The sequence below is a fragment of the Komagataeibacter xylinus genome (assembly GCF_004302915.1).
Classification (GTDB): domain Bacteria; phylum Pseudomonadota; class Alphaproteobacteria; order Acetobacterales; family Acetobacteraceae; genus Komagataeibacter; species Komagataeibacter xylinus_C.
This window is the reverse complement of sequence record NZ_QQBI01000012.1, coordinates 1-57,671: the sequence shown is the minus strand read 5'-3', so window position 1 is coordinate 57,671 and position 57,671 is coordinate 1. Positions and strand designations below refer to the sequence as shown.

47 protein-coding genes and 3 pseudogenes (1 of these 50 running past the window's edge) are annotated in these 57,671 nt (G+C 60.8%); 20 read left to right on the top strand and 30 right to left on the bottom strand.

Going from position 1 to position 57,671, the window contains the following annotated elements; all coding sequences use genetic code 11:
• The 7 genes from DV027_RS09225 to DV027_RS09195 form a co-directional block, all read right to left on the bottom strand.
• Positions 1 to 187 carry the start of a substrate-binding domain-containing protein gene (locus tag DV027_RS09225; RefSeq protein WP_130731520.1) on the bottom strand. The gene continues 734 nt to the left of window position 1, outside the view, so 187 of the gene's 921 nt are visible here — the first part of the coding sequence; the start codon lies at positions 185 to 187; its stop codon lies beyond the left edge, outside the window.
• A gap of 52 nt (positions 188 to 239) precedes the next feature.
• Positions 240 to 722, bottom strand: a complete 483-nt coding sequence (derI, locus tag DV027_RS09220; protein ID WP_130731519.1) for a D-erythrulose-4-phosphate isomerase — start codon at positions 720 to 722, stop codon at positions 240 to 242.
• A 35-nt stretch (positions 723 to 757) separates the two neighbouring features.
• Positions 758 to 1,576 (bottom strand): DeoR/GlpR family DNA-binding transcription regulator, encoded by an 819-nt coding sequence (locus DV027_RS09215; RefSeq protein WP_130731518.1) that lies wholly within the window; start codon positions 1,574 to 1,576, stop codon positions 758 to 760.
• Complete coding sequence (locus tag DV027_RS09210) at positions 1,554 to 2,336, bottom strand: triose-phosphate isomerase (RefSeq protein WP_130731538.1); 783 nt, start codon at positions 2,334 to 2,336, stop codon at positions 1,554 to 1,556. Before DV027_RS09210 ends, DV027_RS09215 begins: the two co-directional genes overlap by 23 nt.
• A gap of 194 nt (positions 2,337 to 2,530) precedes the next feature.
• On the bottom strand, positions 2,531 to 3,520 hold the full coding sequence (locus DV027_RS09205) for a beta/alpha barrel domain-containing protein (RefSeq protein WP_130731517.1): 990 nt from the start codon (positions 3,518 to 3,520) through the stop codon (positions 2,531 to 2,533).
• Between the two features lie 3 nt (positions 3,521 to 3,523).
• Positions 3,524 to 5,230 (bottom strand): glycerol-3-phosphate dehydrogenase/oxidase, encoded by a 1,707-nt coding sequence (locus tag DV027_RS09200; RefSeq protein WP_130731516.1) that lies wholly within the window; start codon positions 5,228 to 5,230, stop codon positions 3,524 to 3,526.
• Entirely contained in the window at positions 5,227 to 6,828 is a 1,602-nt protein-coding gene (locus tag DV027_RS09195; RefSeq protein WP_130731515.1) for an FGGY-family carbohydrate kinase, read from the bottom strand. The genes DV027_RS09200 and DV027_RS09195 overlap by 4 nt, the downstream gene beginning before the upstream one ends.
• 236 nt (positions 6,829 to 7,064) lie before the next feature.
• Between DV027_RS09195 and DV027_RS09190 the strand changes: the two genes are divergently transcribed.
• On the top strand, positions 7,065 to 7,898 hold the full coding sequence (locus DV027_RS09190) for a DeoR/GlpR family DNA-binding transcription regulator (RefSeq protein ID WP_130731514.1): 834 nt from the start codon (positions 7,065 to 7,067) through the stop codon (positions 7,896 to 7,898).
• A 202-nt stretch (positions 7,899 to 8,100) separates the two neighbouring features.
• Positions 8,101 to 8,274 carry a hypothetical protein gene (locus DV027_RS17515; protein ID WP_165399152.1) on the top strand — a complete coding sequence of 58 codons (174 nt, stop codon included), beginning with the start codon at positions 8,101 to 8,103 and terminating at the stop codon, positions 8,272 to 8,274.
• A gap of 167 nt (positions 8,275 to 8,441) precedes the next feature.
• Here DV027_RS17515 and DV027_RS09185 read toward each other — a convergent pair whose 3' ends face one another.
• From DV027_RS09185 to DV027_RS09135, 11 genes are all read right to left on the bottom strand, one after another.
• Positions 8,442 to 9,194: a DUF72 domain-containing protein gene (locus DV027_RS09185; RefSeq protein WP_130731513.1), complete on the bottom strand. Its 753-nt coding sequence runs from the start codon at positions 9,192 to 9,194 to the stop codon at positions 8,442 to 8,444.
• Positions 9,195 to 9,436: 242 nt separating this feature from the next.
• Positions 9,437 to 10,180 carry a DUF72 domain-containing protein gene (locus DV027_RS09180; protein WP_130731512.1) on the bottom strand — a complete coding sequence of 248 codons (744 nt, stop codon included), beginning with the start codon at positions 10,178 to 10,180 and terminating at the stop codon, positions 9,437 to 9,439.
• Positions 10,181 to 10,269: 89 nt separating this feature from the next.
• Complete coding sequence (locus tag DV027_RS09175) at positions 10,270 to 10,539, bottom strand: alpha/beta hydrolase (RefSeq protein ID WP_242621820.1); 270 nt, start codon at positions 10,537 to 10,539, stop codon at positions 10,270 to 10,272.
• Positions 10,536 to 11,354 (bottom strand): mechanosensitive ion channel domain-containing protein, encoded by an 819-nt coding sequence (locus DV027_RS09170; RefSeq protein WP_207303459.1) that lies wholly within the window; start codon positions 11,352 to 11,354, stop codon positions 10,536 to 10,538. The genes DV027_RS09175 and DV027_RS09170 overlap by 4 nt, the downstream gene beginning before the upstream one ends.
• A gap of 390 nt (positions 11,355 to 11,744) precedes the next feature.
• Complete coding sequence (gene nagA / locus DV027_RS09165; RefSeq protein WP_130731510.1) at positions 11,745 to 12,848, bottom strand: N-acetylglucosamine-6-phosphate deacetylase; 1,104 nt, start codon at positions 12,846 to 12,848, stop codon at positions 11,745 to 11,747.
• A gap of 16 nt (positions 12,849 to 12,864) precedes the next feature.
• Positions 12,865 to 13,818, bottom strand: a complete 954-nt coding sequence (locus tag DV027_RS09160) for an N-acetylglucosamine kinase (protein WP_130731509.1) — start codon at positions 13,816 to 13,818, stop codon at positions 12,865 to 12,867.
• 51 nt (positions 13,819 to 13,869) lie between these two features.
• Positions 13,870 to 14,661 carry a glucosamine-6-phosphate deaminase gene (nagB, locus tag DV027_RS09155; protein WP_130731508.1) on the bottom strand — a complete coding sequence of 264 codons (792 nt, stop codon included), beginning with the start codon at positions 14,659 to 14,661 and terminating at the stop codon, positions 13,870 to 13,872.
• 19 nt (positions 14,662 to 14,680) lie between these two features.
• Positions 14,681 to 15,877: a hypothetical protein gene (locus DV027_RS09150; protein WP_130731507.1), complete on the bottom strand. Its 1,197-nt coding sequence runs from the start codon at positions 15,875 to 15,877 to the stop codon at positions 14,681 to 14,683.
• Positions 15,874 to 17,181, bottom strand: coding sequence for a glucose/galactose MFS transporter (gene gluP / locus DV027_RS09145; RefSeq protein WP_130731506.1), 1,308 nt, complete (start codon positions 17,179 to 17,181; stop codon positions 15,874 to 15,876). The genes DV027_RS09150 and gluP overlap by 4 nt, the downstream gene beginning before the upstream one ends.
• Positions 17,182 to 17,238: 57 nt before the next feature.
• Positions 17,239 to 19,437 (bottom strand): TonB-dependent receptor, encoded by a 2,199-nt coding sequence (locus DV027_RS09140; protein WP_242621819.1) that lies wholly within the window; start codon positions 19,435 to 19,437, stop codon positions 17,239 to 17,241.
• Positions 19,438 to 20,046: 609 nt separating this feature from the next.
• Positions 20,047 to 20,937, bottom strand: coding sequence for an ROK family protein (locus DV027_RS09135; protein ID WP_130731505.1), 891 nt, complete (start codon positions 20,935 to 20,937; stop codon positions 20,047 to 20,049).
• A gap of 184 nt (positions 20,938 to 21,121) precedes the next feature.
• Between DV027_RS09135 and DV027_RS09130 the strand changes: the two genes are divergently transcribed.
• On the top strand, positions 21,122 to 22,261 hold the full coding sequence (locus DV027_RS09130; RefSeq protein WP_130731504.1) for an ROK family transcriptional regulator: 1,140 nt from the start codon (positions 21,122 to 21,124) through the stop codon (positions 22,259 to 22,261).
• 237 nt (positions 22,262 to 22,498) lie between these two features.
• On the opposite strand, the gene DV027_RS09125 is transcribed toward DV027_RS09130, so the two are convergent.
• Genes DV027_RS09125 through DV027_RS09115 form a run of 3 tightly spaced genes read right to left on the bottom strand, consistent with a single transcriptional unit; the run spans position 22,499 to position 26,395 of the window.
• Entirely contained in the window at positions 22,499 to 24,709 is a 2,211-nt protein-coding gene (locus tag DV027_RS09125; protein WP_130731503.1) for a beta-N-acetylhexosaminidase, read from the bottom strand.
• Positions 24,672 to 24,935: a hypothetical protein gene (locus DV027_RS09120; protein ID WP_130731502.1), complete on the bottom strand. Its 264-nt coding sequence runs from the start codon at positions 24,933 to 24,935 to the stop codon at positions 24,672 to 24,674. The genes DV027_RS09125 and DV027_RS09120 overlap by 38 nt, the downstream gene beginning before the upstream one ends.
• Entirely contained in the window at positions 24,932 to 26,395 is a 1,464-nt protein-coding gene (locus DV027_RS09115) for a sodium:solute symporter (protein WP_130731501.1), read from the bottom strand. Before DV027_RS09115 ends, DV027_RS09120 begins: the two co-directional genes overlap by 4 nt.
• 284 nt (positions 26,396 to 26,679) lie before the next feature.
• Between DV027_RS09115 and DV027_RS09110 the strand changes: the two genes are divergently transcribed.
• The 4 genes from DV027_RS09110 to DV027_RS09095 are packed head-to-tail and all read left to right on the top strand — an operon-like array spanning position 26,680 to position 30,711.
• Positions 26,680 to 27,864, top strand: a complete 1,185-nt coding sequence (locus DV027_RS09110) for a serine hydrolase domain-containing protein (protein ID WP_130731500.1) — start codon at positions 26,680 to 26,682, stop codon at positions 27,862 to 27,864.
• Between the two features lie 39 nt (positions 27,865 to 27,903).
• Entirely contained in the window at positions 27,904 to 28,833 is a 930-nt protein-coding gene (locus DV027_RS09105) for an N-acetylmuramic acid 6-phosphate etherase (RefSeq protein WP_130731499.1), read from the top strand.
• 1 nt (position 28,834) lies between these two features.
• Positions 28,835 to 29,590, top strand: a complete 756-nt coding sequence (locus DV027_RS09100; protein ID WP_130731498.1) for a GntR family transcriptional regulator — start codon at positions 28,835 to 28,837, stop codon at positions 29,588 to 29,590.
• A complete protein-coding gene (locus DV027_RS09095) occupies positions 29,587 to 30,711 on the top strand; it encodes an anhydro-N-acetylmuramic acid kinase (RefSeq protein ID WP_408884461.1) in 1,125 nt (374 codons plus the stop codon). Before DV027_RS09100 ends, DV027_RS09095 begins: the two co-directional genes overlap by 4 nt.
• Before the next feature lie 39 nt (positions 30,712 to 30,750).
• Here the strand turns inward: DV027_RS09095 and DV027_RS09090 are convergent, their stop codons facing one another.
• Genes DV027_RS09090 through DV027_RS09070 form a run of 5 tightly spaced genes read right to left on the bottom strand, consistent with a single transcriptional unit; the run spans position 30,751 to position 36,065 of the window.
• A complete protein-coding gene (locus tag DV027_RS09090; protein WP_130731496.1) occupies positions 30,751 to 31,476 on the bottom strand; it encodes a copper homeostasis protein CutC in 726 nt (241 codons plus the stop codon).
• A complete protein-coding gene (locus DV027_RS09085) occupies positions 31,463 to 32,452 on the bottom strand; it encodes an ABC transporter ATP-binding protein (RefSeq protein WP_130731495.1) in 990 nt (329 codons plus the stop codon). The genes DV027_RS09090 and DV027_RS09085 overlap by 14 nt, the downstream gene beginning before the upstream one ends.
• Positions 32,449 to 33,483 (bottom strand): ABC transporter ATP-binding protein, encoded by a 1,035-nt coding sequence (locus tag DV027_RS09080; protein ID WP_130731494.1) that lies wholly within the window; start codon positions 33,481 to 33,483, stop codon positions 32,449 to 32,451. The genes DV027_RS09085 and DV027_RS09080 overlap by 4 nt, the downstream gene beginning before the upstream one ends.
• A gap of 3 nt (positions 33,484 to 33,486) precedes the next feature.
• Complete coding sequence (locus tag DV027_RS09075; protein WP_130731493.1) at positions 33,487 to 34,926, bottom strand: M81 family metallopeptidase; 1,440 nt, start codon at positions 34,924 to 34,926, stop codon at positions 33,487 to 33,489.
• Positions 34,927 to 34,943: 17 nt separating this feature from the next.
• Complete coding sequence (locus tag DV027_RS09070) at positions 34,944 to 36,065, bottom strand: ROK family transcriptional regulator (RefSeq protein ID WP_130731492.1); 1,122 nt, start codon at positions 36,063 to 36,065, stop codon at positions 34,944 to 34,946.
• Positions 36,066 to 36,185: 120 nt separating this feature from the next.
• Here DV027_RS09070 and DV027_RS09065 point away from each other — a divergent pair, with 120 nt between their 5' ends.
• The 11 genes from DV027_RS09065 (at position 36,186) to DV027_RS09015 (ending at position 54,152) form a co-directional block, all read left to right on the top strand.
• Positions 36,186 to 37,742, top strand: coding sequence for an ABC transporter substrate-binding protein (locus DV027_RS09065; RefSeq protein WP_130731491.1), 1,557 nt, complete (start codon positions 36,186 to 36,188; stop codon positions 37,740 to 37,742).
• Positions 37,739 to 38,659, top strand: a complete 921-nt coding sequence (locus DV027_RS09060) for an ABC transporter permease (RefSeq protein ID WP_130731490.1) — start codon at positions 37,739 to 37,741, stop codon at positions 38,657 to 38,659. The genes DV027_RS09065 and DV027_RS09060 overlap by 4 nt, the downstream gene beginning before the upstream one ends.
• A 13-nt stretch (positions 38,660 to 38,672) precedes the next feature.
• Positions 38,673 to 39,497 carry an ABC transporter permease gene (locus DV027_RS09055; protein WP_130731489.1) on the top strand — a complete coding sequence of 275 codons (825 nt, stop codon included), beginning with the start codon at positions 38,673 to 38,675 and terminating at the stop codon, positions 39,495 to 39,497.
• A 509-nt stretch (positions 39,498 to 40,006) separates the two neighbouring features.
• Positions 40,007 to 40,761, top strand: a protein-coding gene (locus DV027_RS09050) for an IS5 family transposase (protein ID WP_130731488.1) whose coding sequence is annotated in 2 segments (ribosomal slippage) — positions 40,007 to 40,337 and positions 40,337 to 40,761 — 756 coding nt in all. Because the reading frame shifts where the segments join, the coding sequence is not laid out codon by codon here.
• A gap of 386 nt (positions 40,762 to 41,147) precedes the next feature.
• Positions 41,148 to 41,888 carry a response regulator transcription factor gene (locus tag DV027_RS09045; RefSeq protein WP_242621816.1) on the top strand — a complete coding sequence of 247 codons (741 nt, stop codon included), beginning with the start codon at positions 41,148 to 41,150 and terminating at the stop codon, positions 41,886 to 41,888.
• Entirely contained in the window at positions 41,888 to 43,264 is a 1,377-nt protein-coding gene (locus DV027_RS09040; RefSeq protein ID WP_130731486.1) for an ATP-binding protein, read from the top strand. The genes DV027_RS09045 and DV027_RS09040 overlap by 1 nt, the downstream gene beginning before the upstream one ends.
• Positions 43,265 to 43,296: 32 nt before the next feature.
• Positions 43,297 to 44,526 (top strand): MdtA/MuxA family multidrug efflux RND transporter periplasmic adaptor subunit, encoded by a 1,230-nt coding sequence (locus tag DV027_RS09035; protein ID WP_242621815.1) that lies wholly within the window; start codon positions 43,297 to 43,299, stop codon positions 44,524 to 44,526.
• On the top strand, positions 44,526 to 47,696 hold the full coding sequence (locus DV027_RS09030) for an efflux RND transporter permease subunit (protein WP_130731485.1): 3,171 nt from the start codon (positions 44,526 to 44,528) through the stop codon (positions 47,694 to 47,696). Before DV027_RS09035 ends, DV027_RS09030 begins: the two co-directional genes overlap by 1 nt.
• A 1-nt stretch (position 47,697) precedes the next feature.
• Positions 47,698 to 51,000 (top strand): efflux RND transporter permease subunit, encoded by a 3,303-nt coding sequence (locus DV027_RS09025; protein ID WP_130731484.1) that lies wholly within the window; start codon positions 47,698 to 47,700, stop codon positions 50,998 to 51,000.
• A gap of 26 nt (positions 51,001 to 51,026) precedes the next feature.
• Positions 51,027 to 52,568, top strand: coding sequence for an efflux transporter outer membrane subunit (locus DV027_RS09020; protein ID WP_130731483.1), 1,542 nt, complete (start codon positions 51,027 to 51,029; stop codon positions 52,566 to 52,568).
• A gap of 96 nt (positions 52,569 to 52,664) precedes the next feature.
• Positions 52,665 to 54,152: a prolyl oligopeptidase family serine peptidase gene (locus tag DV027_RS09015; protein ID WP_207303457.1), complete on the top strand. Its 1,488-nt coding sequence runs from the start codon at positions 52,665 to 52,667 to the stop codon at positions 54,150 to 54,152.
• A 190-nt stretch (positions 54,153 to 54,342) separates the two neighbouring features.
• Here the strand turns inward: DV027_RS09015 and istB are convergent.
• Positions 54,343 to 55,123: pseudogene (gene istB, locus DV027_RS09010) on the bottom strand (IS21-like element helper ATPase IstB).
• Positions 55,113 to 55,313 (bottom strand): annotated as a pseudogene (locus DV027_RS09005) (IS21 family transposase); the annotation flags it as partial. The pseudogenes DV027_RS09005 and istB, both read right to left, overlap by 11 nt.
• Positions 55,314 to 55,462: 149 nt before the next feature.
• On the opposite strand from DV027_RS09005, the gene DV027_RS09000 reads away from it, so the two are divergent.
• A complete protein-coding gene (locus tag DV027_RS09000) occupies positions 55,463 to 56,341 on the top strand; it encodes an NmrA/HSCARG family protein (protein ID WP_130731482.1) in 879 nt (292 codons plus the stop codon).
• 35 nt (positions 56,342 to 56,376) lie between these two features.
• Positions 56,377 to 56,535, top strand: a complete 159-nt coding sequence (locus tag DV027_RS08995; protein WP_207303456.1) for a hypothetical protein — start codon at positions 56,377 to 56,379, stop codon at positions 56,533 to 56,535.
• A 219-nt stretch (positions 56,536 to 56,754) separates the two neighbouring features.
• On the opposite strand, the gene DV027_RS08990 is transcribed toward DV027_RS08995, so the two are convergent.
• Both DV027_RS08990 and DV027_RS08985 read right to left on the bottom strand, forming a co-directional pair.
• Positions 56,755 to 57,204, bottom strand: coding sequence for an SDR family oxidoreductase (locus DV027_RS08990; protein ID WP_130731481.1), 450 nt, complete (start codon positions 57,202 to 57,204; stop codon positions 56,755 to 56,757).
• 35 nt (positions 57,205 to 57,239) lie between these two features.
• A pseudogene (locus DV027_RS08985) lies at positions 57,240 to 57,587 on the bottom strand (nuclear transport factor 2 family protein); the annotation flags it as partial.
• Between the last annotated feature and the right edge of the window lie 84 nt (positions 57,588 to 57,671).

Genomic DNA, 57,671 nt, shown 5'->3' with positions numbered 1-57,671 from the left:
CCACCTTGCGGCCCGTCGTCTTTCCCAGCAGGTCGGCCGCCGCCTGGGCGCCGGTATTCACCTTGTCAAACCACGGATGGACCGTCTTGGGGATCAGCACGAAACGCAGCGGCGCGTGATCATCTGCCGCCCGTACCGCCATTGGCGCAAGCACCAGCGCCGTGGCCAGAAGAAAAGCTGTTTTCATTTTTATTGTTCTTTCGCTTTACCGCTCATCCGGCTGCACCTGCAGCCAGCATTCAGCAGGTGGTAACGGCAGGCTCCGCGTGGGCATATTTCTCACCCAGCGCATCAATGCCCGCCACATTGCGTGCCGAGGGGCCCTTTGGATCAAAGGAGCAGGCAAGCCATGCATTCACGATGCTCTTGGCCACCTCCGGCCCGATAACGCGCGCGCCCATGGTAATGATGTGGGCGTTATTGGACAGGGCCGCCCGCTCGGCGGAATAGGTGTCATGGGTCAGCGCCGCGCGGATGCCGGGTATCTTGTTGGCCGAAATGCATACCCCGATCCCGGTGCCGCAGCACAGGATGCCCCGGTCGAACTGCCCTGACATGATGGCCTGCCCCACCCGCTCGCTCAGGCTGGCATACAGTTCGCTGCCACCCCCGGGGGGTGCTGACATGTCCAGCACCTCATGCTCGCCGCGCTCCCTGAGGTACTGCGCAAGCATTCCCGCCATGCCGTTACCGGCGCTATCGCCTCCAATGGCTATACGCATTGTTTTTCTCCTACCGTATTAATGGAGCATGTTTTTTATTTAGGTTTTACTGCGTCACTGGCGCATAGCTGCGCCACACGCAGTGTAACGCCATGATCCAGCAGGCGATCACGCATTGCACGATCAAGGCCGTCATCGGTTATGACCACATCGAATTCGGACAGGTCCGCCAGGCGGTTCAGCGCGTTGCTGCCAAACTTCGTGCTGTCGGCCATCAGCACACGCCGGTCCGCGCTGCGCATGAGCGCGTGCTTGGCCTTTACGATATCCTGTTCCTGGTGATAGGCGTTCACGCCATGCACGGCGGATACGGACATGAACAGCGTGCCCACCCGCAATGCCCCGATCGCCTGTTCACACATCAGCCCGAAAAATGCGTCAAAAGTGGGATGATACCGCCCCCCAAGCGCCATAAGGCTGATGGCGGGCATGGTCGCCAGGGTGGAGGCTATGCCAAGGCTGTTGGTGACCACCGTCAGCCCGCCCATCGTGGCCAGGTGATCCACCATGCAGCATGCGGTGGTTGAATCATCCAGCGCGATGACATCACCGGGCACGATCATGCCAGCCGCCAGCGCTGCCATGGCTTTCTTTTCACGCATGGCGCGCCGCCTGCGATACAGCATGCTGCTCTCGGCAATGCCGTTGGGCAGGGTGGTGACACCCCCATGCACCCGGCGCAGCAACCCCTGTGCCGAGAGCGCCTGCAGGTCACGATGAATGGTCATGCGGCTGGTTTCAAAACGCGTGACCAGTTCGTCAATCTCCACATTGCCACGCCCCATGACGTAATCGACCATGGCGCGCCTGCGGGTGGCGACGGTGCCGGTTTCAGCCAGATGCAACATGTTCATGGGCTACACTCCCGATAATCTGCCTGAAATCAGCAACACTCCACGCAGCCCGGCCAATAAAGACGCCATCTACATTGGCAAGCCGTGCATAACTGCACGCGTTGTTCCGTGTCACGCTGCCGCCATATAGCAGGGGGATCTCAAACCCGGCTTCCTCCCCCGCCATCTCCACCAGCACTGCGCGCAGCCGTGCATGGGCACTGGCCACAAACGTGGCATCCGCTGCCTGCCCTCCCGCCCCGATGGCCCAGACCGGCTCATACGCCACCAGCACCTGCCCCATCAGGGCGAGCGGAACACCGTGCAACGCAATGCGCAACTGCCGGGCCAGCACATCATGCGTCACGCCAAAGGCGTGTTCCTGTGCCGTATCGCCAATGCACACCAGCGGGCGCATGCCGTGGCGCAGCACGGCATGGACCTTGAGGTTGACGGTCCAGTCCGTTTCACCAAAATGGGCACGGCGTTCGGAATGGCCGATTTCAACCAGTGCGGCCCCACATTCGGCCAGCATGGCGGGCGAGATTTCTCCCGTCCATGCGCCTTCATCCTCCCAATGGGTGTTCTGTGCGCCCACCATGACGGATGTGCTCTCCAGTATGGCGCAGACATCCCTGAGCGATGTAAAGGGCGGGATGACAAAAGGCTGCACCCCTGCGGGCGGGTGAAAGGCTGCCAGTGCGCGCGCGGCCTCGATGGCGGCAGCTGGCCCCTTGTTCATTTTCCAGCTGGTACCAATCCATAACGGTCTGGAATGCATCACGGGTCTCCATATCTGGCAGGATGCACATACATAACATTTTACATGATATATATATCATAATTGGCGTTATCGTTGCGCCACACCTGACATGAGAATGTTCACATTCTCATGATCTTCAGAAATAAATGAAATAATACCCTGCCGTTCCAAAATAAAATTCAGGAACATAAAGTATTAAGGTGCAGGGGCGCTCAGCCCATGCCTGCCGGGGCCTCCAGCAGCATGTTTTCGGTAATGCAGCGGTCAGCGCCCAGCGGGCGTCCGGCGCGCCGCCCCCTGCGGGCCAGGGCATCGTGATAGAAACAGGTTGCTTCTTCTGGCAGCAAGTCGCCATCCGTCACGTGCCGCATGGCCTGCACCAGCAGCAGCGGGTCATCGGCATCGACAATCTTGCGCCCGAACAGGGCCGCGCGCGCCCCGCAGGCCTGGGCCTGATGCAGCAGTTCAAGGCAGTCACGCGTCGTGCCACTTCCACCGCCCATGATTCCCACTACCATGCGGGGATCAAAGGCGCAGAGTTCGGTCAGGGCTGCAGTACCATTGAAGGGAATTTTCAGGAACTGGGGCCGCTCCGCCTGAAGCAGGCCCGCAAGGGCGCGGATGATCATGTCATTAAGGAAGAAACCCCAGTCCGGTTGCGCAATCCGCCCTTCGTTCGGGTTGAAGACTTCAAGGAAATAGGAAAAACCATGCGCCTGCGCATCCTCGCGAAAGCTGCGGAAACATTCCAGCGCATGGGCATCATGTTCCGCATTGCCATTGAAGGTCATGGAATACAGGCCAAGGCGGGTCTGCGCACCGGCCAGCGATGCGCTGCGAAAGGGCACGGAACGCTGGGTGGTGTAAGGGCTGCCGCGCCCGCGCCACAGGTCGGTTGTATCATTGGCACGGATGGCAGGCTGCACGCGGCTGTCGTTAAAAGCCCCTTCATGCACCAGCGTTTCCAGGGTGGAGGCCGAGACCAGCATGATATCGACAACATCCAGTTCCAGCATCGCCCGGATATCATCCAGGTAGTCCTCCCGGCAGCGATAGGCCGACAGGCCGCCCATGGTGCGGTTACGCCCCATGGCGCTGATGCCTGCCGCCATATCGGCATCCTTGGCATCGGCCAGGATAAAGTCGGCGCGCGTGTCGGTACCTGCGACCATGCGGGCAATCTTGGTTTCATAACGGTTCATTGTTCAGGCTCCGATCGGTTCGGGCTGCATGGGGTTTGCGGCAGGCATGCGGGCGGCGAGATGGTGTCGCGTTTCGGCTTCCTGCCAGGCTTCACGGGCCTGATGCCGGATCGTGTCGGCATCCCACCCAAGGGTTTCACCCGCGATGCCTGCCACTTCGCGCGTGACGTCGGGCGTCAACGCGCCGGACAGGGCAATGGTGGTGCGGCGATAGAGAATATCTGCCACATGCCGCACCTGTTCATGGCGGGCGATGAACATGATTTCCCGGCTCGTATAGGATGGCAGGCTGCGCAGCGGCGCATCGGGCGCAAGAGCGCAAAACTGCGCAATGTCCATTGCCAGCGTGCCGTAACGGCCAAACAGCATGCGAGCCCGTTCACGCGGAATGGCACTGGCTGCGGCAAAACGGTCGATATGGGCGTCAAGGTTCGCGCGGCGGGGATAACCGCGCCCGCCCCCGATTGGCAGCGACCGGGTGGAAACCTGCCGCACCCGGCCCAGACGGGGCAGGATGGTGTCGGCCACCTCTTCCGCCAGGCCACGGAATGTTGTCCATTTTCCCCCTACCAGCGAAAACAGCGCAACCGGGCCCAGCCGGTCCTCATGCACGATATGGTCACGGCTGATCGCGCCGGGGTCGGACGCGTTGCTCGCTGGCAGGGGGCGCACGCCACTGTAGCGGTAGATCACATCGGACGCGGCAAACCGGAAACCGGGAAACAGTGCGCCCAGCATATCCAGCATGTAGGCCTGTTCCGCATCGGTGCAGATGGCCTCATCGGGGCTGGTGACAGGAATATCGGTCGAGCCCACCAGCACATGGCCCAGAAATGGATAGGCCAGGCAGATACGCCCGTCCGGCGTGCCGAAATACACCATGTTCCCGTCCAGTTCGCGCAAAAGCCCATCATGGCGCAGCAGCAGGTGCGACCCCTTGGTGCCGCCGATATAACGGGTGGGCACGCCGAGGGCCGCATTGATCTGGTCGATCCACGCACCGCCTGCATTGACCACGACCGGCGCACGCGCCCGCCATGACTGCCCGCGTGGCCGGTCATGCAGCGTTACGATGCCATCTTGAAAAGCTTCAACATGGGTATAGGTCGCGACACGGCAGCCTTCCTGCGCACGTAATGCGTCGTGCACGCATTCATAGCCCAGCCGTTCGGGCTGGCTGATCGCCGCGTCATAATACTGCGCGCAGGCCATGACGGCACTGCTCATATGCGGCCAGCGCGCCCGGGTCTGCCTGCCTGAAAACAGGCGGTGCCGGGGCATGACGCGGGCATGGCGGCCCAGGAAGTCATAGATCTGCAGGCCCAGTTCCAGCACAAGGGCACCCCGGTCCGTCATTTTTCCGCCCAGGCGCAAAAAACGCCGCACGGACGCCACGATGCCGCCCAGCCATGAGCGGACAGGCACGGTGGTAGGCAAGGGATGGACAACATGCGGTGCATTGCGCAGCAGCAGGTTACGTTCCAGCGTGGATTGCGCGACAAGGCGGAACTCCCCCGTTTCAAGGTATTTGATCCCGCCATGGATCAGGCGCGACGGCGCGCTGGAGGTGCCACTGCAGATATCCCCCCGCTCCACCAGCAGCACCCGCACGGCCTGCACGGCCAGTTCACGCATCAGCCCCGCGCCATTGATCCCGGCGCCAATGATGATGACATCATACGTTTCCACGGGAGGCAGGGCGGCATTCATGACGGAATCCCTCCCATCGCTGTCGCATGATGGGCCTGCAGATGCATGGCGAGATGGGTGCCCGATATCGGCTCCGGTTGTGAGGGTGCCGGGGGTGATGTGTCATAAAGTGCGCGCCAGAACGGGCGCATGGCCTGCGCCAGCGCCACGTAACGGTGATAGATGGCGTCATACGCCGCCACCTGCGCCGGTTGCGGGTCATAGGTCCGTAGCGCCACATCCAGCCCCGCCACGGCGTGTTCCAGATCCGGCTGCATGCCAACCGCCACCGCCCCGGTCAGGGCTGCGCCCAGCGCGCCCGCCTCCCGCACGGAGGAGACATCGACCGGCATGTCCAGCACATCGGCAAAGAGTTGCGCGATGGCGGGCTGGCCGCTGCCGCCACCCGATATGCCCACGCGCGTAACGCTACCCGTCTGGCACAGGGCGCTGACATGCATGCGGTGGTTGAACACCATGCCTTCCACCATCGCCTGCAACAGATCGGTCCGGTCATGCCATGACTGCACGCCGAAAAATGACGCACTGGCAGGCGCAGCATAAGGGGAGCCGAACAGGAAGGGATGGAAAAGCGGAACCGTGCGCGCGTGACGGGCGGCGGTCAGGCGGTCTTCCACCGCCTGCATCAATATCGTCGTGGCATCCGTGTTTCCGGGCAAAAGCAGGCGCGCCATCCATTCGAGGTTGCTGGATGACGCAGGCGAGATGGCCATGCAGTTCCACAAACCCCGACGGTAACCGGCACGGCAGGCCCAGCCCTCCCCGGTGACGGGTCTGTCACGAAAGACCTCGTTGATGGAAAACGTGCCAGCGGTAAGCGACATATCGCCCGGCCGTGCATGGCCCATCCCCACGGCGGCGGCTGTTACATCATGCAACCCGGCTGAAACCGGCGTGCCCGCAAGCAGGCCCGTTGCCGCAGCGGCGCTGGCCGTGACCGTTCCGGCCCGCGCGCAGGAATCCAGCATGGGCGGCAGGCAGCCACGCATGGCCTCCAGCCCGAGGATATCCAGAATGGCGGTGCTGTACTGCTGCGTATGCAGATCGGTAAAGGCCGTGCTGGCCTCGGTTATGTCTGTTGCGATCTCCCCCGTCAGGCAAAGCCGGATCCAGTCCTTGGCAAACAGGATGGACCCGATCGCATGATAGCGTTCCGGCTCATGCGCCCGTATCCATGCCAGCAGGGTATTGGCGGAATAGGCATAGGGCCGCTGCCCCGCCAGCGGCACGAGCTGGTCCAGCACCCCGCGTTGCTGCCAGGTATCGTGCAGGTCCGTCGCACGGCTGTCGAGCGACATGATCCCGCGCCCCAGCGGGTTGCCCGTGCGGTCCAGCAGGAACAGCCCGTCGCCATGCGCCGTGACACCCACTGCGGCAATGGCCTGGCCGTCCAGCCCCGCATCATCGAGCGCCATGCGGATGGTGGCGGCCACGCCCTGCCATACCTCGCCCATGTCGCGTTCGACATGGTGCGGACGGTCCATGTGCTGGGCTACGCGACTGCGCCCCGTGCCCACGATTGCACCCGTGGGGGAAAAAATGACCGCCTTGGTGGTGGTTGAGCCGCAGTCTATTCCGATGATGAAGTTCCGGCGCATCCTCGACCTCCTTGTATCCAGCAGCATGATGACGGATTCACCGTGTTATTCATAACAAATATAGTGTTATATATAACACATATTAATGTGATCCCATATGCCGGGAACCCGATCGGATTGCCTGCAAAAAAGCTGGAAAGCCATTGCGATAGCCATATTGAATGTGACACCGTAACAGGTATCCCCTACGCTACGCGTCTTCCTGTTGACCCTGCGGATGAAGATCGATTTCCAGTATGACCGATAACACGGGCCTGTTACGTTCCCCGACTTCCACCCGATCTGCCCGACGGGGCGACAACACGGCGCGCCAGCAAAGGATCCTTGACCTGCTGCTTGAAACGGGTAACGCCACCATTGATGCGCTGGCCGCGCATTTTGGCGTCAGCCGCATGACCATCCACCGTGATGCCAACGCGCTGGCAGAACAGGGACTGGTGGAAAAGCTGCATGGTGGCATCGCCCTGCGCAACCGCACCGCCACCAAGAAGACCGTAAGCTACCGCACGACCCTTGCGAGAGAAGGCAAGCAGGCCATCATTGCCCGCGCCATATCGCTGATCCGGCCGGAACAGGTTCTGGTGCTGGATGATTCAACCACCGTGGCCGGGATGCTGCCCCTGCTGCCCGCGCTCGCACCGCTGACCATCATTACAAACGCCATGGGCGTGATCCAGGCACTGGCCCCCTACCCTGACCTGCGCCTGATCTGCCTGGGGGGCGATTACAACCGGCCCCGCAACGCCTTTTTCGGTCTGATATGCGAGCAGGCGGCGCAGGACCTGCATGCCAATACAATGTTCCTGTCCACATCCGTCATCCACGATGGCACGGCTTTCCAGAACAACCCGGACATCATCAAGATCAAGCGCGTCCTCATGGAAATCTGTGACCAGACGGTTCTGCTGGTGGACAGTTCAAAATTCCACAAGGGTGGCCTTTACCGACTGGCGGGCCTGGATACTTTCGATCATGTGCTGACGGATGCCCGGATCAGGCCCGCCATACATGAGAAACTGAAGACTGCCGGCATTTCACTGGAAATCTGCCAGCCCGACGACACGCCCTAGAGCAGGTCCTGTTTGAATGGACACATTCGAACAGGTGAAGAGGCTCGATAAGCAATCAGTTGGAGCAATTCCACTGAGCCAGAGTTCAGTGGAGTTGCTCTAGCACGGTTTTGAGGGAGAAAACGGCATCGGCTGGCCGCCCGTCTGTGCACGCCATGCCGTTGCAGGGATATTCACGACATTTGTGCGCGACAGACACGCGATGACAGACAACATAGGCTGGGGGATGTGGCAGGGCAGCAGCCCCAATGCATCTGGCATGCTGGGCGGCATGAAGAGTTTCATCAATGGAACCAGCCCCGCAGCCCGGCCCCATGCCGTACGGCGTGCTGGCAGTCGTTCAGAACCCGCAGCCGGTGGCGACGGAACGCCATGATCATCGCGCCTGCTGCGACAGGCAGCGATGAGGCACACATTTTTCAGACCACCCCGGCAAGGTGCCATAAAGAGGCACTGACAAATCCATAAGGGTTGATAATACCATAGCCAGCCACCAGAAAATTCAGGACTGATCCCGGCAGGCCCTGAAGTCCGTCCCGAAACTTAAACCGCATTATTTCCCGATAACGCCCGCACAGCTTCCATCAGTTCAAGACCGTTCTGCACGGCTGCCCCATATGTGGTGTTGCCATAGATCGTCCATACCTCGGTGCCGCGTGCGGCAAGGGCTGCAACGACTTTTGCATGGGCTTCAATATTTTCCTGCGTATAACGTGACTTATAGATATCCGGAGAGCCAAGCAGGCGGAAATAGGCAAATCCACTCCAGCCACCCGGTTGCACCGCAGGAGGCAGGTGAGCAGGATCCTCTGCAAGGCGTGATATCTGCAGTTCTGCCAGCATCTGGTCTACCGCTGGCTGGAACCAGCTTTCATGTCTGGGATCCACAACAATGGCTCCGGCAAACCTGGCCCGCAAATCCTGGAAGAAACGCACGGCACTCTCGCCCGGATAGGCAAAATCGGGGGGAAACTCAACCAGAACAGGGCCGCGTTTTTCGCCAAGGCCATCCGTTTCCCTGGCAAAGCGGTCGAGCAACGCCTGGCAGCCGACCAGACGGAGTTCATGCGTAATGGTTTGGGGCAGTTTTACCGAGAAGCGGAACGCAGGCGGCGCATTTGCAGCCCAGTGTGCGTAAATCGAACGCCGAATGGGCCGATGAAAACTGTTACCGACCTCAACAGCTGAAAAATAGGTGGCATAACGTGCAAGTGGTGTACCGGTAACGGGTAACCGCAAAAATCTGGCCATGGAAGAAAAGGTCGACCAGCCCGCAATACCGACACGAATGGACATGGTTTTATCATTTTCCTTTCTGGCAAAAGTAACCATGGGTTATCACAATACGGTTTGCTGCACCACCTGAGGCATATCCGCACATGGCCGACGTTATGAACCGGGCAGATATATTGCGGCGGCGCTAACGCCATTGTGCAAACATCTTCGGGGCATTCTCCTGGCGGACACCGGAACCATCAGGAATTGTTCATGAAAACCTTGAATCATATCCTGACATGTCATGAAAAAAGGAAAACGTATTATTTTCCAATATTGCCAGAACAGGCTTCCATAAGTTCGAACCCGTTCTGCACGGCAGCCCCATACGTGGTGTTGTCATAGATCGTCCAGACCTCGGCGCCGCGTGCGGCAAGGGCTGCAACGACTTTTGCATGCGCCTCAATGGCTTCGTGCGTATAACGTGACTTATAGATTTGCGGCGTGCCATGCAGCCGGAAATAGGCAAGCCCGCCCCAGCCGCCCGGTTGTGCCGCAGGAGCCGGGCGGGCCGGGTCCGCTGCAACGCGTGATATCCGCAGTCCTGCCAGCATCTGGTCTATTGCTGGCTGGAACCAGCTTGCATGTCTGGGTTCGACAACGATGGCCCCGGCCAGCCTCGTCCGCAGTTCATGGAAAAAACGCACGGCAATATCACCCGGATAAGCGAAACTGGGGGGAAACTGAACCAGGACAGGGCCGCGTTTTTCGCCAAGGCCATCCGTTTCCTCGACAAAACGGTCGATCAGCGCCTGACAGTCGACCAGACGGTGTTCATGCGTGATGGTCCGGGGAAGTTTTACGGAGAAACGGAACGCAGGCGGCACGCTTGCAGCCCAGCGCGTATAAGTCGTGCGCCGATGGGGGCGATAGAAGCTGGAGTTGATCTCGACTGTTGAAAAATAAGCGGCATACCGTTCAAGTTGCGTGCCGGTAACGGGTAACTGCAACACTTTGGCCATCGTGGAAAAAGTCGACCAGCCCGCAATGCCGACACGCATGGACATGCCCCTTCCCTCCCCCATAAAAACCATAACGGGCTAACATAACCCGGTTGGAACTGAAAAAATTGACCAACCTAACAGCAACATCCGTGTCACAGCAGGCGATGCACGTCATGGCAAACACGCCTGGCAAGGCAGGAAGGCAACAGGTCGAAACCGTGCACCGCATTTGCACAGGCCATAAGATCAGTCGGGATGGGCGCTTGCCACAGGCGATGGGCAAAGGCCACATCTTCATCGCGAAACAGGTCCAGCATCGGGTAGATCAGGACCTGCGCGCGCAATCTTACCGTGCCACGATCTCGTGCCAGAAGTGCCGTGTCAGACCGGCACAGACCCGTTACAGGTCCATTCCCGATCATGCGGCATTACGCGCCGTGACACCAAGGCGGTACCCTTCCTTCTGAAGCACCTTGATCGAGGATTCGGAATATTTCGCAACCAGTCCCGACACGTCACCCGGCGCGCACCAGAACCCCAGCGTGACCTGAATGTTTGCAGGCTTAGGCAGGAAGGAAACGGAAGGTGCGGGGGCCTTGAGCACCTGCGTGTCATTTTCCGTAAGGCCGAGCAGCAACGCGCGCGCCTTGTCCAGATCATCATTGTAATCAATCAGCAGGCTGACCGCGCCTGCAAGCCGGTCTGACTCTGAACTGTTGATCACGATATTGTTTGATAATGTGCCGTTGGGCACGTAAATAATCTCGTTATTGGCATCAAGCAGCACGGTGCGAAACATTTCAATTGATGTAACCGTTCCTGAACTGCCGCCTGCCGTAATTGAATCCCCCACCTTGAACGGGCGGAACAGCAGGATCAGCACGCCACCGGCAAAGTTGGCGAGGCTGCCCTGCAATGCCATGCCAACCGCCAGACCCGCAGCGCCCAGAACGGCCACGAATGATGTTGTTGCAATGCCGACCATGGAGGCCACGCTGATCAGCAGCAGGGCCTTGAGAAACAGCCCGACCACGCTGAGCAGGAAGCCGCGCAGTGTCGGCTCGATATGGCTGGCCTCCATCATCCGGTCCATGGCACGGGTTATGGCGTTGACAAGCTTCCAGCCCACAAAAAGAACGATCAGCGCCAGCAGAAACTGACTTGCATATCCCAGCACGAGTGGAAGCAATCCGTCCATCTGCTCCAAAATTGAATGAATCTGCTTTTCCATGACTATCCTTGGCCTATCCTTTACGGGTACCTGGCAGCAGCATGCACCCGCTTACTTCTGTCAATGTTTTGTACCTGGTCGTCACCACCATGGTCCCGCACCATAATTACCGGGGCGACCCTTTGCCTCCTGCACAAGGCCATCCCGCCCCTCCGCCATTTAAATGAATGGCATTGGGGAAAGGTTCATCTCAAATGGAAAGTGCTTCCGGTTCAACATCAGCAATGGCAGGTTGGCAATGTGGGGAGCGCTGACGCAATCATGGCGCAGGGGGCGCCGTCCACCCGCGGCCATATCGCTGCATGCCGTGCCCTCATCGGGTCCGTATTACGGCACAAACGCTTCTGTCGCCCTGCTTATGGTCATTTCAGCCGGGCAGGCGTGCCTGTAGCCAGATCAATGCAGGCGCTGCCCCGCAACCCAGACTTCCTCGACATGCAGGTTCGGGTCCAGAACGACAAAATCGGCCCGTCGCCCGACCGTGAGTTCCCCCCGGTCTGGCAGGCCAAGGTAGCGTGCTGCATTCCCGCTGACCAGGCGGGCGGCTTCGGGCAATGATATGCCTGCCTGCACCGCGTTGCGCAGCGCGACATCAAGCGTGAGGATACTGCCCGCCAGCGTGCCATCCTCCAGCCGGGCCGTGCCGTTGGCAATATGGACCCTCTGGCCACCGAGCTGGCTCTCGCCCTCACCCATGCCGGTTCCCCGCATGGCGTCGGTTACGAACAGCAGCCTCGAGCCCATCATCCGCCGTGCCAGATGGAAGGAGGCGGGATGGACATGATGCGTGTCGTAAATCATTTCGGCATAGGTGACGTCACTACACATCAGGGCGGTCACCGGCCCGGGGCGGCGGCCTTCTATGGGGTTCATCGCATTGAACAGATGCGTGGCACCCGTTACCCCGCCTGCGGTGCAGATGCGGCAGATGGCCTGCCGCGCGCCCTCATAATCCGTCACGCTATGCCCCAGGCTGACCCGGACCCCGGCCCTGGCAAAGGCGTCGATGGCGGTACCCGCATGCGCCAGTTCAGGGGCGAGCGTTACGACACGCACGATATCGAGCGACAGGGCCTGTGTGACATGCTCCGGGTCCGGCGCGATTGCAAAAGGCGGCTGCGCGCCAAGACGATGCGGGCTGACAAAGGGCCCTTCCAGATGCGCCCCATGGATGCACGGGCCGTTGGGGTTGCCCGTATGCCGCACTTCCGCCACGGCCCGCAAGGCATCCATCACATCGGACCAGGGCCGTGTGATGGTGGTGGGCAGGATGGTCGTGGTGCCGTGGGAGAGATGGAAGCGGGACATGCGGCGGATCGCATCGGCCCCGTCCATGGTATCCGCCCCGTCGCCTCCATGGACATGCCCGTCGATAAAACCGGGCAGGATATAGCGCTGCGGGGCGTCAGGCCGCGCCGATATATCCCCGATCAACGTGTCAAAGGACATCGTGCCGGGCAGGATCTGATCGGCACAGACCAGCTGTCCACTGATGTTCATGGTCTTTTTTCCGCTTTCAGTATTTGTGCGCCAGATCGGCGTCCAGCCGTTCCAGCCATGCCGCATCCATGTGCCAGCCCGCACGCGCGGCGGCCCGTATGACCCCGCCGCCAATGGGTGGCAGTTGTGGAATATGCGGCTGTTCACCAAGAAGCTCCGTCATCTGCTCCATGACAAACCGGCTGCGGAATACGCTTCCCCCATAACTCCACGGCAGAGCCACCTGCAGGCGGTCGCGTGCCACCCGGACCTGCGTGGCCAGGCATTGCGCCGCCTCGACAAGAATGGAGCGGGCATCGGCACTGCCCTCATTGGCCAGCCGGTCCAGCACATGGGCCAGGGCGGCAATGGCGGAGCGTGGGTGGGGCTGCACCCTCTGCCATTCCAGCAACGCCTCGCCCGCCCGGTCCGGGTTGGCCGGCAGGTCCAGCGCCTGCAGCAGCCGCGTGGCGAAATCGGCATCAGGCGCATGGCGCGTATCAATATACCGCACGACCCTGCGCATGGCCATGCAGCCAATCCAGTAGCCACTGCCTTCATCACCGAGCATGTATCCCCACCCGCCGATCCGTAACGGCGCATGGCGGTGATCATCCGCCCATATGACCGACCCCGTGCCCGCAAGCGCAAGGATGCCCGGCCCACCCAGAAAGGCGCCGACACAGGCAATTTCCACGTCTGAACACATGCCTATGCGCACATCCGGCCCGAGGGCGTCAAGGATGACCTTTTCCTGCATGTGCGATGAGGGGCGCTCGGCACAATAACCCGCAAGGCCTATGGTTGCCGCGAGCAGGCGGTATCTGTCCAGTCCCTGCAGCAGGCCCGTCAGGGTCTCCGCCCAATCAGCCTTGTCATAGGCGTTGCTGCCACCGGAAAGGCGATGTTCGAGCACATGCCCGTCAGACCCGACAATAACGGCGCGCGTGCGCGTGCCCCCACCGTCAACAGCCAGAACTGCGTCATCCATCAATCGTCATCATCCTGAAAAAAATAGCCCATCATGCAGAGCGCGCCCCATTCAGGACAGAAGGCCCTGCAGTTCGGCATCGTGTTGCATCAGATGGTTGATAAAAGGCCGCCGGGAGAGTGAAGCGGCCGCGGCTTCATCAATGATGACCAGGCAGCTGGCATGCATCTGCAGGGCTGTTGCACTGATGCTGGCGGTAAGCGGGCCTTCGATCATATTGGCCAGGACACTGGCCTTGGCCGCTCCGGTTGCAAGGACCACGATGCGCCTGGCATCAAGAATGGTGCCCACCCCCATTGTCACGGCATGATAGGGCACATGATCGAGGTTATCATCGAACATGCCCCGGTTCTGTTCGCGTGTGGCGGGGTCCAGCGTTACGACACGGGTGCGTGACGTGAACGCGGAAAACGGTTCGTTAAAGCCGATATGGCCGTTTTCCCCCACTCCCAGCAGCTGGAGCCCCACGCCACCGCAGGCGTGCAGGGCCTTTTCATAGTCGATGCACCGTGCCGCCAGGTCCGTTGCCATGCCATCGGGCACATGCGTGGCGGATAGCGCGATGTTCACCCGTGAAAACAGGTGCGTATTCATATAGGTGCGGTAAGACTGCGCGGATGAGGCGGATATGCCGACATATTCATCCAGATTGAATGTCCGGCAATGTGAAAAATCCAGCCCCCTGTCGCGATGTGCCTGCACGAGGGCAGCATAGACCCTTTCCATCGTGCGGCCGGTGGCAAGGCCGAGTGTGATATCTGGCTGCTGGCGAATGGCATCTTCCATGACCCGGGCCGTCAGCAATGTCGCCTGTTCACGATCGGGGCAAATGACAATTTTCATGATAGTCTCCATCCAGTATTCACAGCGGCAATACCTGCGCCTGCACGGCGTGCGCCGCCTGATCGATCCAGTGCAGGTTTTCCCTGCGCAAATGACCAAAATTATAAAAACCGAACCCGTCCACGCCGCAGCGCGCCAGGGTCCGGGCATGGGCTACAAAGGCCGCTCCGTTATCAAAATCACCTGAGGCAGGTCGCAAAACGGTGCGGACCCTGCCTTGATTGCCAGTAATGTCGCGAATATCCGCCAGCCGGGACACGGCTGCGCGCGTATCGCCGCCATACAGGCAGACTTCCAGCCCATCGCAGGCCTGCGACAGGGCATTGAGGTCGCTTCCTTCGACCCATGACAGAACCGGATTTTCCATCACGGACGGGATGACATACACCCCTACCTGCTCACGGACCGCCGCGCGTATCTGCGCCACAAAGGACGTAACCTGCCGGCAGCGCCAGCGCAGGAAGTCGCGCAGGTCATCATCACAGACAAGCATCTGCATCAGCCGCCCGGCGCCATCGGCGGGCGGGGCATCATCAGGGCGGTCCATGTAGCGCGACAGGCATGCCGCCACACGCTGCCGCACTGCCGTAACATTGACCCGGTCTTCCGCCGCCCGTGACATGCAGGCACCGCAGAAGCATAGTCCCATCAGGGTATCGGCCCACATATTGGGCGCAAGAAAACTCATTTCATGGTGAAAGCCATGCCTGAATGGCTGCCAGCCCGGCGTTTCGCATATGATCTGGCTGACATAGGGGTTGGCCCCCATTTCCCGGCACAAGTTGACACCATATTCCCGCACGGCTGCGTGGGAGGGGCACAGGCTGTAGGGGTAGCGATCGCCAAACGCGTTATGGCAGGTGAATTGCGGATACTGCGTACCCAGCGCGGTATTGTGCAGCAGGACCGTCCATGCCGCGACCTGCAGGCCCTGCGCGTGCAGCACCTGCAGTGCCTCCATGCCCAGTCCCTGCGTTGCGATGATGGGGCTGATGCTGCCCCTCCATGGCTGGATGGGAAGATATGTGGCACCATCCTGCGGGAAAAAGACTTTCTGGCGCAAGCCATGGGGGCGCAGGAATTTCCCGGCATGGTACGTTGCCGCAACGCATAACGTATTGATGCCCATCTCACCTATGCGCACCGCGAAGCTGGCCAGATCATCGTGGTCCACAATATCCCACGGATAAATATACAACCCGCGATAGGGTTTCATGACTCGACCATCATGACCGGAACAGCACGCGCCCGATTATGGCGCTGCATGAGGATGTTATAGAAAATGATCAACAGATAGGACGGAACCGCCAGCCCCACGAAGGCTGCCTGCACGCCTGTGAAGGGTGCGATCTGGACAAAGATCTGCGGAATGACCGAGCCGCCTGAAAACGCCATGACCAGCAAGGCGGTCGCCTGTGCGCCCCGATCTTCCACATCGGAAATAACAATGGGGAACAGGGAGGGTAAGATCATGGCATTTGCAAAACCGCACAGCGCCACGCACAGCACCGAGGCATAGCCATGTGTCAGCCAGCTCAGCACGCATAACATGACGCCAGCCACCGCTGACAGGCCCAGATAGCGCTCCTGTGAAAAGACACGCGGCACCAGCAGCATGCCCAGCACATATCCGCCCATCATCGCCGTCAGGGTCAGGGAGGTGAAGAACTTGGTCTGGTCAAGCGGAATGCCAAGGCTGCTGCCATATACGCCAATGGCGTCCCCCGCCATGACTTCGGTGCCGACATAAACGAACATGCACAGCACCCCGAAGCCCAGACGGAATGACCGGGACAGGCGCGATGTCCTGGCCACCGGCGCATCGGGGCGGGATGAGCCGGCAATATCGATATGCGGGAGGGACGAACGCGCCAGCCCGATTGCCAGGGCCAGCAGCACGGCCGCCATGACGAAATACGGGATCTGCACGGCATGGGCGAACTGATCCAGGATATGGTTGCGTGCCGCCATATCCGGTGCGGCCCTGACCTGGCCTGCAATATCGCCAAGATTGCGCATGACCAGCAGCGCAAGGACAACAGGGGCCGCGATCCCCGCAATCTTGTTGGCCACACCCATGATGGCAATGCGCTGGGCCGCTTTTTCCGTCGGTCCCAGCAGCGTTACATATGGGTTTATGGTGATCTGCAGTAACGACAGCCCCGCCCCCATGACAAACAGCCCGCTCAGCGCACCGGGATACACGCGTATGCTGACACATTCGCCAAAAATGGCGACACCGGCCGAAAGAACGACCAGGGCAACAACCAGCCCCCCTTTCAGGCCGGTCAATCGGGTCAGCAGCGTGGCGGGCAGAGGGAAAAACAGGTAGGACAGATAAAAGCACATCGGCACGAGAAAGGCGCTGACGGTACTCAGGTTGAAGGCGACCTGCACAAACGTGATAAGGGGACCATTGAGCCATGTCACAAAACCGATAATGAAAAACAGGCAGGCGATGATAACGATGGGCCGCCAGCCATACTGTCCCGCAGGGCTTTGTGGGTATAACCTGGGCAATGGCCCCTCCTCTCTTTACCAATGGTAAAACCGTTCTGCCGGGCCGCAGGGCCCCGATCAGAACCCTGCCGATACCGAAACCATGGCAGCGAATGCGCCCCCGACCAGATAGATGGGCGCCGACGTGCTCGCACCACCCGTGCTGCTTCTGTACAGGCCACCCGCAACGGTGTTGACCGGATGGGCGTTGCTGGTAAAGCTGGAACCACCTGAGAGATAATGGTTATCGCCAATATTCATGATGTTCAACTGTATCTGCGGCGCCTTTGCCGGGCCAAGCTTCTTCATGCGATAGCCCAGCGTGATGTCCGAGGTGATGTAGGAGGGAATTTTCTCGTCATCCATGAATGTCGTGTACTGGGAGTCAACATACCTCAGCGCAAAGTTGCCGAAGAAACGGCCATCATCATAATTCAGACCTATCGCACCGGTGAATTTGGGCGATTCAACAGCAATCTTTCCTGCGGTTGGCAGGTAGTTTCCGCCACCGGCATTGTAGTTGTTATCCATTGTTGCATGCAGGTACTGACCGGAGAAATACGGGCTGATATGATGCCAGCGCCGCAGGCCGATTTCAGCCTGGATGCCGCGTGATGTCTGCCCACCAATATTGATGGGTTCGGAAATCAGCTGCGTCGTGCCCGGAATGTAGTTCATGGATGTTACCTGGTGGTTGGTCATGTTCAGGTTGAACAGGGACACCGCCACGTTGAGAAAGCCGGAATGACGAAAGCCGATTTCCTCGCCAATGGAATATTCAGGCTTGAGCGACCCGGGCTGTTCGACTGCATGTGAATTATTGGGGTCAAATATCTGGCTGTAAGCCTCCACCGAAGCCGGGGCACGGAAGGCGGTCGTGCCGTTGACAAAGATCTGGTCATGCGGCGTGATCTTGAAACTGGCGGCAAACTGCGGCAGGGGCTCAAAGTAATTGCCCGCCTTGTAGTAGGGGTCGGCTCCCGGCACGTTGTTCGTGCCCGTGCGGCTGACCATTGCAGCCCGGAAGCCCGCGCTCAGGGTCAACCTGTCGTGCAGCAGGTTCAGGGTATCGGCGATGAAAAGCGTATTGACCTGCTGCTTGAAGTTCAGGTCATAGCCCGTCAGGATCCGCCCGTTCGTGGCATCGATAATGGGGCTGTTGGAATACGAGCCATTGGCGTAAACCTGCCGGAATGTGGAAAGTTCCTGATGGGACGTATAATTGTACCAATACCCGACCGACAGTTTGTTATGGCCTCTTGTCCAGTCGAGGGACATGTTAAGCGAGCCGCTTTTCTGGTCCCACGGATCCACGCCCTCGGTCAGGACCGATCCGTTTCCTGTCGGTATGCCGACCAGGCTGCCATAGCGCTGGGTGCCCATATAGCCGCCGGTTGTGGGAATGCTCTCCCCTGCGTTGGACGGGCCAAACTGATGTTCAAAGTAAGGGGTGACATGTAGCTTCAGGTTTTTGGTCAATGTAAAATGGGACGGCAGGATAACCGTCTCGGCATTCATGTTCGTAATCTGCAGCCCGTAATATGTCGGGTCGCCCTGGGTGAATGATCCTGCATAATTGAAGCTGTCACCATATTTGTTCCACTGGCTGAGGGTCGGTGATCTCCAGGAGGTCTGCTGCTGCCGGTTAAAGGAGAATACGGCGGAAATGCTGTTGCCATCCCCCCATTCCTTTACAAATTTTGAATCGACATGGTAACGGAACAGTCCACCTGGTCCGCGCCAGTTGTTATAGCTGGTGTGGGAAAATGAAACAAAGCCCCGGATACCTGTATTACCGATATCCCCAGTTTCATAACGGATGAATTCCTTGTTGCCACTATGCGTGCCGCCTGCCAGGTCTACAAATCCGCGCTGTTTATGCGATGGGTTGATCTCGGTCGCTGTAATCTGGCCACCCACCGCATTGTACAGCGGGGCGTCAAGGTCAGGTGATCCCTGTGAAACGGTAACCGATCCCAGGTTTTCCGAATCAACCATCATGCTGCTATAGGGCTGGTAATTGATGGGGTCAGCCATTGGCGCCCCTTCGAACAGATACCCGATCTGGGCCTGTGTCATGCCGCGCATGGTCATGTTGTTTCCCGTCAGGCCAAACGGGTCCTGGCTGGAAAAATTCACACCCGGCAGGTCCGCCACGAGGGCGGCGATATTGGCCGTAGGCGCCTGTTTTGCAATAAAGTCACGCGTCAGGCCACTTTGTGAGCGTGGCGCGGTCTGGGGCGGCATCAGGCCGCCACCCGGTGTCAGATTGGTCACGCCATTGGCCGTGGGCGGAAGATGCCGGCTTACGGTGATATGTTCAACTTTGGGTGTGGGCAGGGGCGCTGTTTTTGTCTGTGCGGCATTCGCCGGGGGTTTTGCACGGGCCTTTGCCGATGAAGTATTGACGGACCCGTTACGCGTCGCGGCTGAAACCTGTCCATACGCGGGAACGATCACCAGACTCGCCCAGATAGTACAACAGAGGGATAGATTACGGTACGAAACCTTCATGAGCATGATCCCTGCATTTGGAGTAAAAGCCGCGAAACAAATGTTTTGCTTCCTTAACGTATAATGCAGATCAGGCAGTATCCGTGCAATAGTTCGGAATCTGTCCTATGATAGTTTTATTATAAAAACAAAGTATACAATCACGCCTCCTTCCCTGATCCACGCCTCATCTCTTGTCATCAGGCAGATTTTATCAATGAAAAGCATAGGGTTTCATGAACGGGCCTTATTCATTCCCCCATATGGCGGCATTCAGGCAGCGTGTTAATTCGGCAACATATATAAAGTGCCATACCGGGTGCAGGAGATGAGAATACCGGCATGGCGATTTATTATTTAAACGCAATGATGGCTCGGATCGTGCCGCGGCCCTTACGATTTCAACCACGAAGCCCCTGCAAGCCCGGACTCTGCCGGCAGGGCCCCCGGCACGACCAGCGCTGCGGTATCCTGTCGCAGGATCCGGCTGCGCACTTTCTCATCCAGTGCGTGCAGCAGCCTGGCCTGATGGGCCAGCCCGCCCCCCACGGGCATGATGGAAGCCCCGGTTACATTGACCACCATGGCCAGCCCGGCGGACATCCGGTCAAGCCATATGTTTACGGTCTCGATGGCCCGGGATTCCCCGTTTTCCCAATGTGTCAGGATCGGGCGGATGGCCAGTTCCTCCCCATGCAGGAAGGTATGCAGCCGTTCAATGCCACGTGCGCCGCCTATCGTATCAAGGCAGCCCTGCTGCCCACACTGGCATGGCAGCATGGGGGCGCGACCGGGCAGGGCACTGTCGGTAATGAAGGGGCCATGCCCCCACTCTCCCGCAAGGCCGCCCGGCCCGATAACCGGCCGGCCATGAACGATCAGGCCACCCCCCACCCCTGTGCCAAGGATAACCCCGAAGACGATGTCGTGCCCCTGCCCCACGCCCTGCATGGCTTCATTGAGGGCAAAACAGTGGGCATCGTTGGCGACCAGCACATCACGCTGCAGGCGCTGCATGAGGACCTGCCGCAACGGCACATCATAAATACAGGGAATATTGGCCGCGCGCGTCCGCCCGGTTACGGGGGCGCACACGCCTGCAATGGCAATGTGCAGCGCAATGGCGCGGTCATACCCATCCACCAGGCTGGCCAGTGCGGCAACAAAAAGATCCAGATCCTGCGTTGGTGTCGGCACGCGCTGCCGGTGTGTCAGCCTGTGACCGGCATCGGATTGCGCAAACTCGATGTAGGAACCCCCTACATCCGCACATAATATTACCATACGCCATCCTCATGCCCAAGCGCGACGAATATGATCCAGCTGATGCCCTATATGGCTTCATGCCTGGCCTGGAAAGCCAGGCAGGATCATTAAAACGTTGAATAAGTTCCGGAATCATAATAACTTTACTTATATTGTTCACCAAATAAAATTAACAGTCCCCACCGGATTGAAGAGGCTGCGTATGTTCACATCAGGACAATACCGGGTACTCCGCACAATCAGCACGTTAGGCCCCGTCAGCAGAACCCAGCTTGTGGAAATCACGGGATTGAGCAAGGCGACCATGTCCGCCTTAACCCGTGAACTGCTGGATCGTAATATCCTGTGTGAGCGTGAACTGGTTTTCGGGCAGGGGCGCCCTTCCATCCTGCTGGGGCTGAATGCAGTTTCGGTCTGTTTTGCCGGCGTATCGATGCAATCCGACCCCAGCATCATCCTGCTGACGGATCTGCTGGGTGAAATCATTGCACACAAAGAGTTTGTGCGGGCATCTGATCCTGAAACATGCATTGAAAATATTGAACGCGGCATCCGCGAACTGGTGGCGCAGGCAGGAGACCGGGCGGGCCCGCTAGGTGGCGTGGGGATTGCCATTCCCGGCTTTGTCGCGCGTGACCGGCGTCTGTGCTATCGATCGGTCGTGCTGGAATGGCGCAATGTTGATATTGTCACGCCACTGGAAAAATGCCTCGGCGTGCCGGTATTTGCTGAAAATGATGCCAATGCCCTCATACAGGGGGAGCACCTGTTCGGCATCATGCGCGACTGCCCCGATTTCAGCATGATTATTGTCGGTGATGGCGGCATAGGCTGCGCGCATATCGTTGATGGAAAACTGCATCGTGGCTTTCAGGGCGGGGCAGGAGAAATTTCCCATACGACAGTCGTCTGGCCAGATGGGCGCGAGACCAACCGCCCGTGCAGTTGCGGCAAGCGCGGGTGCCTGGACACGGTCTCCTCCCTCAGGGCCATACGGTCCATGGCCCAGCAGAAGGGGCTGCCAACCACACCACTGGAACTGGAACGCCAGGCACGGGAGGGCAATGCGGATGCCCTCCACATCCTTCATACGGCAGGCGGCGCGATGGGGATGGCGGTTGCACAGCTTGTGCAGCTGTTTGACCCCAGCCAGGTTGTCGTGCTGCTGGACCAGCCGTTCCGCGAAGGGGTATTCGGGGCGGTCCTGCGCCAGACCATGGAAACCCACATCATGCCCCGCCCTGACTGGGAAATGACACTGGACCTGCGTGAAACCCTTGGCACCGGCTGGGCAACTGGCGCTGCGGGCATTGCCACAAGGCAATTCCTGTTCAGTGAATGAACGCCCTTGCCCCTTCTGCGGGCAGGCAGGCTGCCAGAGCGCATGCCCGTCACGGTTCCTGCTGGTTTATAAAATTACGCCAGCACCACCCTGCCATGGCGGCAGGCGTGCAGGCCATCGGCTTCATGTTCAGGCACATACGTCGCCAGGCCCCGCCGGTAGCGGGGCCCGGCTTCCTGCGGTTCAGGCGTGCGCGCCTGTCACCCGGCGCATAGGGTGCCTGCTATCCCGATGAGGTTAATGGGCATGATCGACCAGCATGTGCAGGCCGGGCAGGATGTCAATCAGCAGACCTGACGCTGGCAGGGGCATGGTATGGGCCGCCACCGCATCCGCGCATGCTGCAAAAGCCGCATCCTGGCTGGCCAGAATGGCATTGACCCGTTTATGCCAGTGATGGCCATGACTTCTCTTTTTCATGGCTTCAAGCCCGACTTCCGCCAGTTGTGCCAGTTGTTGCGATGCTGCTCCTGCCTCCTGCAGCGCGGGTGTGGTCGCAATCTGCGCATAGGCGGCATCATTGGCCCTGTATGTTCTCAGCATCGCCAGCAGATCGGATGCGCGTGCGCGGTCACCCTTTATGTAGCGTTCTGCCAGCGCGTTGAATTTCATGGCATCAAAGCTGTCAGGGCTGGCAATCGCGGCCGGGGCGGTCAGCATGGCGTCCCCGCCATGCGCGGCAAGGCGGTTCATCGCATAGTTCCTGACCGGGCTGGTGACGGATGTCAGGACTTTCAGGGGCGTGGTGTTCTGCGGCGCCAGGCGGGCGATCATGTCGTTCTGATGGCTTTCCGACTGTAATCCCATCATGTTCAGTTCATGCAGCACTACCGGCAGGCGGCGTTCCATATCCGCTACGTCACGCACGGATGCATCCGACCAGAACCGCTCGGCAATAGCGGCGGAACGTGGCCACAGCCGCGCATCGACCATCTCATCCGAGACGATCTCGCTCCACAATGGCGCTTCCCCGCCAAGAACCAGCCGGCTCTGCGCTGCGTCAAGGGCTGGCGCGTTGGGGTCCAGCGCAAAGGCATCGATCATTGACCCCTGCTTTGCACGGGCCTTTTCAACCTCGGCGGGGGACAGGCCGACCGCCTTGGGATCAAGGGGATCAACCTGATAATGCGTTGCGGATGGATTGAGGAGATCCAGATAATACCCTGATGAAACCACAACCGGATGACCCGCCCTGGTGGCGGAGCCAATCCATTTTGATCCACGCCATGCCTCAACCACCACATCGCGCGGGATAGGGGCCTCGCTGACTTCATCCCACCCCATCATGATCTTTCCCTGCCGGGCCAGCGCTTGCTCAACCTGCGCGGTAAAGGCGGCCTGGAGCGCTGGCGCATCACGATAGCCATGCACCTTCATATACCGGGTAATGGCAGGATTGTTCATCCACTGCTGTGGCGCGACTTCATCACCGCCCGAATGGAAATAACGGTCGGGGAAAAGACGCCCCATTTCGGCATAGAGCGCGGTTGCAAAACGCAGTGTCTGCGGCTGGGTCGGGTCAAGGGCGGGATTGTTCTGGTTATAGACCCTGTTACAGCTTGTCTGGGTCTTTTGCGTATCTACCGTAATCGAGCAGACGGGGTGGATTTCCTGTTCCGTGGGCACGGGCTGTGCCGCAAGGTCCGGATAGGCCTGCAGGATGGAAAGCGTATGACCCGGCACATCGAATTCCGGCACGATACGGATCCCGCGGTCAGCAGCGTAAGCCACGATGCCGCGCACCTGTGCCTGCGTATAATACTGGTTGTGGCCACCCACTTCCTGCAGGCGCGGGAAACGCCTGCTTTCCACCCTGAACCCCGTACCGTCACTCAGGTGCCAGTGCAGCACGTTCAGCTTGGTCAGTTCCATCGCATCAAGCTGCCGCTCGATGGTATCAACCGACATGAAATGCCGCGACACATCAATCATGAGCCCCCGCCAGGCAAAGCGGGGGGAATCGTGTATGTCGACATGCGGGATCACCGGGCCCTGCGGCGTAAGCGCGACAAGCTGCAGCAGCGTTGCCAGACCGTGCAGAACCCCTGCCGGCCCCAAAGCCGTGAGGTGAATCCCGTCCGCTGCGGATGTTGAAAGGGTATATCCCTCCTTCTCGTCAATACTCAGGTAAGCGGGATCATACCCGGTCGTGATATGCAGTATCAGCGGGGCGCCTCCGGCCTCCTGCCCTGCCATGCTGCGCAGGCGCGCTACAAAGCGCTGCCCGGCGCGGCGAAGCAGTGGAGAAGGCGCGTGCGTCCAGTCAATGCGGATGCCGCCTGCAATACTCCGGGTTGCGGGGTCCATGACCGTCACCGACTGCGGCTGCGGCATCAGCGGAAGGGCGGACGTACCGGCAATGGCAGGCGTGGCACATGCCAGCAGAACACCAAGCACGGGGCATGATTTCCTAACGAGACGGGAAGCACGATGCGCAATCGAAACCATGGGGCTCAATTCTTTCAGGGTTGGCATCCATCCACCAGGGAATACCGGATTGTAAAAACTGATATTCCTTTCTCTGGCATGCCCTGTTTTGTTCGGAAATAAAAATAAACGGCCAACGTTCTTTCAATAACCTGAAAAAAACAGGGAGAGCCGGCTGCATGTTCCGGGCAGTCATTTGAAACAGAACAGAAAATAAAGAGACGGAATAGGCGGAAAGCGCCATCATTGCCGGAGTTTTCCAATGGCCCTCAAACCCAGGCCACAGATGAACATCACGATGACACCCAGCGGAACCAGCCATGTAAAGGCGATGGGCGCACCATAAGGGCGCCAGAACATCATGATGCCACAGACCGTAACGACCGTCATGACGAAAGCAGGCAGGACCTCCCGCGTGCGCGCGTGCCTGCTGAACATGGCAAACACAAAGGCCCCCAGCATCGCCCCGTATGAACACGACGCCACCGACAGCCCGAATACAACCGCAGGCCCATGCCCATGGGCAAATGCCAGCGCGGCAAGAACAAGCACCACAGCCCACAGCAAGGTCACCAGGCGGGCAAATGCCAGCGCCGACAGGCCGATTTGGCGTGCCAGTGCCCGGCAGGGCGTGACAAAATCCAGTAATGTCGCGCTGGTCATGGAATTGAGCGTGGCGGACAGGGAACCCATGGTCGCACTCAGCAGGCCAGCAATCAGCAACCCGGCAAGCCCCTGCGGCAGATCATGCACGATAAAGGCGGGGAACAGCGCATCCGATGTCTGCAAGCCCATTGCAGCCAGCGGTTTTTCATCGTTGCGCGCCCAGAGCAGCATGCCCACGAGCGACAGCATGGCAAACAGGCACCCGACCATGAATCCACTGCCGATCAACGCCTTTCTGGCATCCGTCAGATTGCGGGCGGCCAGAACGCGCTGGACCATCAGCTGGTCCGTGCCATGCGATGCCATGGCCATGATCGCCCCCCCGATCATGGCCGCGCAGGGCGTATAGGGATCAAGGAAAAAGTGGGAGGATTTGTGGAACAGGTGAAACCTGTTGGAGTGCCGCAGCGCATGGATCTGCATGTCTGTCGCATGATGGTACAGCAGCCCCATGCAGGCCGCCGTTCCTGCTACATAGACAGCAAGCTGTATGGCATCGGACCACACCACGGCCCGCAGGCCGCCAAACATCGTGTAAAACAGCGTGAGCCCCACGATGGCCAGCATGATCACCCATTGCGGCAGGGGAAAGTGCATGGATGCCAGGATGGCCGCGACCGGCAGCATGCCCGCAAACAGCCTGATCCCTTCCGCCAGCACGCGCATGACCAGAAACGTGGCGGATACGCTACGCTCCATCACCGGCCCGAACCGGTGACCCAGATACTGGTAGACACTGCTGACCTGCCCGGAAAAATAACGGGGCAGGAACAGCCATGCAACAAGCGCGCGGCCAATGACATACCCCACCGCCAGCCCCACGAACACCATGCCGCTGCCATAGGCGATGCCGGGTATGCTGATGATGGTGAGGGTCGAGGTTTCCGTTGCGACAAGTGACAGGCAGATAACCCACCATGGCAGGTTGTGGCCGCCGCCTACATAGGTGGAAACCGAATCCTGCCGCCCCGACAGGGCGAATGCGATGAATGGCAGGGTCAGGCAATAGATGCAGATAATCGCGATATCGATTGCGGACATACCGGTTCCATCATGTCAGAAAGGCAGATCATATGACCGAATCAATACCATAGGAAAGCCAGAAAACCATCCGATATCGAAACATAATTCCGTATCGACTCAACCAGAATCTGTGATATGGAATCTTTTTGCATTGAATTAAAAAGATATTTTCTATTCCCCCTCCGTCGCACGCACCGCCATGCCGGCCTGGATCAAACGGATCGTTGTCATTGCAAGGGGAAAATGGTATTATTCCTGTATCAGGCATCTGGCATGCCGTCTTTTAACGGACTCTTTAGCACATGCATGTTTTCCCGGCCGCCCCCCGGCTGAAGCGCCGCCATGTCCTGATGCTGGCCGGTGCCGCAACCCTTGCGGCCTGCGCGCCCCATGCGCGCGGCGCCCGCAATGCCCGCCCCGACATGCGCGGCGTGGACCGCAGGCTGCGGCAGGCCGTGACACAGGGCGAAGCGCCGGGGGTTGTCTGCGCCATCGGTCATGACCAGCAGGTCGTGCACCGGGCCGTATATGGCAGGCGCAGCATTACCCCCAGGCCCGAAGCCATGACATGGGATACGGCATTCGACATGGCATCCCTGACCAAGCCGGTCATAACCGCGCCCTGTGTCATGCAGTTGTGGGAACAGGGGCTGTTCGGGCTTGATGATCCTGTCTCGCGTTATCTGCCGCAATTCGCGGCGGCCGGTAAGTCCGCCATTACCATCCGGCACCTGCTGACCCATTATTCCGGCCTGCCGCCCGATCTGGATCTCGCGCAGCCATGGCAGGGGCGCGAGGCCGCATTCCACCTGGCCATGGGGGTTGCGCCATCACAGCCGCCCGGCAGTGGTTTCATCTATAGCGACATCAATTTCATCACGCTGGGTTTCCTGGTTGAAAAACTCTCGGGCATGACGCTTGATGCCTACGCCACGCGTTTCATCCTGACCCCGCTGGGCATGCGCCAGTCATGTTTCCTGCCGCCGGAAGCAGGGCGGCCACGCATTGCCCCCACCCAGCCGGATGAAAACGGTCATATGCTGCGCGGGCAGGTGCATGATCCCTCCGCCCGGCGCATGGGGGGCGTGGCCGGGCATGCGGGCCTGTTTTCCAATGCGGATGACATGTGCCTCTATGCGCAGGCGCTGCTCGACCGGCGTGCCGGCAGGCCATCGGCCTACCCGCTGCAACCCCGGACCCTCATGCTCATGACAACCGCGCAGCAGCCGGGGGGCAAATCCGACCTGCGCGGACTGGGATGGGATATTGCCACGCATTATTCCTCCGTCCGGGGAGACAGGTTTCCCGTAGGCTCCTTCGGGCATACCGGCTTTACCGGCACGTCGCTGTGGCTTGACCCCGACAGTGACAGCTATGTCCTGATCCTGACAAGCCGCCTGCACCCCGCGGGCCATGGCAATGTCGTGCGCCTGCGCCACGATGTGGCCACCGCCGCGGCCCTTGCCCTCATCGGGCCGCAGGGCTGACCCCCTTTATTCCCCCTTCTCTCCCGGAGTTTATGGTACATGACCCCACACAGCAGTGCGCCCGTGTTGCCCATCGCGACGGAAGGGCAGGACCCACGTTATGCGGATGTGGATGTCTGGCCCGTTGCGTCCGTGCTGGATGCGCTGGTGGAATCACAGATGAGCGCCATTGCCGCCGTGCGGGCCGCGACACCGGAGCTCGAGCGCGCCGTCAACGCCGCCCTGCCGCGCCTGCTGGCGGGGGGGCGGCTGTTCTATGTCGGCGCGGGCACATCGGGGCGGATCGGCATGCAGGACGGGGTGGAACTGCTCCCCACCTTCGGCTGGGCGCCAGAACGGCTCGTGCTGTTGCTGGCAGGTGGGCATGATGCCGTCTATCAGGCGGCGGAAGGGGCTGAAGACCGCGAAGACGTGGCGCGGACAGACATCCTTGCCCACCATCCCGACCCTGATGACGTGGTGCTGGGCATCGCCGCAAGCGGTTCTACCCCCTATACCTGCGCTGCGCTTGCGGCCGCGCGCGGCGCAGGCAGCCTGAGCATTGGCATCGCGTGCAATCGGGGCAGCAGGCTCATGGATGTTGCGGAGCTGGGTATTGCCGTGGTGACCGGGCCGGAAGTCATTTCCGGCTCCACCCGGCTCAAGGCGGGCACGGCGCAGAAAGCAACCCTCAATCTGATTTCCACCACGCTCATGATCCGCATGGGCCATGCCTATCGTGGGCAGATGGTGGATATGCGGGTGGTCAACGCCAAGCTGCGCCAGCGCGCCTGCCGCATGGTCCGTAACCTGAGCGGCAGCAGCGAGCAGCAGGCCCTGAGCGCGCTCGAGGCCACGCGGTTCAATGTCAAACGCGCGGTCATGATCTGTTCCGGCATTCCCGCCGACCGGATCGAAGCGCTGCTTGTGGCGCATGATGGCAACCTGCGTTCGATCCTTGGGCAGGTTCATACGCCCAAAAAAGGGTAACATGACACCCGAACAGCTTTTTACGGCCCTAACCCCCAGCCCGCATGACAGAAAGCCCCTATACCTGCAGGTAGGCGACCGGTTGCGTGACCTCATTGCCACCAGCGCGCTCAGGCGCGGCGATGCCATGCCCCCCGAGCGCGAACTGGCAGAGCGGATCGGGGTATCGCGCGTGACCATCCGCAAGGCATTCGAGGAACTGGTCGGCGCGGGCATCCTGAGCCAGAAGCCGGGGGCGGGCACGTTCGTGTCGGGCCGGATCGAACAGCCGCTCTCCATCCTCCAGAGTTTTTCGGAAGACATGCGCGCGCGCGGCCATGAGCCCGGCTCGATATGGCTGGACAAGCATGTGGCGCGCACAAGCCCCGACGAGGCCATGGCGCTTGGCATAGCGCCTACGGCCCGTGTCATGCGCCTCAAACGGATCCGCACGGCCAATGGCCAGCCCATGGCGGTAGAAACAGCCGTTATTTCAACACAGTACCTGGATGACCCCGACAGCGTGGGCAACTCTTTTTACGCGGCCCTCAGGGACCATGACCTTCTGCCGGTCAGGGCGCTGCAACGCATCCGTTCGCGCCTGGCTTTCGTTCATGAGGCCGAACTGCTGCATCTCGATACCCCGAGCGCCATACTGGATATCGAAAGACGCTCCTTTCTGCCTGATGGCCGGGTGCTTGAAGTCACATTCTCATCCTATCGTGCCGACCTTTATGACTTCGTGGTGGAACTCAGGGCTGCCGGACTGCAGGAATGAAACATATGTTCACTGTCATTGGCCTGATGAGCGGCACGTCACTCGACGGGGTGGATGCTGCTGTCATCCGCACCGATGGCGAGCGGATTGAAGGATTTGGGCCGGATCTGAGCCTGCCCTACCCGGCCGCACTACGCCACCGTGCCCGAAAAATTCTCGACGAGGCCACTGCCCTCCCCCCCGACAGCCCGGAACTGAAGGCCGTAGAACACGAGATAACCCGCTACCATGTTGACGCGGCCCGGCAGTTGCAGGCCCTTGTGCCCGATGTCGATCTGATCGGTTTCCATGGCCAGACCATCCTCCATGCCCCTGCCCGCCACCACACATGGCAGATCGGGGATGCGCAGTACCTGTCACGCGCAACGGGACTTGCTGTCATCCATGATTTCCGCAGTGCCGATGTCGCAGCCGGTGGCGAAGGCGCGCCGCTGGTGCCATGGTTTCACGCTGCCCTGTTGCACGGTGCGCCCGGACCGGTCGCGGTGCTGAATATCGGGGGGGTCGCGAATATCACGCTGGTTGATGCGGATGGCACGATCCATGCCTGTGATACCGGGCCGGGCAATGCCCTGCTCGATGACTGGGCCCTGCGCCATACCGGCACGGCATGTGACGTGGACGGAAAACTGGCGGCGATGGGCACGGTCAACCGGACACTTCTGGAAGACCTGCTGGCCGACCCCTATTTTGCCCGCCCTGCCCCGAAATCACTGGACCGGCAGGCATTTGCCACGGCACTCGACCGGGTATCAGGCTGCACGCCAGCGGATGGCGCGGCAACACTGGCCGCCTTTACCGTCGAAGCCATTCGCCGCACGCCCCTGCCCACGCGCCCGGCGCACTGGTATGTGTGTGGTGGCGGGCGGCATAATCCCGTGCTCATGCGCGCAATGCAGGCGGCACTCGGGGCGCCGGTCGAACCCGTGGACCGCCTTGGATGGAACGGGGATGCGCTGGAGGCGCAATGTTTCGGTTTCCTCGCCGCACGCAGCGTGCGCGGCCTGCCGATCTCCGCACCCAACATTACGGGCGGGCCGGATAACCTGTCTGGCGGTCGCCTGACCTGTGCGGGCCTGATGCCCATGCCCGCATGGATACGCAAAACTGGCGCAGCGTAAACCACCCTCATCGACCAACGGGGGCGACCAGCACAGGGTCTATGCCCTACTCTGCGCCCCGCGTGCGGCTGCCACAAGGGCACGGATGGCATCAGGATCGGTCAGGCCCGGCATCGGACCAAAGCCAAACCCGGCATCATCCGCCGCAAGCTGCACGCTCCGCCGGCAGGAGGCATGGACTTCGCCCACGCCTGTTGCCCGGATCAGCGCACCAGCATTGCCCGCATTCACGCCACTGCCTGCCAGAATGACAATACGGCCCGCCGCCTGTGCGTTCAGGCGCGCCAGACATGCCTGCCCCTGCACCGCGGTGGGGCACTGCCCCGAGGTAAGGATGCGGGTAAACCCTGCCTCTATTGCAAACTCCAGCGCCTCGGCCGGGTCACGCACCAGATCGAACACGCGGTGCAGGGTCCGCTCCATGCCCGCGCACTGACCGGACAGGCGCAGCAGGAGATCACGATCAAGATGCCCATCGGGCGTGATCGCGCCCAGCACCACCCCTTTCAGCCCCGCTTCCCGTGCGGCATGTATGTCATCGATCATGACGGCAGCCTCATCGCCGTCGAATATGAACGACCCGGCACGGGGGCGGATCATGGCCAGGGTCGGCACATGGCCCCGTGCTGCGCAACGCATCAGCCCGGCACTCGGCGTAAGCCCCCCGACGCCAAGCGAGGCGCACAATTCAATCCGGTCAGCCCCGGCCGCATTGGCCGCGGCAATGCCCTGCGGGGTTTCCACGCAGATTTCAACACGCGTCATGAAATATCTCCGGTCTCAGGCAGGCAACCCACCGCTGGGGCGTGACCTGCTGCAAGGGGGGCACCACGGTGGCGCATGCCGCCACGGCGTGGGGGCAGCGGTTACGGAACGCGCACCCATGGTGCAGGTCCGGCGCTGCCGTGGCATGGTCAGGCGTTGGGGGAATACGCCCTTCCCCACCGTGCCGCAGCCCTGGAGCCAGGGCCAGCAGGGTGCGTGAATACGGGTGAAAGGGCTGCGTACGGAATGCTCCTGTCGGGGCAATTTCCATCACACGGCCCAGATACATGATGACAACACGGTCACACAGGAACATGACCGCAGGCAGGTCGTGCGAGATGAACGCCATCGCCAGGCCCAGCCGTTCACGCAGGCCACGCAGCAGGTTGATGACTTTCGCCTGCACCGAAACATCCAGCGCCGAGACGGGCTCATCGGCCACGATCAGCCGTGGACCAACCGCCAGTGCCCGGGCAATGCCGATGCGCTGGCGCTGCCCGCCGGAAAACTCATGCGCGAACCGCATCAGCGCATCCGCGCCAAGGCCGACCGAGGCCAGCAGGTCGATGACGGCCTCGCGGCGGCTTTCACGCGTGCCGATGCGGTGGATATCCAATCCCTCCGCCACGATGTCGCGCACCCGCAGGCGCGGGTTCAGGCTGGCGGCGGGGTCCTGGAAAATCATCTGCACCTGGCGGCAGTACCACCCCGGATCCGCCCCTGACAGGGCCTGAATGTCGCGTCCCTCAAAACTGACATGCCCTGTCGTAGGCTGTTGCAGGCGGACCATGCACCGCCCGACCGTAGTCTTGCCGGAGCCGGATTCACCAAGGATTCCGACTATCTCGCCCGCATGGATATCGAACGATATTTTGTCCAGTGCCTGAACATTTCTGGCGCGGCGGCCCAGCAGGGTGCGTGGCGCATGGAATGTCACGCCCAGGTCACGAACCGACAGCAAGGGGAAAGCGCTCATGCTCCCGCCGCCACGCTCATCTCGCGCCAGGCGATGCAGCGGGTGGCATGGCCGTGCGCGGCATCGGCCATCTGCAGGTCGGGATGTCCGGTGCGGCAGGCGTCATGCGCCCTGTCACACCGCATGGCATAAGCGCAGCCCGCCGGGCGATGGGCCAGATCTGGCGGATGGCCCGGTATCGTGGGCAGTTCGGGCGGTGCGCCATCCCCCGGCCTGCCAAGATGGCGGACCGGCAGGCAGTCCAGCAATGCCTTGGTATAGGGGTGGCGTGGGGCCGTCATCACATCGCGCGCGTTCCCGCATTCGACCACCTGCCCGGCATACATGACCATGATGCGGTCAGCGAATGCCTCCACCAACGACAGGTTGTGCGTGATGAACAGGATCGCCATGCCGGTATCACGACGCAGTCGCTGCAGGATTTCGAGTATCTGCGCCTGTGTCGTGACATCAAGGGCCGTGGTCGGCTCATCGGCAATCAGCAGCGCGGGACGGCAGGCAATGGCGATGGCAATCATGACGCGCTGGCGCATGCCGCCCGACATCTGGTGCGGATAACTGCCCACCCGCTCCCGCGGCCTGGCAATCCCCACCGCCGCCAGCAGGTCGGCCGCTCGCGCCAGGGCAGCCCGCCTGTCTGCCTGATGGTGCAGGACCAGGGCCTCGGCAATCTGTTCGCCCACCGTCATGGCAGGGTTGAGCGAGGTCATGGGCTCCTGGAAGATCATTCCGATCCCGCCGCCGCGTATCTTGCGCAGCACCTTCTCCGGTGCGGTTGCAAGGTCAACGGGGGCATGGCCTGCAGGCTGGAACACAAGCCGCCCGCCAGCAATATGGCCGATACGCGGCAAAAGCCCCATGATCGACAGGCTGGTCACGCTTTTGCCCGAACCTGATTCGCCTACCAGCGCCACGATCTCACCGGGGGCGATATCGAACGTCACGTCATCCACCGCATGCACGACGCCACGCCGCGTATGGAAATGGATGTTCAGCCCTTCGACCACAAGGGCAGGACATGACGCCGCCATCTGTCAGCGCCCTTTTCGTGCCGAGGGACAGACGCGCGGCGACCATGTAAAGGCCGTGTCGAACGGAAAGGTCGGCCGCGCCTTGTGCACCCGCGCCAGCCGGGTCACGTGCTGGTCCACCGCCCCGGGAGAAAGCGCCATCAGCGCGGGACTGGCGATCGGGGCGAGCTGTGGGGAAAGGTAGCCGGACTTCACCACCACCATCCGCGCCCGGTGCGGATCAAGCCCCAGCACCGTGAAATCGGCAATGTTATGGTAGGGCCTGCGCCGCGCGGCCACGACGACATGAATTCCCCCCACGTCGATAACCGCCTGGCGTTCGCGCTCGTGCGGATCATCAAGGATGAACCGGACCTCTCCCGTTACGCTGATCGGGGTCGTATCCGCCGCATCAAGCGCACCGCCCACCGGCAGCGTGACGCGTGCGCCCACGCCGGCGGCACAGGCCGCGCGGGTTGCCTGCGGGTCGGCGATGCCCGCCACGATCACATCCTGTGCGCCACGTTCGATCAGCGCGCGCAGCACGTCGATCCTGTCCCCAACGCCGCCACCTGTCGGATTATCGCCTGAATCCGCAACGATCACGGGCCTGCCCGTGGCCTGCAGCGCCCGCTCAAGCGTTTGTCCGATACTGCCGGTCCAGCAGCCGAACCGGAACTGCGTGCGTGCCTCCCAGTAAGCCGTGGCCATTTCCACCGCCGCCGCGTGCAATGCCGCCGCATCCGTTCCCGTCATGACCGCAGCCGCGGTCGCGCGCGGCTCGTCCGCCCATACATACCCCACCATGAGCGAGGCATCCCAGATCCCCGCGCGCCGGTCCACTTCCGGCAGGCGGGCATACAGGCTGCGCGCAGGTTCGTCCTCGGTGCTGGTCTTCTCCCCCGGCAGCACGACCGGCACCGGCGCCCACACGACATGGGGCCGTATGCCCTGCGTCAGGCAGCGCACCAGCATCGTAACCGCCCGGCGCATCGTTTCCTCCACATCGATATGCGGTGCGGTGCGATAGGTCGAAAACATGTCGATGGCATCGATGATGCGCTGCGTCACGTTGCCATGCAGGTCATAGCTGACGGAAATGGGCACATCCTCCCCCACGACGGCGCGGGTGGCGCAGATCCAGTCGCCTTCGGCGTCTTCCATGCCCTGCACATACATCGCGCCATGCATGGACAGGTACACGCCATCAAGCGGCCCCGCCGCGCGCAGCCGGTCAAGGAACGCATCACGCAATGCGCGATAGGTTTCCGCCGTGACAGGGCCGCCGGGAATGGCGCGGGCATGCAGGGTCGGGATGAACTGCGCCAGATAGTCGGACAGGAACGCAAAATAGGGCGCCTGCAGCAGGGCTTCACCCCGCAGGACCCGGAAATCCTCCATCCGGGTCGGCACCAGATTATAAGTACTGCATTCGATATGAATGCCACCTACGGCAATACGCATATCCTGTTTCCCTCATATCAGAATTGGCGGAACAGCGAACGGTCGGCCGCAACACTGGCGGCGCCAAATGCCCATGAATCGGCCGTGACATCGTGGGTCATGATTTGGGGGCGCGGTGCAAGCTGCGGCAGGATGTTACCCTCCGCCGCCTGCCGCATCGCGCGCGCGAACAGGCCCTCCAGCCCCCCGCCCTGGCGCACGACAAGCACGTGCTGCGGGTCCATGACCTGCACCATCTGCGCGATCATCAGGCCCAGGGCACTGCCCGCGCGGTGCAGCAGCTCGACCGCGCCAAGGTTGCCCTGGGCCGCAAGCTGCTCCAGCGGCTCCAGTTCCCCCGGCAGCCCTGCCCTTGTGGCCAGATGGGAGATGGCCGCCATGGAGGCTACGGTATCCAGGCAGCCGGTCTTGCCGCACAGGCACGGCAGGCCGCCCGGCTCTGCGGTAGCGTGGGCGATCTCCCCCGCGCCACCGCGAAACCCGCGAAACAGTTCGCCGCCGAACATGTGCCCGCACCCGATTCCCTGCCCGACGGAAATGAGGCTGAAGGAGGCCGCCTCCCGCATGGGGCCAAACCTGTATTGCGCGACTGTCAGGGCATTAGCGTCATTCTCGACATAGGCTGGCAGCCCGCAGGCCTGCGTAACCAGCGGGCCGACCGGCGCATTCTCCCACCCCGTCAGGGTGGAGCGCACGCATATGCCGCCCTGTTCATCCACCAGACCCGATACGGCAAGGCCGATGCCGCGCAGGCGCTGCGCCTGGCGCGAGCCTTCGGGTGCGATCCTGGCAATCAGGCGGTGCACATGGGCCCCGATTTCCATCACCTGGTCGGGCAGTTCCATATCGTAACGGTCCAGTATCATGCCGTGCAGGTCTCCCAGCACCATGACCGGACGGTCCGCCAGCGAAATACCGACAAAGAACGCGCTGTCGGCGGCAATGCCCAGCCGTATTGACGGCCGTCCGCCGCCATACACGGTATCGCGTGTCTCGATCAGGCCGTGGGCGAGCAGGTCTGCCGTCACCATGGAGACGGCCCCCTTGCTCAGCCCGGACATACGGATGAGTTCCGCGCGGCTGAGGGGACCGCACTGGTTAAGCAGGCGTAGCAACTGCACATGCGACCGGCAGGACACGCGCGCCTCCGTTACGGGTAAAGATCAATTTATATCATTGATTGACCTTTTGGTCGTCAAGAAAGTTTTTTATGTGATATAAGTAAAAACAGATCGAAACAATATGGTGATCGTGCCCCCATGCACTGCCATTGCCGCCTCCCTGTGCTGCTGACCGCGCTCATCGCCTGTACCGGCGCGATGGCGGCCCCGGCCCATGCAGGCGCCGGGGCCGCAGGGGCGTTGACCATCATGCAGCCCGAGCCCCCGCGCAGCATGGACCCCGCGGACCAGATGGCGACCGATACCTCTTCCATCCTGAGCGCGATGTATGAAGGACTGGTGCGCGCCGATGCGGATCGCACGATCCATCCCCTGCTGGCGGTCTCGTGGCGCCATGACCCGCAGGGCACGACGTGGGACTTTGTCCTGCGCCGCAATGTCAAATTCCATGACGGCCACACCATGACGGCAGCAGGCGTCGTGCACAGTTTCCGCCGCCTGCTGGACATGAACGCCCCATTGGCGGGCAGCAGCCGCTTCAGGGCCGTGGTCGATACGGTCACGACCACGGATGATGACATGACGGTGCGTTTTTCCCTGCGCCGCCCCTACCCTGATTTCCTGCTGCTGCTTTCCTTCAGCCAGGCCTGCGTGACATCGCCCTATGCGGGCGCCTCCCTGGCGCGGCATGCAGACGGAACCGGGCCGTTCCGGTTTGATGAATGGAAAAGCTCGGAATATGTCAGGCAGGCGCGCAACCCGGATTACTGGGGCACGCCACCGGACCTGGCCAGCGTGCGCTGGATATGGTCGGCGGAGCCATCGGTCATGGATATGGCGCTGCATACAGGTGACACCGATATCGTAGGTGACCTGCCAGCGCTTTATGCCCGGCGGATGGAAAGCGATCCACGCTTCGTGATCCATGATGACCCCAATGGGCCACTGTACTGGATCGCCATCAACATGGACCGGCACGCAGGGGCAGACAGGCGCATCAGGCAGGCGCTGAATTACGCGACCGACCGGCAGGCACTGGTCCATGCCCTGCTGCGCGACAGGGGGCAACCCGCCCGATCCCCGCTGCAGCCGGTTTCCCCCTATTTCGTCAGTTATGCGCCCGATCCGCAATACGACCCGCAGCGTGCGCGCGCCCTGCTGGCCGAAGCCGGATCGCCATCGGGCATCACGTTCAGCCTTGCCGTGCAGGACATGGACGAACCCCTTGCCGAGGCCTTGCAGGACATGTGGAAGAAATCCGGCATCACCCTGCAGATTTCACGGCTGGAGGGCGGCGTCTATGCATCCGAGGCATTCGCCGATCCCGCACAGAAGGCAGCGCTGCAACTCGATGGCGTGCTGGCGTCATGGTCATCGGGGTTCATACCGGACATGCAGCTTCGCCCCCTGTTCCATGGGGCATCCGCCGCACCTGCGGGGGCAAATCTCGGCTTTTTCCATGATCCGGGCGTGGATGCGCTGATCAATGCCGGGGCCGTGGAACCATCCGAGGACAAACGAAAAGCCATCTATGCACAGATACAGGAGATGATCATGCACGATGCGCCTGCGGTGCTGATCTATACCCGTGATACGCTGGTTGGCATGCGTGCGGACATATCCGGGCTGGTGGTGCGGCCGGATGGGGCGCTGGACATCACGCATGTCACCCGTAACCGGCAGCCGCATCCATGAACGCGCGCCTCATCAACAGGGTGCTGATGCTGCCGGTCGTGATGGTGGTGGTCTCGTTCGCGGTTTTTGTCGCGGTCCGCCACCTGCCGGGCGATCCGGCGCGCATGCTGGCCGGAACCGCCGCAACGCAGGACACGGTTGATGCCGTGCATCACAGCCTTGGGCTCGACCGCCCGGCCCTGCGGCAATATGGCACGTTCATGCGGGGTGCGCTGGTTGGTGATCTTGGCATTTCCATTGAATCGCGGCAGCCCGTGGGGCAGGAAATTGCCCATCATTTTCCCTATACGCTGCTGCTGGGGCTGAGCGCCTATGCCCTTGCCCTGTGTTTTGGCATTCCCGGTGGTCTGGCCGCCGCGATGTTCGAGGATGGCATATGGGACAGGATCTTCATGGGCATGACGATTGTGCTGGCATCGGTGCCCAATTTCTGGTTCGCGCTGCTGTTGATGGAGCTGTTTTCCGTCCGCCTTGGGTTATTGCCCCTTATGGGCGCGCATTCATGGTCCAGCCTGCTCATGCCATCGCTGACCCTGGCGCTGATGCCCATGGCCCTGATCGGCCGCATGACACGTGCCAGCATGCTTGCCGTACTGTCACGTGATTACATCCGCACCGCCCGCGCCAGGGGTGTGGGCCTCATGCGCCTGTGCCTGCGTCATGCCCTGCCCAATGCCCTGCCCCCGGTCGTGACCGTGATTGGCATGAACCTTGGCAGTGTCATTGGCGGGGCGGTGGTGACCGAGACGGTCTTTGGCTGGCCCGGCCTTGGCCACCTGATGATCGAGGCCGTGCGCTGGCGCGATTATCCCGTGATTGAGGGCGTGACACTGGTTGCGGTGCTGTCGGTCATACTGGTCAACCTTGTGGCCGACATCGTCATTTCCCGGATCGATCCCCAGGCACGGCATAGCTGAAGGACAAGCTGCCATGACCGGTTCATTTCGCACCCTGATCGCGCGCCTGCCGCTTTCGTTGCTGGCGGGGGTGGTGCTGATTACATTTATGGTGCTTGGCGCGCTCCTTGCCCCGCTCATCAGCCCGGCTGACCCGCTGGCACAGGATCTGTATGCCACGTTTCAGCCCATGTCAGCAGCGCACCCGTTCGGCACGGATGCGTTCGGGCGTGATATTTTCAGCCGGATCGTCTATGGCACGCGCTATTCCCTGGCCGAGGTCTGCATCTGCATCCTTGTTTCGTGTGCCATGGGCACGCTGGCGGGCATGCTGGCTGCGCTGGTGGGGGGATATGTGGAGCAGGCGGTCATGTGGGTTGTCGATATCATCTTCGCCTTTCCCGGTATCGTGCTGGCGCTGCTGATCCTGAGCCTGCTGGGGCCGGGTTTTTTCAACATGCTTCTGGCGATCTCCGTATTTTCCATACCCGTTTATGTCCGTCTGGCGCATAACCTGACGCAGGCCCTGCAACGCGCGGAATATGTGGAAGCCGCCCGCACGCTGGGGGCTGGAACATGGCGGATCCTGTACGTGCATGTCATGCGCAACGCCCTGGGACCGATACTTGTGCAATCCACGCTTACAGCCGGATCGGTGATCCTGGCGGCATCGAGCCTGTCTTTCCTTGGGCTGGGCGTTGCGCCCGCCACACCAGAATGGGGTGCCATGATGAGCGACGGCCGCAGCTATCTGGGCATAGACATCCTGCCCTCTCTCTTTCCTGGCCTTACGATCACGCTTGCGGTTCTGGGTTTTAACCTGTTGGGGGAAGGTGTGCGCAAGGTTATCGATAAATAATATCCGCAGGACGTATTTGCATATGAGACCTATGCCAGCCCCAGAACTTATCCCTGCAGCATAGAACTCACGGCTTTGCACCGTAACGCGGTACCGCATGATCTCTGATATTCAGCAGATTGGCGAAGCGGACCAGATCTGTCAGATGTGCCCATACATTCATGTCCGCAATCCAGATCGCAGCAATGGAAGATCGATGCGCTGACCACCGCGCCATACGATGGCTATGCCGTGACGAACCAGACTCTATTCCCTTATCTGGTACAGCGTGCATTGGATGATTTGAATGCCGGGCATCATGCCGGGGCTGTCGGCAGCCTAACTGGGCGTGCGGTTGGCCGACACCGATTTGCGGGAGAACACAATCGGCGTATTGGGCGCTGTGTGACAGCGACACCTCATCCGGGCACGGCAACCTAGGGCGTGTCGTCAGTTAGCATCTGGCGCTATGAGGCTTGTACTCCCGCTTGATCTGTGATGTTTTCTCTCTGTTTTCAGGGAGAGAATGAATGCGACGATATGGCCTGAGTGACAGCCAGTGGGAACGGATAAAAGATCTTCTCCCGGGTCGTGAAGGTCATGTCGGCGGAACGGCCGCCGATAACCGTCTGTTTGTGAAAGCCGTGCTGTATCGCTACCGCGCAGGCATTCCTTGGCGTGACCTGCCAGCGCGGTTCGGGGATTGGAAGAATGTTCACAGACGTCTGCGTCGCTGGTGCGAAGGCGGCGTAATCGAACGGATTTTCCAGCATCTGGCCGCCAATTGCGACAACGACTACATGATGATCGACAGCACGATTGTCCAGGCTCACCAGCACAGTGCGGGTGCCCGTAAAAAAAGGGCGTGGATCAGGCCATCGGGCGGTCCCGTGGCGGACTGACTTCGAAAATCCACGCCATTATCGATGCCGCAGGAAAGGCGGTCGCCCTGTCCCTGACGCCCGGGCAGAGAGCGGACATCACGGAAGCAGAACCCCTGCTGGATGAGGTCGATCCCAAAGCCTTTATCGCTGACAAGGCTTATGACGCCGACCCGCTCATTGAAACGCTTGAAGCACGGCAGATCACAGCGGTTATCCCTTCAAGGAAAAACCGACGCGATCCACGGAAAATCAGCTTCCGGCTCTACAAAAACAGAAACATCATTGAACGCTTCTTCGCCAGGCTGAAGCAGTTCAGGGGCATTGCAACACGCTACGACAAGCTGAAGTCAACATTCTTCGCAGCAGTACAACTCGTCTCCGCCATCATCGGAATTAACTGACGACACGCCCTAGACACCTCTATATGCAGGGATAAATCTTTTTTGTAACGGATATGATCGTTCCTGTTACAATAATATACCACAGGATATCAATTACTCTCGATACATACAGAAAAATTCCAGGAGATCGAAGTCTGTTTAACGTATACAGCGCGTGGCATTATACCGGCCAAGCGGGCGATGAATTTTATTTTAATATCACAATCGCTTTTTATCATTTTTGAAATAAACACCCCGCTGCCTTTTTATTTTCTAGGCTGGAATCAGAGCTTTATTATACTTCACGGCATCGAATGAACGCGAATGTAGCCGTGCGGAGTTTCAGATTGATAACGGGGCGGTCAGGCCATGATTTTCCGGACAGGCAGGGAACGGATGGTGCCCCTGTGGGCAAAGGACAGAATTTCGTTCTTGTTGTGGAAGACGACATGGATATCCGCAACCTGCTGACACGTTTCCTGTCACAGCAGGGTTATGAGGTCGCGTCCGCCATGACGGCGGCGGAGGTGCTGGCCATCCTCGCGGGGCGCACGCCTGATATTGTCCTGCTTGATCTCATGCTGCCGCAGGAAAGTGGCCATGCCATCTGCCGCCTGATCCGTAAGCGGAGTGCCATCCCCATTATCATGGTTACGGCGCTTGCCGATGTCCGTGAGCGTATTGCGGGTCTTGACCTGGGCGCGGATGACTACATCAGCAAACCCTTTGATCTGGGTGAACTGGCAGCCCGCATTCGGGCCGTGCTGCGTCGTCCATCCAATCCCCCTGCTTATCCTACATCGGGTTTACAGCCGGGCTGCAGGTTCGGAAACTGGATCTTTATGCCGGAAAAACGCGCACTCTATAGCACCGAGGGCGTGCGCATGACGCTGACCGGCGCTGAAACCGATCTTCTGCTGCTGTTATGGAACCATGCGGGAGAACTCCTGAGCAGGCAGCGGATCATTGAACTGCTCTATAATGCACCGGGAGCGGTTGAAGAACGCACCATCGACCTGCTGGTCAGCCGCCTGCGGCGCAAGCTGGCCCATGGTGGCCGCCAGCTTGAGATGCTGCGGACGGTGCGCGGCGATGGTTATGTGTTCGACCCCGGTCCGGCCGTTCCGCATGAGGGAGCAGCCGACTGATGAAAACCCGGTTTTCCCTGCTGCCCCGCACCGTTTACGGGCAGATGGCCGCAATCGTGATTTCCAGCATGATGGTCACCATTTTTGTTGTTGCCTTCCTTGTGTTCGCGTTGCGTCCGACCGTGCCGCCGCTACCTGAAGGGCCATGGCCAAACGCACTGGCCTTTGAAACCGCGATTGATGCGTTACGTGCAAGTCCGCCCGAAATACGCGAGGCCATTGCGCAGGGTATGTCAACACCGGACGTTTCGTTTCGTACCACCACTCCCTTCGCTTGTACGCATATCCCGACCGAACATTTCTCGATCCTGCTGCGTCGTATCCTTCAGGCACGGGCGGGCAACCAGAACGTCGTCATGATTGCCTCGACCTGCGCTGCGGATTCCAGCGGCATGACGTCCACCCATATCGATATGCCCCGTGAAGGGATTTTCATTACCGCCCATAACGGGATCAATCATCATCTGCCCCAACTCATGCGCGCGACGCTGCCGCTGATCGTATCGTTCCTGTCGATGCTGGTCATCATGGGCACCCTGTCGCTATGGAGCCTGTGGCGCATCAACCGCCCGCTGAAAGTGCTGGCGGACAAGGCCGAAACCTTTGGCTACGACATTACGCCCGAACCCCTGATCGAACAGGGACCGGTGGAACTGCGCCGCGTCGCGCGTGCCTTCAACCGCATGCAGGCCCGCATTGCCGCCGCGGCCGAGGAGCGTACCCGCATGCTCATGGCAATCGGTCATGACCTGCGCACGCCACTGACGCGCCTGTCCATGCGGATTGAAATGGGGGGGGCCGACGCCTCCCCTTCGGCCCTGCACAACGACCTGTGGCTCATGAACCGCATGCTGAACGGGGCGCTGTCCTTCCTGAAGGGCCAGGGTGACATGGAACCGGCCGAACGGGTCGATATCGGCGCGCTGGTGGAAAGTGTCTGCGCGGAATTCGAGGCGATCGGCCGGAACGTGATCTGTCAGGGCGACCTGGGCCTGACCTGTCTGTGCCAGCCCGTGGCCGTGGCCCGCATGGTCAATAACCTGATCGACAATGCCTGCAAATTCGGCAGCGAAGTGCGCGTCGATACACGACGGAGCGGTCATGAAGCCATTATCGAGGTTGCCGATAACGGTCCTGGCATTCCGCCTGAAATGCACGATGTCGTGCTGCTGCCCTTTGCCCGTCTGGACCCTGCCCGCAGCCCGGACGGCGGCCTGGGGCTGGGCCTGTCGATCATCCATGACATCGTACAGCGCCATCGTGGCAGCCTGACCTTCCATTCAAACCAGCCACACGGGTTGCTGGTGCGCATTGCCCTGCCACTTGACCTGCACACGGCGGCGCAGGCGCACGGCAATACGCAGGCAACCCATTGAGGCCCCGCCAGTACAGAGACGGACCGTAGAAAATGCAGCCTGTTCACGATTTTCCTTTTCCTGCAACCATGCCTGGCGGCCTCTCGTGCCATGTGGTGCAGGATGCCGTTTCAGCGCGCAGGAACCAGGCACGGACCAGGCATTGCGGCCTGAGCCGCGCAAGCCTGCTGGCAGCACTGTTCCTGACCGGCCTGCATCCGCTGCATGGCGCGCAGGCGGCCACGAAAACGGTGGATGCGGATATTCCGGTATCCGTGGCAACCATCAGGACGGGCGATATGCCGGTCGTGCTGAGCGAACTGGGTACGGTCATCCCCGTCACCAACGTAACCGTGCAGAACCGCGTGGAAGGCTATCTGACACAGGTGCTCTTTACCGAAGGGCAGGAAGTGCATGAGGGCGACCTGCTGGCGGTGATCGACCCGCGCCCCTACGAGGCGGAACTGAAGCAGTATTCCGGGCAGCTGGCGGCCGATCAGGCCCAGCTTGACGAGGCGCGGATGGATAATGTCCGGTACCAGAAGCTGCTCAAACGCGACAGTATCGATACCCAGACGGCACAGGACCAGCAGTACAAGGTCAAGCAGCTTGAAGGCACGGTGGAAGCCGATCAGGGGCTGGTCGATACCTACAGGCTGGACATTGAATACTGCCACATAACCGCACCGGTCAGCGGCCGTGTCGGCATCCGTGTGGTGGATCGGGGCAATTACGTGACTGCGGCCCAATCCGGCGGCCTTGCGGTCCTGACGCAGATGCAGCCGATCTCGGTCATCTTCACCCTGCCACAGGACAAGCTGGGCATGGTCTGGAAACGGCTGCGTACTGCAAAGACGCTACCGGTCGAGGCATGGGACAGCACGGACACCACAAAACTGACCGATGGCGCGGTCAGCAGCCTGGACAGCCAGATCGATACATCGACCGGCACGGTCCGGCTGCGTGCCCTGTTCCCCAACAGGGACGAGGACCTGTTCCCCAACCAGTTCGTCAATGCCCACCTGCTGGTTGATACCGAACATGACGTGCTGCTTGCCCCCACCAGCGCCATCCAGTCCGGTCCCAATGGTTCATTTGTGTATGTGGTGCAGCCTGACAGCACCGTGGCCGTGCGTCTGGTCAAAACCGGTGTCAGCCAGGGGGATACGGTCGTTGTCACATCCGGCCTGAAGGCGGATGAGCAGGTGGTAACATCGGGCATCGACCGCCTGCACGCAGGGACAAAAGTCACCATCCCCGCCATCACGACGCAGGGGGGATAATGAATCTCTCGCGTCTTTTCATACAGCGGCCCGTCGCCACCACGCTGCTCATGTTCGCGTTGATGCTGGCGGGTCTGATCGGTTATCGGTTCCTGCCGATTTCCGCCCTGCCGGAAGTGGATTATCCCACCATCGTGGTCCGCACCTTCTACCCCGGCGCCAGCGCGGATGTGATGATGACCTCCGTCACCGCGCCGCTGGAAGGGCAGATGGGCGAAATGGCGGGGCTGGACCAGATGACATCCCAGTCCTCGGCCGGGGCGTCGGTCATCACGCTGCGCTTCGGGCTGACCACGTCGCTGGATGTAGCCGAGCAGGAGGTGCAGGAAGCCATCAACGCCGCCAATTCCCTGCTGCCAACCGCCCTGCCCGCGCCGCCCATCTATTCCAAGGTCAATCCGGCTGATACGCCCATCATGATCCTGGGGGTCACGTCCACCACCCTGTCCCTGCCTGAAGTGCAGGATTACGTGACGACACGCCTGCAGCAGAAAATCAGCGAGATTTCGGGCGTGGGTGAAGTTTCCCTGTCCGGTGGTAACAAGAAGGCTTACCGCGTCCGTGTGAATGTGCCCAAGGCCACCGCGCTGGGGATCGATCTGGATACGCTGCGTACCACGATCGGCAACGTGAACGTCAATTCCCCCACCGGCAGCTTCAATGGCAAGAAGCTGAACCGCACCATCCATATCGACAGCCAGATTTCCAGCACTGACCAGCTGCTCAATCAGGTCGTGGGCTGGTCCGACACCAGTCAGGGGCCTGTCCGGCTGCGTGACATCGCAACGGTGGTGGAAGGGGCGGAAGATACCCAGCTTGCCGGATGGTCGAACCAGACCCCGGCCATCATCCTGAACATCCGCCGCCAGCCTTCGGCCAACATCATCAACACCGTCAATGCCATCAAGGCCACGCTGCCATCACTGCAGCAGGACATGCCCGGTGGCGTCACCATCACGCCGCTGACTGACCGGACCACCACCATCCGGGCCTCGGTGGCGGATGTGGAATTCGAACTGGGTCTGGCGCTGGCGCTGGTTGTGGGCGTGATCTTCGTGTTCCTGCATGACCCGTCGGCCACCGTCATCCCGGCGCTGTCCGTGCCGCTGTCCATTATCGGCACGCTGGCGGTGATGGATATGATGGGGTTCTCGCTCGACAACCTCTCGCTCATGTCGCTCACCATCTCCACCGGCTTCGTGGTGGATGATGCGATTGTCATGATCGAGAACATCGCCCGTTATATCGAAATGGGCCGCGACCGGATGACCGCGGCGCTGGAGGGCGCGGGCGAGATTGGCTTTACCATCGTCTCGCTCACCATCTCGCTCATCGCCGTGCTGATCCCGCTCCTGTTCATGGGCGATGTGATCGGGCGGCTGTTCTATGAATTCGCGGTGACGCTGGCGGTGACCATCATCCTGTCCGCCGTGGTCTCGCTTACGCTGGTGCCGATGATGTGTGCGCGCCTGCTCAAGGACAAGGCGCATGCCACCACCAAGCCGCGCTGGGCGCAAGCGACCGACCGGCTGATTGTCCGGGTTATCGATGCCTATGACCGGGGGCTGACGCGCGTGCTGCGCCACCAGCGCGCAACTCTTGCCGTGTTCGTGGCAACGCTGGCGCTGACCGGACTGCTGGTCGTGGTCATTCCCAAGGGGCTGTTTCCCGAGCAGGATACCGGCGTCATCCAGGGCGTATCGGTCATGGATGCCTCCATTTCGTTCGACGCAATGCGTGACCTTCAGCAGCAACTGGGAGCAGCGATTGCGAAGGATGCGGATGTTGTCAGCCTGTCCTCCTATATTGGGGTGGATGGGGACAACACCACGCTTAACCGCGGGCGTTTTGAAATCAACCTGACGCCGCATGACAGGCGCAGCCTTTCGGCGGCGAAGGTGGCCCAGCGCATCCAGCGCGAGACAGCCGCCATAGCCGGAACCCAGCTTTACCTGCAGCCGGTGCAGGACCTGACATTGAACACCAACGTATCGGCCACCCAGTACCAGTTTCTGGTGGCGGATTCCGACAGCAGCCGCCTGTCCACATGGGTGCCGCGCCTGATCGATGCCCTACGCAGGGAACCGGCCCTGGCCGATGTCACATCCGACCTGCAGGCGCAGGGGCTGGCCGCGACCGTGACACTGGACCGGGCTACGGGGGCGCGTTTTTCCATCACGCCGGAAACGGTGGACAACCTGCTCTATGATTCCTTTGGCCAGCGCCAGATTTCCACCATCTATACCCAGTCCAACCAGTATCGCGTGATTCTGGAAGCCGACCCCACGCTGCAGACCACGCCCGAGGCACTGGACAGGTTGTACCTGGCCGCCAGCGGCAGCGGGGCCACAAGTACGTCCGGCCCGACCCGTGATCCCTCCTCCGGCCTGGTGCCGATGAGCATGGTCACCCGCATGACGGCATCCACCGCGCCGCTGCTGATTACCCATGTGGCGCAGTTTCCTGCATCGACCATTTCATTCAACGTCGCACCTGGGTATTCGCTCGGTGCTGCGACGGATGCCATCACGCGGGTGGAGCAGTCGCTGCATCTGCCCGCCACCATGCAGACATCCTTTCAGGGCACGGCCGCCGTGTTTGCGGGCAGCATGAGCAACGAGGCCTGGCTGATACTGGCGGCCCTTGTTGCGGTCTATATCGTGCTGGGGGTCCTGTATGAGAGCTTCATCCACCCGCTGACCATCCTGTCCACCCTGCCCTCGGCCGCCATTGGCGCGCTGCTGGTGCTGTGGGTATCGGGGTCCGGGCTGGATGTGATGGGGGTGATCGGGATCGTCCTGCTGATCGGCATCGTGAAGAAAAACGCCATCATGATGATCGATTTCGCGCTGGAGGCCGAACGGCTGGAAGGCATGGATTCCGTGCAGTCCATAACCCGTGCCGCCCGACTGCGCTTCCGTCCGATCCTGATGACCACGCTGGCCGCCATGCTGGGCGCCATTCCCATGGTGATCGGTAGTGGCACGGGATCGGAACTGCGCCGCCCGCTGGGTTACGCCATTGTGGGTGGTCTGGCCGTAAGCCAGTTGCTGACCCTGTTCACCACGCCGGTCATCTACCTGTTCATGGAGCGGGTGCGCCTGCGCTTTGCTGCCTTCCGCGCCCGCCATACGTCCGCGCCACCCACGCCGTCAGGGGAGGCACGCTGAGATGTCGATCGTCGCCCTGTGCATAAAGCGTCCGATCGGCACCACGCTTATCGTGATCGGCATGATGATTGCCGGCGCCATCGGCTACTGGCTGCTGCCTGTATCCGATCTGCCCAATGTTGACCTGCCGGTCATTCAGGTGCAGGCGCAGCAGGCCGGTGGCACGCCCGAGCAGATTGCCAGCACGATTGCCGAACCGCTGGAGCGGCATCTGGGCACCATTGCCGGGCTGAGCGAGATGACATCGCAATCCGTCACCGGACAGGTCAGCATCGCCCTGCAGTTCGATACCTCCCGCGACATCAACAGCGCCGCGCGTGACGTGCAGGCGGCCATCGTGGCTGCCCGTGCGGACCTGCCCGCCACCCTGCGGCAGAACCCGACCTATGTCGAAGCCAATACCGCCGGCATGCCGGTCATGGTCCTTGCCCTCACATCGGACACCAGAACGCCAGCGCAGGTCTATGACGTGGCAACCAATGTGCTTGAACAGCATCTGTCCCAGATCAGTGGCGTGGGGCAGCTTCTGCTGGGGGGGGCGGCGCTGCCTGCCGTGCGGGTGGAACTCAATCCTCTCGCCCTGTTCAAATACGGCATCGGATTCGAGGATATCCGTGCTGCCCTGTCCTCCGCCAATGCCAATACACCCAAGGGGTTCCTCAATCGTGGCAGGCAGCGCCTGATTTTGCAGACCAACGATCAGGTTCATGGCGCAAAGGACCTCAAGGGTCTGATCGTGGCCTATCGCAGCATGCGTCCTGTACGGCTGGAGGACGTGGCACAGGTGACTGACGGGGTGGAAAATGTTGAAAATGGTGGCTTTTTTAACCGCAAGCCTGCCGTTCTGGCCATTGTCTTCCCGCGTGCGGGGGCCAACGTGGTCCAGACCATCAACCAGATCAAGGCGCAGTTCCCGACCCTGAAGGCCGCCCTGCCTGCCGATGTGGAGCTGCATGTCGGCATGGACCGCTCCGCCACCATCCAGGCCGCCCTGACCGATACCAAGAGCACGCTGGTCCTGTCGGTGCTGCTGGTGGTGGGCGTGGTGCTGGTGTTCCTGCGTTCGCCGCGCACGACCATCGTGCCGGCCCTGGTCATTCCCGCATCGCTGGTCACGACGTTTGGCGTGATGAAGCTCATGAGCTATTCGCTCGACAGTCTCTCGCTCATGGCGCTGACCATTGCGACGGGCTTCGTGGTGGATGACGCCATTGTGGTGATCGAAAACATCAGCCGCCATATGGAACAGGGGGCGAGCCGCGCCGATGCGGTGCTGCAGGGCGCGCAGGAAGTAGCCTTTACCGTGCTGTCGGTTTCCATCTCGCTGGTGGCGGTGTTCCTGCCCATTCTCATGCTGGGGGGGCTGATGGGCAGCCTGTTGCATGAATTCGCCGTGACTATTTCGGTGACGGTACTCGTCTCCATGGTGCTCTCGCTCACGCTTACACCCATGATGTGCGCGCGGATCCTGCCATCGGGGGAAGCGCGGGCTGACAGAAAGCCCAATTTCTGGTCCCGCCTTTCCGTGCGGATGGAACGCGGCTTTGCTTATGTGGAAAATGCCTATGGCCGCTCACTGGCCACGGCACTGCGCCATCGCAGGCTGGTGCTGCTTTCGCTGCCTGTAACCATCGGGATGATGGGCGTGCTGTTCGTGTTCATGCCCAAGGGCCTGTTCCCGACCGAGGACACCGGCATGATGATGGCGCATCTCGTAGCCGATCAGGCCACCTCCTTTGATGAGATGCTGGCGAAGGTCGATCAGGTGGAAAAGAACATTCTGGAGAACGGTCAGGTCTCCGGCGTGACCGGCTTTGTTGGTGGCCGCAATTCCAGCAACCAGGCCAATATCTTCATTGACCTGATCGACAAGGCAAAGCGCAGGACCACCATCAGCCAGACACTGGCCGACCTGACCCACCGCACGCATGATCTGGTGGGCGGGCAGTTCATTGCCATGCTGCCCAGCCTCCTGCCCTCAGGCGGGCGGCAGGCCAACGGGGCCTATCAGTACACATTGCAAAGCGATGACGCGGCGACGCTGTACCACTGGATTCCCCGCCTGCAGGCGGCACTGCAGAAGCATGCTGAACTGCGCGATGTCTCATCGGACGTGCAGCAGGGCGGGCTTTCCACCAATGTCATGATCAACCGTGACGTATCGGGGCGGACGAACCTGACCCCGCAACTGATCTCCAACACGATCTATGACGCCTTTGGCCAGCGCGCGGCCTCGGTCATCTACAATCCGCTGAACCAGTACCGCGTCGTGATGAACGTCCTGCCGAAATACTGGGACAATGCCGACATCCTGCAGCAGGTATGGGTCAGCACATCAGGGGGCACCGCCAGCGGCAGCACGCAGAGCAATACGATCAAGGTGACGTCCGCCTCCACCACGTCCACCACCTCATCCTCGCTCAGCAGCCAGTCCTTTGCCAACCAGATCCAGAACAGCCTTGCGGGCGGCAGCGGGGCCTCCAGCGGGTCGGCCGTGTCGTCTACGGCAGAGACGATGGTGCCGCTTTCGGTCGTGTCCAGCATGCAGTCCGCCACCATGCCGCTCAGTGTGAACCATCAGGGGCAGTCGCTGGCGGCCACGCTGTCGTTCAATCTGGCGTCCGGTGCCTCCATGTCCGATGCCACGCGGATCATCAATGAGGAAACCGCCCGGCTGCAGGTGCCGGCAAGCGTGCACGGGCATTTTGCCGGCACCGCCGCCCAGTTCCAGAGTTCGGCGAGCAACGAACCGCTGCTGATCGTGGCGGCACTGGGTGCTGTCTATCTGGTGCTGGGCATCCTGTATGAAAGCTATGTCCATCCGCTGACCATTCTCTCCACCCTGCCCTCTGCTGGTGTGGGGGCGTTGCTGGCGCTGTACCTGCTGGGGCAGGAGTTTGACCTGATTGCGCTGATCGGACTGATCCTGCTGATCGGGATCGTGAAGAAGAACGCCATCATGCTGGTGGATTTCGCCATTACCGAGGAACGCAACCACAACCGCCCTGCACAGGACGCCATCCATACCGCCTGCCTGCTGCGCTTCCGCCCGATCATGATGACGACCATTGCCGCCGCCATGGGCGCGCTGCCGCTTGTTGTGGGCAACGGCTACGGAGCCGAACTGCGCCGCCCGCTGGGTATCGCGATCATGGGGGGGCTGCTGTTCAGCCAGATCCTGACGCTTTACACGACACCGGTCGTGTATCTGTATCTCGACCGTCTGGGCCAGTGGGGGCGCCGTCGCCTTCCCGCCTTTTTCCATGCCATTGCGCGCGCCGTGCGCCCTGCCCGCTCCTCATGAGCATGATGACGTATCAGGACAGTTCCATGCCGTATTCTTCTTCCCTTTCCGCCCGTCTGCACACGGCCCTGCGCGGCACGACGGTCCTGCTGGCGGCGCTCACGCTGTCAGGCTGCCTTATGGTTGGCCCGCGCTATAAACATCCCGCGCCCGTCATCTCGGCCCGGTTCAAGGAACTGCAGCCCGCCCCCGGCTGGACCGTCAGCCAGCCAGATATGGCGGCAATACCAAAGGGCAAATGGTGGCTGGTCTATAATGACCCCACCCTGAACGCGCTTGAAGACCAGGTGGCGTTGTCCAACCAGAACCTGAAGGAATACGAAGCCCAGTACCGCAAGGCGCGCGCCCTGGTGAACGCGGCAAAAGCCAGCCTTTACCCAACGCTTTCCGGCGACCTGAGCTTTGCGCGCAATAGTCAGGGCAGTACTGCGACGTCAACCAGCGGCACCACCTACAGCACTGGTTCCACGCGCAATACCTATGCGGCCCAACTCAGTGCCGACTGGGATCTGGATCTGTGGGGCAAGATCCGCCGCCAGATACAGGAACAGGTGACCGCCGCACAGGCCAGTGCCGCCGATATTGCCAATGCCCGCCTGTCGTACCAGTCGCAGCTGGCGCAGGACTATTTTGAAATGCGCTATGAGGAATCCCTCAAGTCGCTGCTGGACCGCTCGGCAGCGCTGTATGCGCATAATCTTGAAATCATCCGCAACCAGCACGAAGGCGGTACACTGAACGCAGGCGACGAACTGCAGGCCGAAACCGAACTGGACCAGACCCGCGCCAGTGCGACCGCAACGGATGTGGCGCGGTCGGAATATGAGCATGCAATTGCGGTGCTGGTGGGCCGCGCGCCCGCCGATCTGACCATTGCGCGCGCCGCCATGCCTGCGGCCATTCCGGCCGTGCCGGTCGGCCTTCCGGCAACGCTGCTGCAACGTCGCCCCGATATTGCCGCGGCCGAGCGCGCGATGGAGGAATATAATGCGGAAATCGGAGCCGCGATTGCCGCCTTCTACCCTGATGTCACCCTGTCCGCTGCCTATGGCTACAGCGGCAATCCGGTCCAGTCGCTGATCCAGGTCGCCAACCGGATATGGTCACTGGGGGCAGCGGGAAGCGAGACCCTGTTCGAAGGCGGCGCACGAACAGCAGCGGTGCAGGAAGCCAATGCCGATTATGACAACGCGGTTGCCACCTATCGCCAGACCGTGCTGACCGCCCTGCAGGATACGGAAGACCAGCTTTCCAGCCTGCGTATTCTTGAACACCAGGCCAGCCAGCAGGATGCCGCCGTGCGTGCGGCAGTCAAGGCGGTTGATGTGGCGATGAATGAATACCGTTTTGGCACCGCCATCTACACCACGGTCATCACCACCCAGCAGACCGCGCTGGGGGATCAGGAAAGTGCCCTGCAGATTCAGGAAAACCGCCTGCTGGCCAGCGTGAAGCTGATTGCCGACCTTGGTGGCGGATGGGACGTGTCGCAACTGCCCAGCAAGAATTCCCTCCAGCGCGATAACCCGCTGGTTCCCTCCTTCCTTGAAAAGCATGCGCGGGAATAAGGAAGGCAATATGCGTGCGCCGTGATTTATCAAGTCATTTTATAATGCTGACGGTATTTTCATAATCATATCAGCCCCTGATCGGAGAACAGACCCATGACCGATGTATCAAGACGCAATTTCGTGGCGAGCGGCGCCATGTTTGCAGGTGTTGCCGCCGCCATGGGCGCCGGTGCCCGGCAGGCCCATGCCGCAGGGGGCGGGCACGGTTTCATGGCGGCATCGTCCGGTGGGCCGGATGGTCAGGATGGCCCTGGTCCCCACAAGCCTGCCAATCCGGGCCTTCAGGGTATCTGCGCCCTGTGCGAGGTCACCGGTGGAGGGGAGAAGGTTTATGGCATCGCAGTGGAATACGATGTCGCGATTGACCCGGCCAGTCTGGCGCCGGATACCTACACGGCGGCTGTTTTTCCTGCCGCCAGCGGGTTCTTTGCCGGCATGCCGCAGGAACCCGACAAGAATGACACGACGGCGAAAGCAAGACCGCGCCCTGTCGCGGCCATTTATACCAATGACGCCCCGGCGCTTCGCCCTGACCGCAAAAATGTTCCCGGTCGGTATGCCATCGCCGAGTTCACTCATGACCCGGACCTCAGCCTGCCCACCACCGATAGCGACCGGGTTACGCTGACACAGGACAAGGGCGTCAGAACCATGGGCGGCGTGGTCTATGCAGCCAGCAAGACCGTATGGAGCAACACGGGGCATCACGGCAACCGGGTCGTGATCCGTGGGGTTGATGCGTGGGAGCAGAATCACTGGTGGTGGGACGATACGCGTTCCACATGGCTGGAATACAGCATATACCTGCCGAAATCCTTTCTGGCCGAAGGCGGCGAAAACCGGGCCTATCCCCTCGTTCTGGCCGTTACACATTCCGGCACCAGCCCGGATGGCACCTGCGCCCAGACGCTGACCGAACAGTGTATTGCCAGTATCTGGAGCCTGCCCGAAGAACAGGACCGGCATGAATGCGTGGTCATTACCCCGCGCTACGAGCGCACGACCATGAACGATTACTGGGAACATACATCAGACGTGGAGAACACCTACCGGCTGGTTGAATCCCTGCTTGGCAACACATGGAATTATGGCAACCCCAACCGGGCAGACCGACGTGACAAGGTCCTGAAAATCGACCCGAAACGGGTTTACTGCACCGGCTGGTCCATGGGGGCCATGACATCGCTGTGGCTGATGGCCAGACATCCGGAAATCTTTGCCGCCGGGCTGATCATCGCGGGCCAGCAGCGGCCAGCCGATGTCGTGCCCCTTGCCAGACAGAAGATCCTGATCATTACCGGTTCGGAAGATGACAAGGCGACGCCATGGAACGAGAAATGCATGCCGGTATGGGAAAAGGCCGGTGGCACCGTGGTGCGCCCGAAAGAACAGCTTGATCCTGCCCTTATCTTTCCTGTTGATCATCAGCAGAAGCTGACGGATCAGGTCAACGGCTACCTTGCAAAAGACGCCAATGTCACGTTCCTGACATTTGACGGAGTTGACCACATGGGCTCGGCACGCAAGTTCTTCTACATCAGGGCCGCACGCGACTGGATGTTCAGGCAGTCAAAGGCATGAGTGCGGCCTCTTGCGGGCCAATGGCGGTATAATTCGCCACCGGGCCCCGGCCGCATCTGGACCGTATCGTATCAGTCCTGCCCCGTAATATCCTGCAGGACATCAAAATGTTGATTTTCAGTGAGAACTGACCCGGGTTTTTCATCAGGAATTGACCCAGCCAGATGCTATTTCAGGCATAGTCGGGCGGTCAGGAAGGGGGTCTGTCCTTTCTGTTTTTTGACGCGGCGGTGCTGGCGCGGAACCTGTAGCTGTCATTTCCTGTCTCGAGGATATGACAGTGATGAGTCAGCCGATCGAGAAGCGCCGTTGTCATCTTCGGGTCACCAAAGACGTCTCCCCATTCACTGAAGCTCAGATTGGTTGTGATGATGACACTGGTGCGCTCGTAGAGGCGGCTGAGCAGATGGAACAGCAGGGCGCCGCCAGACGCACTGAAAGGGAGATAACCGAGTTCATCAAGGATCACGAGATCCAGGCGGAGCAGCCTGTCGGCAATCTGCCCGGCCCGGTTGGCGGTCTTTTCCTGTTCGAGCGCATTGACCAGGTCGACCGTTGACCAGAAGCGCGCCTTCTTGCGGTGATGGGTAATCGCCTGGATGGCCAGCGCGGTCGCTAGGTGGGTTTTTCCCGGTTCCCGGGCCACCGATCAGCACGACATTCTCAGCACGCTCGATGAAGTCCCCGCTATGGAACTGGCGGATCATGGGCTCGTTGACCTGCGTATTGGCAAAGGAGAACCCGGACAGGTCTTTATAGGCGGGGAACCGGGCGGTCTTTGTCTGGTAGGCGATGGAGCGCACTTCGCGTTCGGCCAGTTCCGCCTTCAGAAGCTGCGAGAGGATGGGGATGGCCGCCTCGAAGGCGGGTGCGCCCTGCTCTATGAGATCAGCCGTGGCCTGGGACATGCCATACATCCGCAATCCACGGAGCATGACGACAAGTGAAGCAGCGGCAGGATCATGACGCATGGCGGCTGTCCCTTCGCAGGATGTCATATCGCCCTGTATCGGCGCACGGTTCGTGTTCGAGCACCAGGGCCTGTGGGGCATCAAGCCGGGGAACCACGGTTCTCTTGGCATCGATCAGGCGATGAAGCGTATTGAGAACATGGGTCTTGGTCGCCACGCCGTCTTCAAGTGCCAGTTCAACCGCGCATGGGCAGCGACCAGATTGAAGTTGGAGAGGGCTTCGAGGTTCATCGCGCTGTTCCGATATTGAGACACGTCGTCTCAAAAATGCCGTCTCATATTCTCGATTGGAATGGATATCTTTCTCTTCGAGACGCAATATTTTCAGGAGTGTTCACAATGACTATTCTGGTGACTGGCAGCACGGGGACCATCGGGTCCCAGGTCCTGGCCCATCTACAGGGGCGGAATCTCGAGGTCCGCGCCCTGACCCGCTCGCCCGAGAAAGCTCAGCTTCCCTCCGGCGTGACACCGGTCCGCGGCGATCTCGCCGATGTCGACTCGGTCCGGGCCGCGCTCGAAGGCGTCAGCACATTGTTCCTGTTGGCCCCGAACGTCGCCGATGAACTGACCCAGGCCATGCTGGCCCTGACGGTCGCGCGCGAGGCCGGCGTCAAGGGCATCGTCTATCTGTCGGTGTTCATGGGCGAGGCCTACGCCGACGTGCCGCATTTCGCCGGCAAGCACACGGTCGAGCGGATGATCGAGGCGCTCGACCTGCCTGCGACTATCCTGCGCCCGGCCTATTTCATCCAGAATGACCTGCGCCAGAAGGATCCGCTGCTGAAATTCGGTGCGTACGGCGCGCCGATCGGCGCCAGGGGCGTTTCGATGGTCGATATCCGCGACATTGGCGAGGCCGCCGCGATCGAACTGGTTCGCCGGGAGCAGGCCGTGGCACCGCTCGGCCGCGAGACCTATGCGCTGGTCGGTCCGGATGGCCTGACCGGCGAAGGCATCGCCGCCATCTGGAGCGCTGCGCTCGGCCGCTCCATCCGCTACGGCGGCGATGATCTCGGTGTGATGGAACAACGCATGAAGACCATGCTGCCGGCCTGGCACGCCCTCGATCTGCGCCTGATGTTCACCCGCTACCAGACCGATGGGGCGGTCGCGACGGCAGGCGACATCGCGCACCTGACGAAGTTGCTCGGTCACGCCCCGCGCTCTTATGCCGCGTTCGTAAAGGACGCCACCACCCAGTGGGCGAACGGCTGAACGCCGACCCCACGCACCGGTCAGGGAGATGGTTCATGACGATCATCCAGCCTCTTCTGCCCCAGGACGTTACCGCTGTCGCCGCGATGCGACAGGCCACCTTGGCCCACAAAGGCGAGAAAACCGGCCCCGAGGCACAGCCGATGTTCGACGTCCTGCTGGCCGCCACGCCCCCGCTGCGGATGTGCGGATAGAACCCGGGACGCTCGGCGGTATTGCGGGTTTCTAGCTCCGACTACCAACCTGTTTAGTCCTGGCATTTGATGGGGTGATATTTTTACGTGAGTGGAAGGAGGCATTATGGGACAGAGACGTCATGGCAGCGCCACAACCATCGCTCGTTCACAGCCCGTTCCGCAAGGCAGACATAGCCATGACGAGCAAAAATAGGACCGGAAATGAAAATGATCTGATCAGGCAGGAAGGATTACGCTTTTCCCACCATCTGCCATTGCGATCGACCCGACCATGAAGCTGGCCTCGTCGGATGCGAGAAAGGCAATCACCCTGGCGATCTCCTCTGGCTGAGCAGCCCGTCCGATAGGAGCGTGTTTGCCATAGTCCGCAAGGGCTGATGGGCCGTCTGCATGAATATGATTGAGAATATTGGTTACGGTATCTCCCGCGCCCACTGCATTCACACGGATCCCATGACCAATGGCTTCCACTGCGAGTGTCCGGGTGAACTGGGCAAGGGCACCCTTCGATGCGGCATACGCTGCGATCGATGGAAATGTCTGAAAGCATGCGTAGGATCCGACATTAACGATAGCTCCACTACCGTTCGGGATCATCGCACGCATTAACGATCCGAGATGAATGTCCGGCCCCAGTTCAGATTGGCCGGGAAAGCGGAAGGGCATCTATCTGAGTGTTTACCTTCATAACCGTGTGTGCGTCAGGACGCCGCGATACGCTGTAGCTGGATCGGGTTCATGTAATCCCGGATCAACGTCACCTTGCCGTTACGTCGTGTGATGAACCATACATAGGTAATCTCGCAGGGGACCCCGTCAGAAATCCGGTTATGGTGGCCTACCGCTTCCACGATTAGTTCTTCGCCGATTTCACGTACGCGCACATCGCTCAGTGAACCGAAGCGAATGAATGACGGCAGACGCCGCATGTATGCGGCAATATTCTCCCGTCCCGTCAGGCTGGTCGGCATGCCTTCAGGCGCAAATGGAAACTCATGGACGGCATCCGTGGCATAAATCGACATCCAGCCATCGATATCGCCCTTCCTGAGCGCTTCGACGCGGAAATCTCACAGAAGGGTTGTACATCGGGTTAGATTATGAAAAAGTCTGTTTTGCACAAAAGAAATTTT

Coding starts and splice junctions, on each gene's coding strand:
- DV027_RS09175 (WP_242621820.1), bottom strand. CDS start 10,539: ATGATCGGGAATGGACCTGTAACGGGTCTGTGCCGGTCTGACACGGCA.
- nagB (WP_130731508.1), bottom strand. CDS start 14,661: ATGAAAATTGTCATTTGCCCCGATCGTGAACAGGCGACATTGCTGACG.
- DV027_RS09015 (WP_207303457.1), top strand. CDS start 52,665: ATGACCGATGTATCAAGACGCAATTTCGTGGCGAGCGGCGCCATGTTT.
- DV027_RS09055 (WP_130731489.1), top strand. CDS start 38,673: ATGACCGGTTCATTTCGCACCCTGATCGCGCGCCTGCCGCTTTCGTTG.
- DV027_RS09100 (WP_130731498.1), top strand. CDS start 28,835: ATGACACCCGAACAGCTTTTTACGGCCCTAACCCCCAGCCCGCATGAC.
- DV027_RS09020 (WP_130731483.1), top strand. CDS start 51,027: ATGCCGTATTCTTCTTCCCTTTCCGCCCGTCTGCACACGGCCCTGCGC.
- DV027_RS08990 (WP_130731481.1), bottom strand. CDS start 57,204: ATGCCCTTCCGCTTTCCCGGCCAATCTGAACTGGGGCCGGACATTCAT.
- DV027_RS09125 (WP_130731503.1), bottom strand. CDS start 24,709: ATGGTTTCGATTGCGCATCGTGCTTCCCGTCTCGTTAGGAAATCATGC.
- DV027_RS09030 (WP_130731485.1), top strand. CDS start 44,526: ATGAATCTCTCGCGTCTTTTCATACAGCGGCCCGTCGCCACCACGCTG.
- DV027_RS09210 (WP_130731538.1), bottom strand. CDS start 2,336: ATGCATTCCAGACCGTTATGGATTGGTACCAGCTGGAAAATGAACAAG.
- DV027_RS17515 (WP_165399152.1), top strand. CDS start 8,101: ATGACAGACAACATAGGCTGGGGGATGTGGCAGGGCAGCAGCCCCAAT.
- DV027_RS09130 (WP_130731504.1), top strand. CDS start 21,122: ATGTTCACATCAGGACAATACCGGGTACTCCGCACAATCAGCACGTTA.
- DV027_RS09110 (WP_130731500.1), top strand. CDS start 26,680: ATGCATGTTTTCCCGGCCGCCCCCCGGCTGAAGCGCCGCCATGTCCTG.
- DV027_RS09200 (WP_130731516.1), bottom strand. CDS start 5,230: ATGAATGCCGCCCTGCCTCCCGTGGAAACGTATGATGTCATCATCATT.
- DV027_RS09025 (WP_130731484.1), top strand. CDS start 47,698: ATGTCGATCGTCGCCCTGTGCATAAAGCGTCCGATCGGCACCACGCTT.
- DV027_RS09065 (WP_130731491.1), top strand. CDS start 36,186: ATGCACTGCCATTGCCGCCTCCCTGTGCTGCTGACCGCGCTCATCGCC.
- DV027_RS09095 (WP_408884461.1), top strand. CDS start 29,587: ATGAAACATATGTTCACTGTCATTGGCCTGATGAGCGGCACGTCACTC.
- DV027_RS09120 (WP_130731502.1), bottom strand. CDS start 24,935: ATGATGGCGCTTTCCGCCTATTCCGTCTCTTTATTTTCTGTTCTGTTT.
- derI (WP_130731519.1), bottom strand. CDS start 722: ATGCGTATAGCCATTGGAGGCGATAGCGCCGGTAACGGCATGGCGGGA.
- DV027_RS09190 (WP_130731514.1), top strand. CDS start 7,065: ATGACCGATAACACGGGCCTGTTACGTTCCCCGACTTCCACCCGATCT.
- DV027_RS09040 (WP_130731486.1), top strand. CDS start 41,888: ATGAAAACCCGGTTTTCCCTGCTGCCCCGCACCGTTTACGGGCAGATG.
- DV027_RS09160 (WP_130731509.1), bottom strand. CDS start 13,818: ATGGATGACGCAGTTCTGGCTGTTGACGGTGGGGGCACGCGCACGCGC.
- DV027_RS09085 (WP_130731495.1), bottom strand. CDS start 32,452: ATGAGCGCTTTCCCCTTGCTGTCGGTTCGTGACCTGGGCGTGACATTC.
- DV027_RS09135 (WP_130731505.1), bottom strand. CDS start 20,937: ATGGTAATATTATGTGCGGATGTAGGGGGTTCCTACATCGAGTTTGCG.
- DV027_RS09180 (WP_130731512.1), bottom strand. CDS start 10,180: ATGTCCATGCGTGTCGGCATTGCGGGCTGGTCGACTTTTTCCACGATG.
- DV027_RS09090 (WP_130731496.1), bottom strand. CDS start 31,476: ATGACGCGTGTTGAAATCTGCGTGGAAACCCCGCAGGGCATTGCCGCG.
- nagA (WP_130731510.1), bottom strand. CDS start 12,848: ATGAACATCAGTGGACAGCTGGTCTGTGCCGATCAGATCCTGCCCGGC.
- DV027_RS09075 (WP_130731493.1), bottom strand. CDS start 34,926: ATGCGTATTGCCGTAGGTGGCATTCATATCGAATGCAGTACTTATAAT.
- DV027_RS09150 (WP_130731507.1), bottom strand. CDS start 15,877: ATGAAACCCTATCGCGGGTTGTATATTTATCCGTGGGATATTGTGGAC.
- DV027_RS09115 (WP_130731501.1), bottom strand. CDS start 26,395: ATGTCCGCAATCGATATCGCGATTATCTGCATCTATTGCCTGACCCTG.
- DV027_RS08995 (WP_207303456.1), top strand. CDS start 56,377: ATGACGATCATCCAGCCTCTTCTGCCCCAGGACGTTACCGCTGTCGCC.
- DV027_RS09185 (WP_130731513.1), bottom strand. CDS start 9,194: ATGTCCATTCGTGTCGGTATTGCGGGCTGGTCGACCTTTTCTTCCATG.
- DV027_RS09205 (WP_130731517.1), bottom strand. CDS start 3,520: ATGAACCGTTATGAAACCAAGATTGCCCGCATGGTCGCAGGTACCGAC.
- DV027_RS09000 (WP_130731482.1), top strand. CDS start 55,463: ATGACTATTCTGGTGACTGGCAGCACGGGGACCATCGGGTCCCAGGTC.
- DV027_RS09035 (WP_242621815.1), top strand. CDS start 43,297: ATGCAGCCTGTTCACGATTTTCCTTTTCCTGCAACCATGCCTGGCGGC.
- DV027_RS09060 (WP_130731490.1), top strand. CDS start 37,739: ATGAACGCGCGCCTCATCAACAGGGTGCTGATGCTGCCGGTCGTGATG.
- DV027_RS09105 (WP_130731499.1), top strand. CDS start 27,904: ATGACCCCACACAGCAGTGCGCCCGTGTTGCCCATCGCGACGGAAGGG.
- DV027_RS09080 (WP_130731494.1), bottom strand. CDS start 33,483: ATGGCGGCGTCATGTCCTGCCCTTGTGGTCGAAGGGCTGAACATCCAT.
- DV027_RS09195 (WP_130731515.1), bottom strand. CDS start 6,828: ATGCGCCGGAACTTCATCATCGGAATAGACTGCGGCTCAACCACCACC.
- DV027_RS09215 (WP_130731518.1), bottom strand. CDS start 1,576: ATGAACATGTTGCATCTGGCTGAAACCGGCACCGTCGCCACCCGCAGG.